General features: G+C 71.6%; 46 protein-coding genes and 4 pseudogenes (2 of these 50 cut by a window edge). 31 read left to right on the top strand and 19 right to left on the bottom strand.

What is annotated here, in order from left to right:
- From JNW91_RS02030 to JNW91_RS01985, 10 genes are all read left to right on the top strand, one after another.
- Positions 1-809 carry the 3' portion of a non-ribosomal peptide synthetase gene (locus JNW91_RS02030; RefSeq protein ID WP_203173243.1) on the top strand. The gene continues 4330 nt to the left of window position 1, outside the view, so the window shows 809 of its 5139 coding nt (coding positions 4331-5139); its start codon lies off the left edge, out of view; its stop codon occupies positions 807-809.
- Positions 810-1216: 407 nt separating this feature from the next.
- Complete coding sequence (locus JNW91_RS02025; protein ID WP_203173242.1) at positions 1217-2071, top strand: aspartyl/asparaginyl beta-hydroxylase domain-containing protein; 855 nt, start codon at positions 1217-1219, stop codon at positions 2069-2071.
- A 124-nt stretch (positions 2072-2195) separates the two neighbouring features.
- On the top strand, positions 2196-2645 hold the full coding sequence (locus tag JNW91_RS02020) for a VOC family protein (protein ID WP_203173241.1): 450 nt from the start codon (positions 2196-2198) through the stop codon (positions 2643-2645).
- Between the two features lie 259 nt (positions 2646-2904).
- A complete protein-coding gene (locus tag JNW91_RS02015) occupies positions 2905-3627 on the top strand; it encodes a hypothetical protein (protein WP_203173240.1) in 723 nt (240 codons plus the stop codon).
- 12 nt (positions 3628-3639) lie between these two features.
- On the top strand, positions 3640-4527 hold the full coding sequence (locus tag JNW91_RS02010; protein ID WP_203173239.1) for an LLM class flavin-dependent oxidoreductase: 888 nt from the start codon (positions 3640-3642) through the stop codon (positions 4525-4527).
- A gap of 137 nt (positions 4528-4664) precedes the next feature.
- The gene (locus tag JNW91_RS02005; RefSeq protein WP_203173238.1) at positions 4665-5981 is read left to right on the top strand and encodes an MFS transporter; all 1317 of its coding nucleotides are present in this window, start codon (positions 4665-4667) and stop codon (positions 5979-5981) included.
- 65 nt (positions 5982-6046) lie between these two features.
- The gene (locus JNW91_RS02000; RefSeq protein ID WP_203173237.1) at positions 6047-6469 is read left to right on the top strand and encodes a cobalamin B12-binding domain-containing protein; all 423 of its coding nucleotides are present in this window, start codon (positions 6047-6049) and stop codon (positions 6467-6469) included.
- A complete protein-coding gene (locus JNW91_RS01995; RefSeq protein WP_203173236.1) occupies positions 6466-7728 on the top strand; it encodes a methylaspartate mutase in 1263 nt (420 codons plus the stop codon). Before JNW91_RS02000 ends, JNW91_RS01995 begins: the two co-directional genes overlap by 4 nt.
- A gap of 32 nt (positions 7729-7760) precedes the next feature.
- The gene (locus JNW91_RS01990; protein WP_238424122.1) at positions 7761-8741 is read left to right on the top strand and encodes an asparagine synthetase A; all 981 of its coding nucleotides are present in this window, start codon (positions 7761-7763) and stop codon (positions 8739-8741) included.
- Positions 8738-9178, top strand: a complete 441-nt coding sequence (locus tag JNW91_RS01985; protein WP_203173234.1) for a hypothetical protein — start codon at positions 8738-8740, stop codon at positions 9176-9178. The genes JNW91_RS01990 and JNW91_RS01985 overlap by 4 nt, the downstream gene beginning before the upstream one ends.
- 10 nt (positions 9179-9188) lie before the next feature.
- Here JNW91_RS01985 and JNW91_RS01980 read toward each other — a convergent pair.
- Positions 9189-9401, bottom strand: a pseudogene (locus tag JNW91_RS01980) (zf-HC2 domain-containing protein); the annotation flags it as partial.
- 12 nt (positions 9402-9413) lie between these two features.
- Here JNW91_RS01980 and JNW91_RS01975 point away from each other — a divergent pair.
- From JNW91_RS01975 to JNW91_RS01965, 3 genes are all read left to right on the top strand, one after another.
- Entirely contained in the window at positions 9414-10454 is a 1041-nt protein-coding gene (locus JNW91_RS01975; protein WP_203173232.1) for a TRM11 family SAM-dependent methyltransferase, read from the top strand.
- A gap of 258 nt (positions 10455-10712) precedes the next feature.
- Complete coding sequence (locus JNW91_RS01970; RefSeq protein WP_203173231.1) at positions 10713-12722, top strand: FAD-dependent oxidoreductase; 2010 nt, start codon at positions 10713-10715, stop codon at positions 12720-12722.
- 131 nt (positions 12723-12853) lie between these two features.
- Positions 12854-13606: a dienelactone hydrolase family protein gene (locus JNW91_RS01965; RefSeq protein ID WP_203173230.1), complete on the top strand. Its 753-nt coding sequence runs from the start codon at positions 12854-12856 to the stop codon at positions 13604-13606.
- Here JNW91_RS01965 and JNW91_RS01960 read toward each other — a convergent pair whose 3' ends face one another.
- From JNW91_RS01960 to JNW91_RS01925, 9 genes and pseudogenes are all read right to left on the bottom strand, one after another.
- The gene (locus tag JNW91_RS01960; RefSeq protein WP_238424116.1) at positions 13607-14728 is read right to left on the bottom strand and encodes a major royal jelly family protein; all 1122 of its coding nucleotides are present in this window, start codon (positions 14726-14728) and stop codon (positions 13607-13609) included.
- Positions 14729-14833: 105 nt separating this feature from the next.
- Positions 14834-15351: pseudogene (locus JNW91_RS01955) on the bottom strand (SMP-30/gluconolactonase/LRE family protein).
- A gap of 44 nt (positions 15352-15395) precedes the next feature.
- A complete protein-coding gene (locus JNW91_RS31635) occupies positions 15396-15707 on the bottom strand; it encodes an SMP-30/gluconolactonase/LRE family protein (protein WP_238424115.1) in 312 nt (103 codons plus the stop codon).
- Positions 15708-15727: 20 nt separating this feature from the next.
- Positions 15728-16669, bottom strand: coding sequence for a sugar kinase (locus JNW91_RS01950; RefSeq protein WP_203173229.1), 942 nt, complete (start codon positions 16667-16669; stop codon positions 15728-15730).
- Between the two features lie 51 nt (positions 16670-16720).
- Complete coding sequence (locus tag JNW91_RS01945; RefSeq protein WP_238424114.1) at positions 16721-17287, bottom strand: bifunctional 4-hydroxy-2-oxoglutarate aldolase/2-dehydro-3-deoxy-phosphogluconate aldolase; 567 nt, start codon at positions 17285-17287, stop codon at positions 16721-16723.
- Positions 17284-18138, bottom strand: coding sequence for an aldose epimerase family protein (locus JNW91_RS01940; protein ID WP_203173228.1), 855 nt, complete (start codon positions 18136-18138; stop codon positions 17284-17286). Before JNW91_RS01940 ends, JNW91_RS01945 begins: the two co-directional genes overlap by 4 nt.
- The gene (gene dgoD / locus JNW91_RS01935) at positions 18132-19277 is read right to left on the bottom strand and encodes a galactonate dehydratase (protein ID WP_203173227.1); all 1146 of its coding nucleotides are present in this window, start codon (positions 19275-19277) and stop codon (positions 18132-18134) included. Before dgoD ends, JNW91_RS01940 begins: the two co-directional genes overlap by 7 nt.
- The gene (locus JNW91_RS01930) at positions 19274-19984 is read right to left on the bottom strand and encodes a FadR/GntR family transcriptional regulator (protein WP_203173226.1); all 711 of its coding nucleotides are present in this window, start codon (positions 19982-19984) and stop codon (positions 19274-19276) included. The genes dgoD and JNW91_RS01930 overlap by 4 nt, the downstream gene beginning before the upstream one ends.
- Before the next feature lie 37 nt (positions 19985-20021).
- Positions 20022-20725 (bottom strand): annotated as a pseudogene (locus JNW91_RS01925) (SDR family NAD(P)-dependent oxidoreductase).
- Positions 20726-20926: 201 nt separating this feature from the next.
- Between JNW91_RS01925 and JNW91_RS01920 the strand changes: the two are divergent.
- From JNW91_RS01920 to JNW91_RS01900, 5 genes are all read left to right on the top strand, one after another.
- A complete protein-coding gene (locus JNW91_RS01920; protein WP_203173225.1) occupies positions 20927-22222 on the top strand; it encodes an ABC transporter substrate-binding protein in 1296 nt (431 codons plus the stop codon).
- Between the two features lies 1 nt (position 22223).
- Positions 22224-23141 (top strand): carbohydrate ABC transporter permease, encoded by a 918-nt coding sequence (locus JNW91_RS01915; protein ID WP_203173224.1) that lies wholly within the window; start codon positions 22224-22226, stop codon positions 23139-23141.
- A complete protein-coding gene (locus JNW91_RS01910) occupies positions 23141-23962 on the top strand; it encodes a carbohydrate ABC transporter permease (protein WP_203173223.1) in 822 nt (273 codons plus the stop codon). The genes JNW91_RS01915 and JNW91_RS01910 overlap by 1 nt, the downstream gene beginning before the upstream one ends.
- On the top strand, positions 23959-26046 hold the full coding sequence (locus JNW91_RS01905; protein WP_203173222.1) for an alpha-galactosidase: 2088 nt from the start codon (positions 23959-23961) through the stop codon (positions 26044-26046). The genes JNW91_RS01910 and JNW91_RS01905 overlap by 4 nt, the downstream gene beginning before the upstream one ends.
- Positions 26047-26345: 299 nt before the next feature.
- Positions 26346-28319: a glycoside hydrolase family 27 protein gene (locus tag JNW91_RS01900; protein ID WP_309244187.1), complete on the top strand. Its 1974-nt coding sequence runs from the start codon at positions 26346-26348 to the stop codon at positions 28317-28319.
- Between the two features lie 157 nt (positions 28320-28476).
- Here the strand turns inward: JNW91_RS01900 and JNW91_RS01895 are convergent, their stop codons facing one another.
- The gene (locus JNW91_RS01895) at positions 28477-28956 is read right to left on the bottom strand and encodes a winged helix-turn-helix transcriptional regulator (RefSeq protein WP_203173221.1); all 480 of its coding nucleotides are present in this window, start codon (positions 28954-28956) and stop codon (positions 28477-28479) included.
- Between the two features lie 328 nt (positions 28957-29284).
- On the opposite strand from JNW91_RS01895, the gene JNW91_RS01890 reads away from it, so the two are divergent.
- Complete coding sequence (locus JNW91_RS01890) at positions 29285-30610, top strand: MFS transporter (protein ID WP_309244186.1); 1326 nt, start codon at positions 29285-29287, stop codon at positions 30608-30610.
- Here the strand turns inward: JNW91_RS01890 and JNW91_RS01885 are convergent.
- On the bottom strand, positions 30607-30966 hold the full coding sequence (locus tag JNW91_RS01885) for an aldo/keto reductase (protein WP_309244185.1): 360 nt from the start codon (positions 30964-30966) through the stop codon (positions 30607-30609). The two genes, JNW91_RS01890 and JNW91_RS01885, sit on opposite strands and share 4 nt — an antisense overlap.
- Before the next feature lie 544 nt (positions 30967-31510).
- On the opposite strand from JNW91_RS01885, the gene JNW91_RS01880 reads away from it, so the two are divergent.
- Positions 31511-31684, top strand: coding sequence for a hypothetical protein (locus JNW91_RS01880; RefSeq protein ID WP_167517360.1), 174 nt, complete (start codon positions 31511-31513; stop codon positions 31682-31684).
- Positions 31685-32056: 372 nt separating this feature from the next.
- Complete coding sequence (locus JNW91_RS01875) at positions 32057-32650, top strand: glycoside hydrolase family 130 protein (RefSeq protein ID WP_309244184.1); 594 nt, start codon at positions 32057-32059, stop codon at positions 32648-32650.
- Between the two features lie 62 nt (positions 32651-32712).
- On the opposite strand, the gene JNW91_RS01870 is transcribed toward JNW91_RS01875, so the two are convergent.
- The gene (locus JNW91_RS01870) at positions 32713-33828 is read right to left on the bottom strand and encodes an ice-binding family protein (protein ID WP_309244183.1); all 1116 of its coding nucleotides are present in this window, start codon (positions 33826-33828) and stop codon (positions 32713-32715) included.
- A 322-nt stretch (positions 33829-34150) separates the two neighbouring features.
- Between JNW91_RS01870 and JNW91_RS01865 the strand changes: the two genes are divergently transcribed.
- Both JNW91_RS01865 and JNW91_RS01860 read left to right on the top strand, forming a co-directional pair.
- Positions 34151-35374, top strand: a complete 1224-nt coding sequence (locus tag JNW91_RS01865) for a PP2C family protein-serine/threonine phosphatase (RefSeq protein ID WP_203173219.1) — start codon at positions 34151-34153, stop codon at positions 35372-35374.
- 63 nt (positions 35375-35437) lie between these two features.
- A complete protein-coding gene (locus tag JNW91_RS01860) occupies positions 35438-36505 on the top strand; it encodes a DUF2855 family protein (protein ID WP_203173218.1) in 1068 nt (355 codons plus the stop codon).
- 10 nt (positions 36506-36515) lie between these two features.
- Here JNW91_RS01860 and JNW91_RS01855 read toward each other — a convergent pair whose 3' ends face one another.
- The 3 genes from JNW91_RS01855 to JNW91_RS01845 all read right to left on the bottom strand — a co-directional run bounded on the left by JNW91_RS01855 (position 36516) and on the right by JNW91_RS01845 (position 38557).
- On the bottom strand, positions 36516-37316 hold the full coding sequence (locus JNW91_RS01855) for an SDR family NAD(P)-dependent oxidoreductase (RefSeq protein ID WP_203173217.1): 801 nt from the start codon (positions 37314-37316) through the stop codon (positions 36516-36518).
- Between the two features lie 14 nt (positions 37317-37330).
- Entirely contained in the window at positions 37331-38137 is an 807-nt protein-coding gene (locus JNW91_RS01850; RefSeq protein ID WP_203173216.1) for a SigB/SigF/SigG family RNA polymerase sigma factor, read from the bottom strand.
- Positions 38138-38371: 234 nt separating this feature from the next.
- Entirely contained in the window at positions 38372-38557 is a 186-nt protein-coding gene (locus JNW91_RS01845; RefSeq protein ID WP_203173215.1) for a hypothetical protein, read from the bottom strand.
- 332 nt (positions 38558-38889) lie between these two features.
- Between JNW91_RS01845 and JNW91_RS01840 the strand changes: the two genes are divergently transcribed.
- The 7 genes and pseudogenes from JNW91_RS01840 to JNW91_RS01810 all read left to right on the top strand — a co-directional run bounded on the left by JNW91_RS01840 (position 38890) and on the right by JNW91_RS01810 (position 49151).
- Entirely contained in the window at positions 38890-40779 is a 1890-nt protein-coding gene (locus JNW91_RS01840) for a sigma-70 family RNA polymerase sigma factor (RefSeq protein WP_203173214.1), read from the top strand.
- Between the two features lie 130 nt (positions 40780-40909).
- Positions 40910-42079 carry an ATP-grasp domain-containing protein gene (locus tag JNW91_RS01835; protein WP_203173213.1) on the top strand — a complete coding sequence of 390 codons (1170 nt, stop codon included), beginning with the start codon at positions 40910-40912 and terminating at the stop codon, positions 42077-42079.
- Positions 42076-43701 (top strand): IucA/IucC family protein, encoded by a 1626-nt coding sequence (locus tag JNW91_RS01830; RefSeq protein ID WP_203173212.1) that lies wholly within the window; start codon positions 42076-42078, stop codon positions 43699-43701. Before JNW91_RS01835 ends, JNW91_RS01830 begins: the two co-directional genes overlap by 4 nt.
- Positions 43698-45296 (top strand): IucA/IucC family protein, encoded by a 1599-nt coding sequence (locus JNW91_RS01825; RefSeq protein ID WP_203173211.1) that lies wholly within the window; start codon positions 43698-43700, stop codon positions 45294-45296. Before JNW91_RS01830 ends, JNW91_RS01825 begins: the two co-directional genes overlap by 4 nt.
- Positions 45293-46438 carry an alanine racemase gene (locus tag JNW91_RS01820; protein WP_203173210.1) on the top strand — a complete coding sequence of 382 codons (1146 nt, stop codon included), beginning with the start codon at positions 45293-45295 and terminating at the stop codon, positions 46436-46438. The genes JNW91_RS01825 and JNW91_RS01820 overlap by 4 nt, the downstream gene beginning before the upstream one ends.
- 480 nt (positions 46439-46918) lie before the next feature.
- Positions 46919-48206 (top strand): annotated as a pseudogene (locus JNW91_RS01815) (cellulose binding domain-containing protein).
- A gap of 639 nt (positions 48207-48845) precedes the next feature.
- Positions 48846-49151 (top strand): helix-turn-helix domain-containing protein, encoded by a 306-nt coding sequence (locus JNW91_RS01810; RefSeq protein WP_203173253.1) that lies wholly within the window; start codon positions 48846-48848, stop codon positions 49149-49151.
- A gap of 69 nt (positions 49152-49220) precedes the next feature.
- Here JNW91_RS01810 and JNW91_RS01805 read toward each other — a convergent pair whose 3' ends face one another.
- The 3 genes from JNW91_RS01805 to JNW91_RS01795 all read right to left on the bottom strand — a co-directional run bounded on the left by JNW91_RS01805 (position 49221) and on the right by JNW91_RS01795 (position 54099).
- Positions 49221-49679 (bottom strand): hypothetical protein, encoded by a 459-nt coding sequence (locus JNW91_RS01805; protein ID WP_203173209.1) that lies wholly within the window; start codon positions 49677-49679, stop codon positions 49221-49223.
- Positions 49680-49682: 3 nt separating this feature from the next.
- On the bottom strand, positions 49683-52118 hold the full coding sequence (locus JNW91_RS01800) for a molybdopterin oxidoreductase family protein (RefSeq protein WP_203173208.1): 2436 nt from the start codon (positions 52116-52118) through the stop codon (positions 49683-49685).
- Positions 52119-52269: 151 nt separating this feature from the next.
- Positions 52270-54099 (bottom strand): thiamine pyrophosphate-requiring protein, encoded by a 1830-nt coding sequence (locus JNW91_RS01795; protein WP_238424112.1) that lies wholly within the window; start codon positions 54097-54099, stop codon positions 52270-52272.
- A 141-nt stretch (positions 54100-54240) separates the two neighbouring features.
- On the opposite strand from JNW91_RS01795, the gene metH reads away from it, so the two are divergent.
- A protein-coding gene (metH, locus tag JNW91_RS01790) for a methionine synthase (RefSeq protein WP_255544916.1) crosses the window boundary here: on the top strand, positions 54241-57671 show its 5' portion. It continues 238 nt past the right edge of the window; 3431 of the gene's 3669 nt are visible here — the first part of the coding sequence; its start codon is at positions 54241-54243; its stop codon lies beyond the right edge, outside the window.

Raw genomic sequence — 57671 nt, 5'->3', positions numbered from 1 at the left:
CCCTGGAACTGCTACCCCCCGGTGTGGTCGGCGAGCTGTACGTGGCGGGCGTCGGCCTCGCCCAGGGCTACGTGGGCAGGCCGGGCCTGACCGCCGAACGTTTCGTCGCGGATCCGTACGGTGGGTCTGGAAGCCGGATGTACCGGACCGGTGACCTCGCGCGGTGGCGGGCGGACGGTGTGCTGGAGTACATCGGCCGGGCCGACGACCAGGTCAAGATCCGGGGCTTCCGGGTCGAGCCGGCCGAGGTCGAGGCGGCGGTCGCACGGGACAAGTCGGTCGCCCAGGTCGCCGTGCTGGCCCGCGAGGACCGGCCGGGGGACCGGCGGCTGGTCGCCTACGTGGTCTCCGCCCCCGGCGAGACCTTCGACGCGGCCCGCCTGCGACGTGCGGTGGCGGACGCGCTGCCGGAGCACCTGGTGCCGTCGGCCTTCGTGTCGCTGCCGGCCCTGCCGATCACCGCGAACGGCAAACTCGACCGTCGGGCCCTGCCCGCACCTGTGGTCGTCGCGGGAAACGGCGGCCGTGCGCCGGCCACCGAACAGGAACGGGTGCTGTGCGAGATCGTCGCCCGGTTGCTGGACATCCCCGGGGTGGGGCCGGACGATGACTTCTTCGAGTTGGGCGGCCACTCGCTGCACGCCGCCCGCCTGGTGGCCCGGATCCGCAGCCGGCTGGGCGCGCGGCTCTCCGTCGCGGACGTCTTCGCCAGCCCCACGGTGGCCGGGCTGGCCGAACGGTTGGGCCGCGCTCCGAGGTCCGGGACCGCCCCGGTGCTCCGGAGGAACCTCCGCGCGGCGACCGGCTGACCGCCGTCCGCCTTCATCCTTCTGGCGTTCCGCATGATCACCTCGCCGAACACGCCGCCGGCTGCTGTCCATCGACGGGTCGCCGCCGGTGCGCGCGCCGGTCGGTGCCAGCTGCCGGAGGCAGCCGTGCTCCGGGTGACTCGCGTCCGGCGAACGTCACGGGTCAGGCCGACGGGCCCGCCCGACGGGCCGACGGCCGAGGGCGAAAAGGTTGCCTCCAGCCTGCCTCTGTTGCCGCCCATCGGTCCCGGCGGGCTCGCCTAGTGTGGCAATTCCCGGAGCGGGTCGCAGATCCCGGAGAGCATTTCCCCGCACGATCCGCCGAGTGAATTCGCGGCCGCCAGTACGGCCTTCTCCGTGGTGACCGCGTTCCTCCGGGCCCCGACGAGCGAGTCAAGGAGTGGGTTGTGCGTACGCAGTTGATCGGCAAGATCGACCTGGACCAGACGAGGCTAGCGGCGGATCTGGAGGCCAGCTTCGGCATCAACTTCGCGGAGCCGTATGACGAGTTCGTCTGCGGCCGTCCGTGGAAGAGCGCCATGCTGATGGCACCGGGCGGCGGCGAGGGTGGCTTGCTCTCGCAGTTCGACCCGACCGTGCCGAGCGCGTTCACCGCCGATGGCAAGCGTCTGCCGTACGTGCAGGAGCTGATCGGCAAGCTCTTCGCGACCGAGCACATCACCTTCGTCCGCATGGTGGCGCTCAGCAACAGCGTGCTGGTCCCGCACTGCGACTATGTCGAGCTGTCCGACGACGTGTCGAAGGCACGGATCGCCCACCGCGTACACATCGTGTTGTCCACCGGCGAGGACGCGATGTTCAACGAATCCGACTCGGTCTACCGGATGAAGGAGGGCGAGGTCTGGTTCATCGACGTCACCAAGCCGCACAGCGCCGGTGTCGTGGGCGAAACCCGTCGGGTCCACCTGCTGATCGACGTGGCGAACGTGGACGACGTCAAGGACCTCTTCAAGTTCGAGCACGAACTGTCCGGCGTGATTCCGGAGGCCAACGTCTGTGACCGTCCGACCCTGAGCGACGGCGAGCGCGACGGCCTCCTCGGGCTGTCGAAGATCATCGACGAGGAGAACATCATGGAGGTGCTCGGCCTCGTCATCAGGAAGCACTACCGGCGCGACGGCGGCCCGGACTTCGTGTGGCGCACCATGAGGGACATCGCCCGGTTGAGCAACGACGAGCGGATCGTGAAGAAGGTGGCGGACCTGTACCGCCACACCAATCTCCAGCGCATCGAGAGCTGACGTTCTCCGAGGAACGCGATCTCGACTCGCGGACAGGCCGCGCGGTGGCGGGGGAGCCGTGACCGGCTTTGGCCACCCTGGCCGGCTCACCGCGCCACCATCCGGGCGAGTGACGGGACTATCAATGACTGCCCACCATCACATCGGCATACAGACCGCGGACCTCGACAACTGCGTCGCCTGGTACCGCGACTACTTCGGCGCCCGCGAGACCTGGACGCTGGACACATTCTCGGAGCTGACGCTCAGTCGGCTTCCCGGGATCACCCGACTGACGGAGGTGCTGGCCGGCGGGACCCGCTTCCACCTGTTCGAGCGGTCCGGTCAGGACCAGCGGCTGCCCGGCGGCAACACCGTGCAGTTCCAGCACACGTGTCTCGCCGCTGACTCGCCGGAGCAGCTCCGGCGGTGGCGGGAACGCTGGGTGGAACTGTACGAGTCCGGGAACTACAGCTTCGCCCGGGCGGATCAGCCCACCGACATCGTGATCGACGCGGACGGCGTGCAGAGCTTCTACACCTACGACGTCAACGGCCTCGAATTCGAGTTCACGTACGTGCCGGACGGTCCATGAACATCAACTTCGAGACACCGTCCGCCGAACTGCCCACACCTCAGGGCTGGAGTTTCGCCAACCGTCCCTACGGCCTTGAGCCGCTGATCCTGCCGCCGGCCGCCGCACCCAACGAAGAGATCGAGCGGCTGCGACTGGAGGCCGTGGCCGGTCCGGCGCTGGAGACGCTGTGCCCGTCGCTGCTCGCGCACCGGGACTCCATCCTGCCTTCCGATCCACCGCCCCGGGTCGCGACGTCGCCGCCGAGGCGGACCCGCGGGTGTACTGGTTCCGGTGGATCACCGGCCACCAGATCGCCTTCGTCATGTGGCGGCTGCTCGCCCAGGAGATGCGAACGGCGGCCCTCACCGACGGCGCCCGGCAGGCGGACGCTGTCACGGCGATGTCGTCGTACGTGCGCGGGTACTGCGCGATGCTGCTCTATACCGCCTCGTGCTCACGCCAGATCTACGCGACGCTGATCCGGCCTTCGATGTTCCTGGCGCACCCGGGTTTCAGTGGCACCTGGGCGTCCGACTTCACCGCGGTCCGCCAGGTGTTCCGCAACCGGCAGCTCTCCTGGCTGGGCGACGAGGCCGTGCTGGCCGAGCTGCGCCGCGCGGTCGCGGTGTACCAGTTGGTCCACGCGGGAGTCGCCACCAAGCTCGTCCCGGCGGGCGGCTCGTTGCTCCAGGAGGCCGCGTCGGCCAGCACCCGGGTTCCGGAACTGCGCGGGATCCTCTACGACAACTACTTCATGACCGCGCGCATCCCGGGCTGCGAGGACAGGGTCGTCGCGCAGCTGCTGCGCCGGCTGGAGGCGGTGACCCTCGACCTGGTCACGCAGGGCATGACCGTCGACGACGACGAGCAGCCGCCGCAGCTGCGCGACGAGCGCGTGTTGGGGATCGAACGCGACATGCTCGGCACACTGCTGCGGGTCGCCGAGCACGCCACCGGGCTGGCCTCCAGCGATCTCGCGCTCCAGCCACAGTCGGAATGACCGGGGGCGGCGATGCGATACGGCGTGTTGATTCTGCCCGACCGCCGCTGGGCGGAGTCGAAGCGACGGTGGGTACGGGCCGAGCAGCTGGGCTTCGACCACGCGTGGACCTACGACCACCTCATGTGGCGTTGGCTGCGCGACAAGCCCTGGTTCGGGGCCGTTCCGACGTTGGCCGCCGCCGCCTCCGCCACGTCGCGGATCCGGCTGGGCACCATGGTGGCCAGCCCGACCTTCCGTCACCCGGTCACCTTCGCCAAGGAACTCATGGCGCTCGACGACCTGTCCGAGGGCCGGATCACCTGCGGGCTCGGGGCAGGCGCCGGGGTGTACGACGACGAGGCGGCCGGCGGGAAGTCGCCGACCCCTCGGGAGCGCAGCGACCGGTTCGCCGAATTCGTGGACCTCACCGACCGTCTGCTGCGCTCGCCGACGACGTCGTACGAGGGCCGCTACTTCAGCGCGCACGAGGTGCGCATGTACCCGGGCTGTGTGCAGCGTCCCCGGCTGCCGTTCGCCGTCGCGGCGACCGGTCCGCGCGGCATGCGGGTGGCCGCGGAGCACGGCGACCTGTGGGTGACCGCCGGCGAGGCGGGCAACTTCGAGCGGCAGCCGTACGAGCAGCTTGTTCCGCTCTTCCGCAAGCAGACGGCGGCGCTGGGCCGGGCCTGCGAGGCGGCCGGCCGCGACCCGGCGAGCATCGGACGGGTCCTGCTCACCGGCGGGATGGTCGACGGCACGGTGGAGTCCGCCGACTCGTTCTTCCATGCCGCCGACCTGTATGCCGAGATCGGCTTTACCGACATGGTGGTCCACTGGCCGCGGGAGGAGTTCCCGTACGAGGGTCGGGAGGAGATCATGGAGGAGATCGCCACCCGCTTCCCGGCGAAAGAGGCGTGAATCGTCACGCCGGAGGGCCCCTGGCACGGTCGGCGCTCCATCGGCAATCCGCTCGGTAGCGTTCGATATAAAGGGGGTCGCCCGTCGGTCGGTGACGCCGGCCGTTCACCTGTGCGACAAAAGAATTGGTGGCCACCGTGAGCGGAAGTCTCGAGGAAAGCGAACGGCGACACCGCTGGGGAGGACTGCTCCGGCAACGCGACTTCCGGTTGTTCTTGATTGGTGAGACCACCAGCAAGCTCGGCAGCAGCATGGCGAGCATCGCGATTCCCCTGGTGGCGCTGGTGACGCTGAAGGCCAGCGCTTTCGAGGTCAGCGCGCTGGCCGCAATGGCCTGGCTGCCCTGGTTGCTGATCGGCCTGCCGGCCGGGGCCTGGGTCGACCGGCTGCCCAGCCGCCGGGTGATGGTGGTCTGCAACGTGGTGTCGCTGGTCAGCTTCGCCAGCGTGCCGATCGCCGCCTGGTACGGGGTGCTGACGATCGGGCAGATGGTCGTCGCGGCGTTGGCGGCCGGCACGGCGGCGGTGTTCTTCGAGACCGCGTACCAGGTCTATCTGCCGGCGCTGGTGCGCAAGGAGGATCTGACCGAGGGCAACGCCAAGCTCCAGGGCAGCGCGGCCGCGGCGTACATCGCCGGACCGGGCGCCGGCGGCCTGATCGCCCAGGCCTTCGGTCCGGTGTGGGCGCTGTTCGGCCACGCGCTGTCCTTTCTGGTCTCCACGGCCTGCCTGCTGCTCATCCGTCACCCGGCGGGGCGCCAGAGGTCCACCGCGCGGAGCAACACCGGCCTGGTCCGCGAGATCGTGGAGGGCCTGCGGTACGTCTCCGGCGACTCCTACCTGCGCACCTTCACCGTGTACGGGGCGACGGCCAACCTGACGCTCAACGGTTTCACCGCCGTGCTGGTGGTCTTCATGGTGCAGGATCTCGGCTTCAGCGCGGGGGTGGCCGGCGCGGCGATGGCCGGGATCAGCGTGGGCGGAGTGATCGGGGCGGTGGTCACCCCCTGGGTCGTCCGCCGCTTCGGCAGCGCCCGTGGGCTGCTGATCGGCCAGGCGGCGACTCCGTTCGCGCTGCTGATTCCACTGGCCGGCCCGGGGGCCGGGTTGCTGCTGGTCATGCTGGGCGGGATGTTGATCTCGCTGGGCCTGATCATCGGGAACATCATCAAGGGCACCTTCCGGCAGGAGTACTGCCCCCGGTCCGTGCTGGGTCGCGTCATCGTCAGCATGCAGTTTCTCAACTACGGCGCCATTCCGATCGGCGCGCTGCTCGGTGGCGCGCTGAGCACGCTGCTCGGCGTGCGCACCACCATCTGGATCACGGCGAGCGCATTCGCGCTGTCCAGTCTGATTCTGGTGCTCAGTCCCATCCGCCGGCACCGGCAGCTTCCCTCCGCTCCCGCCGATCAGTTGCCGTCTTCACTGCCGGTCCAGGCCGAGCCCGTCTCATAGAGTCCGAGCGTCGGCGTGAGCAAGCAGTTTTGTGCGACGCGGCGCGCGACTCTCGGGAGGGACCGATGCATCGACTCAACGTTGTTCTCACGACGACGGCATCCGACTCCCACACCTGGAACCTGATCTATCTCGAACTGTTGCTTCAGGAGTGGGGGCACGCGGTGACCAACCTCGGCCCGTGCATGCCCCCCGAATTGCTGCTGCGGCGCTGCCGCGAGCTCACCCCGGACCTCGTCGTTGTCAGCAGCGTCAATGGTCTCGGTTTCGGTGAGGCACGGACGCTGATCCCACTGCTCCGGGACTGCCCGGAGCTGGCCGAGACTCCGGTGGTCATCGGCGGCAAGCTCGGCACCGGCGTAGAGGACGAGGCCGCGGAGGCGGCGGAACTACGCGCGGCCGGGTTCGACCTGGTCGTCAACGACTCCGACGGGCTGGGCCCGTTCCGGGACTTCGTCGAGTCGATGTGTCTGAGGGTCCTGCGTTGACCGCAGGAGCAGGGAACGCCTTCGGCGCGTACGTCGCGCGGGTCGCGCGGGCCGGTCAGCTGGTGGTCCAGCCACGCATGGGCTTCGGTCGCCCGGAGGCGATGCGGGCCGGCCTGCTCGCCGTCCGCGCGGCCTCGGTGACCAGCGTCGGCACCCTGACCGTTGACAGCTTCACCCGGGTCGGCCTGCACGACGCCGCGCGCCGCGCGCTCGACGAGGGGCGGGCTCTCAACGGATACCCGATCGTCACGCACGCCCCGGCCACCAACCGAGCCGTCCTCGACGGCGCGGTGGGACCGGAGTTTCCGGTCCAGGTCCGGCACGGGTCGTCCCGGCCCCAGGCCATCATCTCAGCCCTCACCCTGGCCGGCCTCGACACCACCGAGGGCGGTCCCGTCTCCTACTGCCTGCCGTACGGCAGGACCGGGCTGCGTGAGTCCGTCAGGAACTGGCGGGAGAGCTGCGAGTTGCTCACCAGGGTCCGGCAGCGCGGGGCGGAACCGCACCTGGAGACCTTCGGCGGTTGCATGATGGGGCAGCTGTGCCCGCCGAGCCTGCTGGTCGCGCTCAGCCTGCTGGAGGCGCTGTTCTTCTGCCAGCACGGCCTGCGCAGCGTCTCGTTGAGCTATGCGCAGCAAACCGACACCGGGCAGGACGAGCAGGCCGTCCGCGCGCTGCGGGTCCTCGCCGGGGAACTGCTCGCGGGCGTGGAGTGGCACGTCGTGGTGTACACGTACATGGGCGTCTACCCGCGCAGCCGGGGTGGCGCGCTGCTGCTGCTGGAGGAGGCCGTGACCCTGGCGGTCCGGACGGGCGCGGCGCGGGTGATCGTCAAGACCGTCTCCGAGGCGCACCGGCTGCCGACGATCGCGGAGAACGTCGAGGCCCTGGAGGTCGCCTCGCTCGCCGCGCGCACGGTCGAGCGGGCCGCCGACGACGCCGACAACGAGGTGCTGGTGGAGGCCCGTGGGCTCGTCGAGCGGGTGCTCGACCTCCGCGAGGACGTCGGAGAGGCCCTGATCGAGGCGTTCACACGGGGCTTCCTGGACGTGCCGTACTGCCTGCACCCGGACAACCGGCGCCGCAGCGGCAGCTGCATCGACATCGACGGCCGCCTGCGCTGGACCAGCGTCGGCGCGATGCCCATCCCCAAGCCGGCCGTCATGGGCCGGCCCCACTCGCTGACCGCCGACGGCCTGCTCACGTCACTGACCTATGTGCAACGGAAGTTCGACGGGCTCGCGCTCGCGAGCGGGTGACCGGGCCGCGAACCCAGATGAGGGGCGACTGCATGACCGACCTGCCGCACAGTCCACGCGAGCACCTGCGACGGCCCGAGACGAGGGCGGCCCTGGCGATCCAGAACCAGATCCTCGTGGCGACCCGCGAGTATCTCGCCGAGCGCGACTTCACGGAGCTCCTGCCGCCGGTCATCGGTCCGGTGACCGACCCCGGCAGCCGTGGAGCGAAGCAGGTCGACATCGACTACTACGGCCACCGCTACAAGCTGATGACCAGCGTCATCCTCTACAAGCAGGCCGCGCTGCTGACCTTCGACAAGATCTTCTACATCGCCCCGAACATCCGCCTGGAGCCGCCGGAGACCTTCTCCACGCATCGTCACCTGACCGAGTTCCACCAGATCGACGTGGAGATCGCCGGCGCCTCGCGGGACGACGCGATGGCCGTCGCCGAGGGCATCACCCGACACGCCGTACGCCGGGTCGTCGACCGGGCCGGTGCGGAGCTGGCGGCACTCGGGCGCAGCCCCGACGCCTTCTTCGACCTGGTGGCCGCCCCGTTCGACCGGGTCGCCCACGCCACCGCCGTAGCCGACCTGCACGGGTTCGGCGTGCCGCAGAGCCCGGACGCCGAACTCAACTGGGAGGCGGAGAAGCAGCTCTCCCGGAAAGCGAGCCGGCCGTTCTTCGTGACCGACTACCCCAAGGGCTCGCGCGGCTTCTACGACCGCGAGGATCCGACCATCCCGGGCCGGCTGCGCAACTTCGACCTGCTCGCACCGGAAGGCTTCGGGGAACTGGCCAGCGGCGGCGAGCGCGAGTTCGAGTACCCGCGGTTGGTGGCACGGATGCGCGAGACGGGGGAGAACCCGGCCAAGTACGCCTGGTACCTGGACATGGCCAGACACGGCATTCCCGGCAGCGCCGGCTTCGGTCTCGGCGCCGAACGGCTGACCCGCTACATCGCCGGCCTCGACTCGATCTGGCAGGCCACCGCCTACCCCAAGCTGCCCGGCGTGGTGTCACCGTGACGCTGCGGGCACCCGGATTTCCCGAGGCGCGGGTCCGGGAGCGGGCACGCAGCGGAACGGGCGCGGTGTTCCCCGCGCAGGAGGAGTACGGCAACACCCTGTTCGGCGCGGGCCCCACGGTTGCCGACACCGGGGACGACCTGGAGCACCTGCGCCTCGTGCCGCCGGTGTTCGTTCCCTACCGGTTGGAGAAGCTGCTCGAGTTGGCCCGCGAACCGACCCATGCCGACGTCGGGCTGGACACCGACATCGGCGGGCTGCGCTCGACGCTGCCCGTGTACGTGTCGGCCTTCGGCTCGACAGCGGCGGCCGCCGACACCGATCTCGGTACCGCGGTGAGCCGTCAGGCCGGCCGGCTGGGCATTCCGATGGTGGTCGGCGAGAACATCGTGCCGGTCAACGGCTACCGGCCGACGGTCCGGCGGGCACGTCGGTGACCAATCGGGTACGAACCCGACGGGTCACCGCGGCCGCCGTGCTGAACCAGGCCCGGCAATCGGCACACTCGTCGAGGTGCCCCTGCACCGCCGTCCGTTCGGCGTCGGTCTCCTCCCCGTCCAACTGCGCGGACAGGACCTCCCGCCACTGCTCACACCCCATGTACCGATAGTCGCTCCGGCGGCCGCTCCGGTTCCCGGCGACCCGGGCGTGTTGTGGAATACTCGCCGGACCATGACGCGCTACGGCCTGCTGATCCTGCCCGCCACCAACCGGGTGTACGCCCGTTCCGCCATCGACCTGACCCGGGCCGAGCTGGAGATCTTCGGCCGGTCGGCGCTCGACGGCCGGATCGGCGAGCTGGACACCGAGGTCGTCGGCGGGGCCTCCTACGTCACGTTCAGCGGTGACGGGCTGACCGAGCGGGACCTGGCCGTCCTGGGCAATCTCTCCGCCGGGTACGCGTTGTTCGAGATCGTCGGCGAGCTGCTGCGCCCGATCGAGTGGAGCCGACTGGACCGGTACGACGACGACCTGCTCACCATCCAGAAGTACCCGGGCAAGACCAACGAGCAGTTCACCAAACTCCTGCTCAACGTCACGCTGCTCGCCTCGGACTGGGCCGGCGAGCTGACCAGCCGGCGGTTCCGGGTGCTCGACCCGCTCTGCGGTCGGGGCACCACCCTCAACCAGGCGCTGATGTACGGCTTCGACGCGGCCGGGGTGGAGCGCGACCAGAAGGACGTCGAGGCGTACCGGGCGTTCATCACGACCTGGCTGAAGCAGAAGCGGGTCAAGCACCGGGTGCTGGAGTCGGGGCCGGTGCGGCGGGAGCGCAAGGTGGTCGGCCGTCGGGTGCGCATCGAGGTGGCGCCGACGCGCGAGGAGCACAAGGCCGGCCGGACTCAACTGCTGGACGTGGTCAACGCCGACACGACCCGCTCGGCGGAGTTCTTCCGCCCGGAGACCGTCGACCTGGTCGTCGCGGACGCCCCGTACGGCGTGCAGCACGGCAGCCGTACCGCCGAGCATGGTCTGACCCGTGATCCGCTGGCGCTGCTCGCGGACGCCGCGCCGGTCTGGGCGCGGCTGCTGCGCCCCGGCGGGGCGCTCGGCATCTCCTGGAACACCCACGTCGCGGGCCGCGACGACGCGGCGGCGGCGCTGGCCGACGCCGGCCTGACCGTGGTCGACGCGGAGCCCTACCGCGCGCTGCGCCACCGGGTCGACCAGTCGATCATGCGAGACGTGCTGGTGGCCCGCAAGCCGGCCTGACCCAGCCCACCGCGCGCCCCGTCGCGCCCGCACCGCCGCCGGCTGGCCACCCCGAGTCGAAGATCATCTGGGTTTCCCCGGAATTCGGGGTGTCAGTGGCCGATTGATGCCGCGGCGAGCCGGAGTGACGCGCACCCTACCGCTACCGGCCGTGACCCGTTGACACCCGCTGGCAGAGATTGAAGAATTTCGTCAGCAGCGGCAGCGGCGTGCTTCTGTAACCGTCCCCTTCACCGGTTACCCCTCGGGAGCCCCGCCGTGTCCCTGCCCCTGTCCCGTCGTCGGCTGTTGACCGCCGGCGGCGCCGGCCTCGTCCTGGCCGGTCTCAGCGATCCGTTCCGGGCCGGTCCCGCCCGAGCCGCCGTCACCACCGCCGACCTGGTCGTCTACGGCGCCACCTCCGGCGGGCTGGCCGCCGCGATCGCCATGCGTCGGCTCGGCCGCACCGCCGTGGTGGTGGAGCCCACCAGCCACGTCGGTGGGTTGAGCACCGCCGGGCTGGGCGCCACCGACACCGGCGTCCAGGCGTCGATCGGCGGGCTGGCCGCCGAGTTCTACCGCCGGGTGTACGTGAAGTACCACGGCGGAACCCTCACGCCGACGTCGCCGCTGCGGATGACCTTCGAACCGCACGTCGCCGCCGCCGTCTTCGCCGACCTGCTGGCCGAAACGGGCGTACCGGTGATCGTCGACGCCCGGCTGGCCGGCCTCGGGCGCAGCGGCAACCGGATCACCGAGCTGCGCACCGAGGACGGGTCGATCTACTCCGGCGGTGTGTTCGTCGACGCCACCTACGAGGGCGACCTGCTGGCCATGGCCGGGGTGGGGTTCACCGTCGGGCGGGAGTCCAACGACACCTACGGCGAGACGATCAACGGGGTGCAGTCGCGCAACACCCACCAGTTCGTTCACCCGGTCGACCCGTACGTGACGCCCGGCTCGCCCGCCAGCGGTCTGCTGCCGGGCATCTCCGCCACCCCGCTCGCCCCGCAGGGCAGCGGCGACGACCGGATCCAGGCGTACTGCTTCCGGATGTGCCTCACCCAGGCAGCAGACCGGATCCCGTTCGGCAAGCCGTCCGGCTACGACCCGATCCGGTACGAGCTGCTGCTGCGCCACATCCAGGCCGGCTACACCGGGCCGTACTTCACCACCCACTCGGTGGGCGGCGGCAAGACCGACTCCAACAACAACGGCGCGGTCTCCACCGACCACATCGGCTTCAACCACGCGTACCCGACGGCGAGCTGGGCCGCGCGGGGGAGCATCATCGCCGAGCACCGCACCTACCAGCAGGGGCTGATGTGGTTCCTGGCGAACGACCCCCGACTGCCGGCGTCGGTACGCGACTCGACCGCCCGGTGGGGGCTGCCGGTCGACGAGTTCACCGGCACCGGCGGCTGGCCGCCGCTGCTCTACATCCGCGAGGCACGCCGGATGGTCTCCGCGTACGTGATGACCGAGGCCGACTGCCGGGGCCGGGTGCGGGCCACCGACTCGGTGGGGCTGGCCAGCTACACGATGGACTCGCACAACTGTCAGCGGGTGGTCGTCGACGGCAGGGTCCGCAACGAGGGGGACGTGCAGATCGGGGTGCCGGCGCCGTACCCGGTGAGCTACCGCGCGATCGTGCCGCACCAGGCGCAGTGCGCCAACCTGCTGGTGCCGGTCTGCCTCTCGGCGAGCCACATCGCGTACGGCTCGATCCGGATGGAACCGGTGTTCATGATCCTCGGGCAGGCCGCGGCCACCGCGGCGTCCCTGGCGCTCGCCGGGAACCTCGCCGTGCAGGCCGTGTCCGTACCCGCCCTCCAGGCCCGGCTGCGACAGGACGGCGCGGTGCTGGAGTGGGGCTCCACCAGTGAGGTGATCCTGGACAACGCGGCGTCCAGCGGGATCACCCGGGCCGGGACGTGGCTGCGCAGCACCAGCATCGGCGGCTTCTACGGCCCGGACTACGAGCACGACGGCAACACCGCCAAGGGCGTCAACCGGCTGCGGTTCCGCCCGACACTGCCCACCTCCGGGTCGTGGACCGTGCAGCTGCGCTGGACCGCGGACCCGAACCGGGCGACCAACGTACCGGTGGACATCGCGTACTCCGGCGGGACGGCCACCCGGACGGTCGACCAGCGGCAGTCCGGGGGCCAGTGGGTGCCGTTGGGCACCTACCCGTTCACGGCGGGCACCGACGGGAGCGTGCTGATCCGCACCGAGGACACCGACGGGCACGTGGTCGCCGACGCGGTGCGCTTCGTCCGCGCCTGAGTGCGTCATCGGCCCCGTTTCGACGGGCCACCGCCAATCCTTGGCAACCCGTTCACACGGCTGCCGGCCGGGCACACCGACACGGCGAGTAACGTTCAAGACGGACCAAGATCGGCGTACGAGGAGGCTCGGTGCAGACGACGACGGTGGACATCCCGACCAGCGACGGAGTGGCGGACGCGTGTCTGACCCGGCCGGACGGGGACGGCCCGTTCCCGGCGGTGCTGCTCTTCATGGACGCCTTCGGGCCGCGCCCGCGCCTGGTGGAGATGGCCGAGCGGATCGCCGCCCGGGGCTACCTGGTGCTGACGCCCCACCTGTTCTTCCGGGCCGGTCGGGCACCGCTGTTCGACCTGTCCCGCCTCGGCGAGGCCGACCACCGCGCCGCCCTCTTCGAGAAGATCATGCCGCTGGTCGGCGCGTTGACCCCCGACGTGATCAACCGGGACACCGCCGCGTTCCTCGACTTCCTGGCCGCCCGCGACGACGTCCGCCCGGGACCGGTCGCGATCACCGGTTACTGCATGGGCGGCACGAACGCGCTGCGGGCGATCGAGGCACACCCGGACCGCATCGCGGCCATCGCCAGCTTCCACGGCGGGCGGATCGTCACCGAGGCGCCGGACAGCCCGCACCTGGGCGTCGAGCCGATCACCGGCGAGGTGTACTTCGGGCACGCGGACGCCGACCAGTCGATGACGCCCGAGCAGATCGCCACGCTGGAAAAGGCGCTCGACGCCGCCGGTGTGCGGTACCGCTCCGAGGTGTACGCGGGCGCGCACCACGGCTACACGATGTCCGACACCCCGGCCTACGACGAGCAGGCCACCGAACGTCACTGGGCCGCCCTGTTCGACCTGCTGGACCGAACCCTGCCCGCCTGATCAGGGCGAGCGCCGGTGCTCAGCGGCGCAGCAGCACCGGGCCGGCGTCGATGCGGGTGCGGAACAGCGCGTACGGCTTGCGCCGCAGGTCCTGGCCCCGCTGGTACTGCGGCTGCCGGTGCAGCTGGTTGGCAGTGACGTAGAGGTACCCGTCGGTGGCCACGACATGGTGTCCGGCCAGAGCAGCCGCGGGTCGTGGACCAGGGTCTCGTACTCGCCGTCCGGCAGCCGCCGCAGCACCGCGTTGTGCTCGTACGAGGTGAGGTAGAGCCGCCCCGCGTCGTCGCTCTCCAACCCGTCCGAGGCGGTGCCCCGGTCGCCCTCGTCGACCACGGTCGCCGCGACCGCCTCCTGGGTGACGCCGGGGTCGGCCAGCGCTTCGGTGGAGACGCTGTGCAGCCGCCGGGACGCCAGCGGGCAGTAGTACAGCCGGGTGCCGTCGGCGGAGATGGCGATGCCGTCGGATCCCATGGTCAGCGGCTTCGGCGGCCCGTCCGCCGGCCGTTCGAGGAACGGTCGGCCCTCGACCACCGGGCGGAACGACGTCAGCGGCTCCGCCTTCGTGGACGGGTGGTCGTGCAGCCGCCGCCAGGAGGCCCCGCTGGCCAGGTCCACCACGACGATCCCGTTCGGTCCGGTGGACGCCGAGTCGGTGATGTACGCGACCCCGGACTCGCCCCGCCGCAGGTCGAAGCGGACGTCGTTGAGGTATGTGGTCGGCAGCGCCACGTCCGCCGGGAAGGTGATCACCTGGGCGACCGTGTCGGTGTCCAGGTCGATGCGGACCAGCTTCGGGCCACCTGGCTTCGTCGGCTGGAACATCGGGCTGCCGGTGTCCAGCACCCAGAGCCGGTCGGCCGGGTCCACCACGATGCTCTGCACCGACACGAACGCGCCCGCGTCGTCGTCACCGGACGGGTCGTTCCACGCCTGGTCGGGGTAGGGCATCTCCTGCCCGTCACGCAGCTCGACGACGGTGGCCGGCACCTCGTCGCCCCACTTCGGGAAGTTGACGAAGATCCGGCCCCGGTGCGAGACGCTCACGCCGGTCGGCATCGGGCCGGTGAAGGTGTGCACCAGCTCCAGTTCGCCAATCGGCTCGTCGCCGACCGGCCCGTTCATGACGTCCACCCCACGGTGCTCATCGATTGGCTCCCTACCGGTCGGCTGTTACGGCGTTCCGGTGCGGTTGTTCCCGCCCCGGCGTCCGATATGCCTTCGGTCAGCTCATTGGCGCGCGGCCCGCGCGGTGGGCAGGCCGGGCACCGGGACGTCCACCGCGAGCAGCGCGCCGTCCTGCGGGCCCGCCGTGTCCAGCCCCACCCGGGCGGTGCCGATGAAGAGTCGGCGCAGGTCGGGGCCGCCCAGGCAGATGCCGGCCGGCTGCTTGGCCGGCAGCCGGATTTCCCGGTCGAGGGTGCCGTCGGGCCGGTAGCGGCGTACCGCGGAGCCGCCCCACAGCGCGATCCAGAGGTGGCCGGCCGCGTCGAGGGTCATGCCGTCCGGGCGCCGTCGGCGGGGGCCAGCCGCAGGAACGGCTCCCGGCCGTGCAGGTCCCCGGTGGCGGGGTCGACGGTGAACCGGTCGATCTCGCCGCGTGGCGTGTCGGCCAGGTACATGGTGGTGCCGGTGGCGTCGAACGCCGGCCCGTTCGGGATGGTCAGCCCGGTCACCGCGGGCACCGGCTCGGCGCCCGGGGTGAGCCGGTACAGCGTGCCCCCGCCGGGCACACCGGCGTACGTCATGCTGCCGGCCCAGAAGCGGCCGTGCGGGTCGGCGACGGCGTCGTTCATCCGGGTCGGCTCGGGCGCGTCGCGACCAGGTCGGCGACCGGTCGGGGGTCGCCGGTGGCGGGCAGGAGGGCGACGCCGGTCCCGGCGGCGGCCAGCCACTCGCCGGGCCGGTCGGCCACCGGGGCGACGGCGCCGAGCGGGACGTCGACGCGGCGCAGCCCCCGCAGCGGGCCGGGGGTGTCGCCGTCGGTCTCCAGCAGTCGTCCGGCCAGCAGGTCGACGAGGACGAGCCGGCCGTCGACCCAGCGCGGCCCTTCGCCCAGCTCCAACCGGTCCGCGCTCCACACGGTCGGTTCGGTCAGCTCCATGGTGCTCCTCCAAAGGGTCGTCAGCGGACCGTACCGCCCGGCCCGTGGTCGAGCAGAGTCAGCTCGGTCCGGTCGGGCAGGCCCTCCCAGTCGCCCCTGGTGGCGACCGCGAACGCGCCGGTGGTGACCGCCCGGTCCAGCCGGGCCGCCGCGTCGAGGCCGTCCAACCAGCCGGAGAGCAGACCGGCCACGAACGCGTCACCGGCGCCGACGGTGTCCACCACCGGCACCGTCCGGGCCGGCCGGCGCACCGTGCCGGTCGCGCTGTGGCTGGTCGCCCCGTCGGCGCCGTGCTTCACGACGACCTCGGTGACGCCGGCCGAGAGCAGCGCGGCGACCGGGTCGGCCGCGTCGGTCAGCACGGCCAGTTCGTCGTCGGAGGCGACGACCAGGTCGATCGAGGGCAGCAGCGGTCGCAGCGCGGTGGCGGCCTCGGTGACCGACCAGAGCCGGTTGCGGTGGTTGACGTCCAGGCAGACGGTGCTGCCCGCCGCGCCGGCGCGACGTGCCGCTTCGAGCACGGCCTGGTACGGCTCGGCGCCCAGCGCGCAGGTGATGCCGGTGAGGTGCAGCAGCCGGGGTGCCGCGTCGAGTGCGTCGAAGGCGCGGGTGACGTCGGCCGGGCGCAGCCGGGAGCCGGCGGAGCCCGCGCGGTGATAGGTGACCCGGTTGATGTCGCCGACCCGGGCCTCGAAGAGGATCAGCCCGGTGGGGGCCGCCGGGTCGACCCGGGACCAGGCCAGGTCGACGCCCTCGGCGCGCAGCGTACGGCGGACCAGCTCGCCGGGCTCGTCGGCGCCGGTGACCCCGACCCAGGCCGCCAGGTGGCCGAGTCGGGCCAGGCCGATCGCCACCGTCGACTCCGACCCGGCGACGGAGATCCCGGCGGTGCCGCCCAGGCGCAGCGGCCCGGTGGTGCGGAAGGCCGCCATCGTCTCGCCGAGGGTGAGCAGGTCGGTCATGGCCGTACCGCCGCGAGGAAGGCGGCGGCGCGCTCGCGCAGCGCCGCCGGGTCACCGCCGCGGACCGCGTCGCCGAGCAGCGGCGAGCCGACGCCGACCGCCACCGCTCCCCCGGTCGAGGTAGCGTCGCGCGCCGTCCGCGTCGACCCCACCGACCGGCACGAACGCGGTGCCGGGGAACGGGTCGCGCAGCGCGCCCAGGTAGTCGGGCCCACCGAGGGAGGCCGGGAAGAGCTTGACGGCGGTGGCTCCGGCGCTGTTGGCCTGCACCACCTCGGTGGGGGTGAGCGCCCCGGCGAGCACCGGCAGACCGAGTCGGGCGGGCCTCGGTGACGCTCGGGGCCAGCGCGGGGTGACGAGGAAGCCCGCGCCGGCCTCGGCGGACGCCCGGGCGTCCTCGGCGCTGAGCACGGTGCCCGCCCCCAGGGCGATGTCGGGCCCGAGGGCGGCCCGGGCGCGGCGGATGATGCCGAGCGCGTCGGCGCTGGTCAGCGAGACCTCGACCAGGGCGACGCCGCTCTCGGCCAGGGTGAGCACGGCGGCAAGCGCCGCGGCCGGGTCCGGGCCGCGCACGATGGCCAGCAACCGGTGGGTACGCAGCTCGTCGAACAGGTTCATCGCGAATGTCCTCGGTGGATGCGGTGGGCGGAGATGGTGAGTCGCCAGGTGACCTCACCGGCGGGCGGGACGACCGCCGCGTCGGCCGGCCCGGCGTCGGCCAGGTCGAAGGCGCTGCCGAGCATCGGCTCGACACCGACGCTGCGGTAGGGGCCGTCGGCCGGCCAGCCGCCCAGATTGCGCCAGAGCGCGGTGCTGCGGGGTTGGCCGTCACACTCCAGCTCCAGGATCAGCCGGTCGTCGCCGTCGCTCACCTGGACGCGGGGGCAGTCGAGGAGCACCGCGCCGAGGGCGGTGCCGTCGTCCGGGCCGAGTGCGTCCAGCGTCAGCCCGGCCGGGGAGGGCCACGGGCCGGTGAGCCACGGGTCGCCGTCGGGCCAGGTGCCGGGCGCGAGCCGCGCGGCGGCCTCCGGGTGCAGCCGGGTCGGAGTGTTGGCGGGCGCGTCGAGGCGGGCGGCGGGGGAGAGGTCGAGCAGGGCGTGCGCGGCCCAGACGAAGCGGTGACCGGGCTCGGCGGTCAGGCGGTAGTCGGCCACCACCGCGCCACCGTCGTCGGTGATCCGCCGGCTCAGCGTGAACGTCGGCCGCTGGATCACCACCGTGCCGGGGCCGGCGCTTCGCCAGGGCCGCGACCACACCTCGCCGTGGTCGGGTCGGCCGCGCACGGTGGGCAGGCACTCCTCCAGCCCGCCGGCGTCGACGAACGCGTCGTCGGGGCGTACCTCGTGTCGGCCGGGCTCCGGGCCACGCCAGAGCCACTCCCGACCGCCGCCGTTGAGGCTGGTCCACCGGCCGCCGTGCGCGGCGTCGTACGCCACGCGCAGCGGCACCGGCCTCGCGCCGGTCACCATTCGGCGAACGACCCGTCGGCGTGCTGCCAGACCGGGTTGCGCCAGGCGTGCGGGGTCTGCGCGGCCTTGCGGACCACCGCCTCGTCCACCGTGATGCCCAGGCCGGGCCGGTCGAAGCGGGCGATGTGCCCGTCGACGAAGCGGAACGGCTCCCGGTCGATCACGTAGTCCAGCAGCTCCGATCCGGTGTGGTAGTGGATGCCGATGCTCTGCTCCTGGATCAGGAAGTTCGGCGTCGCGAAGGCCACCTGGAGGCTGGCCGCCAGGGAGATCGGGCCGAGCGGGCAGTGCGGGGCGAGCAGCGCCCCGTACGTCTCGGCCAGCGCGGCGATCCGGCGGACCTCGGAGATCCCGCCGGCGTGCGACAGGTCCGGCTGGACCACGGCGACCCCGGCCTGCAACGGGGCGAGGAACTCGGAGCGACCGTAGAGGCGTTCACCGGTGGCGACCGGGATCGGCGTGCCGGCGACGATGTCGTGCAGGTGGTGGGCCTGGTCGGGCAGGACCGGCTCCTCCACGAAGAACGGGCGCAGCGGCGCCAGCTCGGGCAGGATGCGGCGCACCGCGGCCAGCCCGGCACGGCCGTGGAAGTCCAGCGCGATGTCCCGGTCGGGGCCGAGCACCTCCCGGGCGGCGGCGACCCGGCCGACGACCGCTTCGACCTCGGCGGAGGTGGGGATGGGCGACAGCCGCCCGCAGGCGTTCATCTTGACCCCGGTGAGTCCCGCGGCGACCTGCGCGGCGGCGGCGTCGGCCACCTCGTCCGGGTCGTCCCCGCCGATCCACGAGTAGATCCGCACCCGGTCACGGACCGGCCCGCCGAGCAGCGCGTGCACCGGCGCGCCGTACGCCTGCCCGGCGATGTCCCAGAGTGCCTGGTCGAGGCCGGCGACGGCGCTGGAGAGGATCGGACCGCCCCGGTAGAAGCCGCCCTTGGTGAGCACCTGCCAGTGCTGCTCGATGCGCAGCGGATCCGCACCGATCAGGTATTCGGAGAGCACCTCGACCGCGCTGCGCACCACCTCGGCGCGGCCCTCGACCACCGGTTCACCCCACCCGACGAGTCCGTCGTCGGTCTCCACCCGGCAGAACAACCACCGTGGCGCGACCAGGAAGGTCTCGATCCGCTCGATCTTCACTGACTGCCCCTTCGTCCCCGTGCCTTCTCGACGTCGCGGACGGCCTTGTCCAGCAACTCACGCATCGCGGTCTCCGCCGCCGACTCGTTCCGCTCGCGCAGCGCGTCGACCACCGCGCGGTGGCTGGGCACCGGGTCGTCGTGCGCGGCGCCGCCGTGCACCAACCGGTCCCGTTCGGCGAGCCCGGTCTCCATCACCACCTCCATCCGCTCCAGCAGCTCGTTGTGCGTGGCGGCGAGCAGCGCGCGGTGGAAGGCGAGGTCGGCGGCGACGGCGGCGGCGGGGTCGCCGTCGGCCTCGGACATCTCGGTCAGCGCCCGGTCGAGGGCGGCCACGTCGTCCTCCGTCGCGCGGCTGGCCGCCAGCCGTGCGGCGGCCGGCTCGATGATGGCGCGTACCTCGTGCAGCTTTTCGAGCAGACGCTCGTCGGGGCCCTCGGCGAACTGCCAGCGGATGACGTCACCGTCGAGCAGGTTCCAGTCCGCGCGGGGGCGTACGAAGGTGCCGCGTTTCTGCCGGGCGTCGACGATGCCCTTGGCCGAGAGGACCTTCAGCGCCTCGCGTAGCGCCGTCAGGCTGACGTCGAACTCCTCCTGCAAGGCGACGATGTTCAGGGTCGCGCCGGCGGGGATCTCACCGGTGAGGATGCGACGGGCGATCGCTTCGACGGTCTGCCCGTGGACGCCTCGGCGTGCGTACTGTGCCAATGCTCTCCTGGCCTTTTCGCTGGTTGGTGTCGATCTCTCAGGCCGAGGCTTTCACCGCTGTCCATCCACCGTCCACCACGAGGCTCGCGCCGGTGACGTAGGCGGCGTCCGGGGAGGCGAGGAAGGCGACCGTCGCGGCCACCTCGTCCGGTGTGCCGAAGCGCTTCGCCACGGTCTCCGCGACGCTGCGCTCCCGGTCCTCTTCGGACACGTCCGCCCAGGCAGCGGTGAGGATCGGGCCGGGCAGCACGGTGTTGACCCGCACCTGCGGGCCGTACTCGACGGCGAGTTGACGCCCGAGCGCCACCAGGCCGCCCTTGGCCGCGGCGTACGCGGGCCGGCCGGGCAGCCCGACCAGCGCGTGCACCGACGAGATCAGCACCACCGCGCCGGCGCGTGCCCGCAGGTCGTCGAGGCAGGCGCGGACGCCGAGGAAGGAGCCGGTGAGGCTGACGCCGAGCTGGTGGTCCCAGGACTGCCGGCTGGTCTCGTGCGCCGGGGCGACCTGCACGGCGTACGCGGTGCTGACCAGGATGTCGACCGGGCCGAGGTGCGCCCGTACGGCGGTCAAGGCGGCCGTCCAGTCGGCCTCCGCACTGACATCGCCCATTACGGACAGTGCTCGGCCGCTCGGGCGGTCAGCTCCTCGGCCAGTGGGGCCGTGTCGGCCACGTCGAGCAGCGCGACTGCAGCGCCCTCGGCGGCGAGGCGCCGGGCGGTGGCCGCGCCGATTCCGCCCATCGCACCGGTGACCAGCGCGTTCTTTCCCTCAAGCCGGCGCATAGGCTGATCCACCTGACCCTCGCCTTGGTCTCATCTAATCATTAATTACGAAGATATCTTGACAGCCGGCGAGGGTCGATGCAACCTTCTCGTCACAGCATTCACATGGACGACACATCGTGCGGTGACGCTACGTGTCGTAGAGGAAGGGATACCTCCGTGAGCGACTTCGACCCCGGTCGCCGGCGATTCCTTGGCCACCTCGGGCTCGCCGGCCTGGGCGCGCTCGGCGCCAGCTCGTTCCTCAGCGCGTGCGCCAGCTCCGCCAGCGGACCGACGACGGGCAACGGCTCGGGCGCGGTCACCATCCAGTCAAACCTCTCCTCGCCGCAGGCCAAGGCCGCGATGGAGAAGCTGATCGCGAACTTCAACGCGCAGGGCAAGGGCACGGCGAGCCTCAACACGATCGCCTCGGAGACCTTCCGCACCCAGCTGCCGACGTACCTCACCTCGGCCAACCCGCCGGACCTCTACACCTGGTACGCGGGCTCGGTCGCCAACGACTACGCCAGCAAGAGCCTGCTGCTGGACGTCTCCGACGTCTGGAAGTCGCTCGGCGACTACCCGCAGTCGCTGCGCACCCTCTCCACCGACGCCAGCGGCAAGCAGATCTTCGTACCGATGAACAACTACTGGTGGGGCTTCTTCTACCGCAAGTCCAACTTCGCCAAGTGGGGCGTGCAGGAGCCGAAGACCTGGACCGAGTTCCTGGCGCTGTGCGAGACGCTGAAGGGCAAGGGCGTCCCGCCGATCGGCATCGGTCTCGGCGACACCCCGTGGGTCGCCTCGGCCTGGTTCGACTACCTCAACATCCGGATCAACGGCGCTCCGTTCCACCGCGAACTGCTCGCCGGCAAGCAGCGCTTCGACGACCCGAAGGTCAAGGCGGTCTTCACCCGTTGGCGGGAGGCCCTGCCCTACTTCGACCCCAAGGGCAAGGCGTACCCGTTCCAGGAGGCGACCACCGCCCTGCTGGCCGGCAAGACCGGCATGTTCCTGATCGGCACGTTCTTCGCCGACGCCGCACCCAAGGACGCCCTCGGCGACCTGGACTTCTTCCGGTTCCCGATCATCGACCCGGCGGTGCCACTGGCCGAGGAGGCCCCGACGGACGGCTTCTTCGCCAGTGCGAAGACCGCCAACCCGACCGGCACCAAGGCACTGCTCACCTACCTCTCCGGGGTCGAGGCCCAGGAGGCGTACGTCAAGGCCAGCTCCGGCATCGTGCTCCCGGCCAACCCGAAGGCCAAGGCGTCCGACTCGCCGCTCGTGGTCAAGGGCAAGGCGATGCTGGACGAGGCCAAGGAGCTGACCCAGTTCTTCAACCGCGACTCCAGCGACGCGCTCCAGCCGACCGCGGACACCGCGCTGACCAAGTTCATCGACAAGCCGGACCAGATCGACGCGATCCTGCGGGAGTGGCAGGCCGGCGCCGAGAAGGTCTTCAAGGGCTGACGTGACAGCAACGATCTCCACGACTTCGGTCACCCCCACCTGGCGGCGGCGACGGTCGGCCCGACTGTCGCCGCTGCTGGTGGCGTTCGTCCTCGTGCCGTTCGCGGTCGAGAGCGTCTGGGTCTTCTGGCCGGCGTTGCAGGGCTTCTGGTTCTCCCTCACCCGCTGGGACGGCATGTCGCCGCCGGCCTTCGTCGGCACGGACAACTACGTCGAGCTGGCCGGCGACGCCACCTTCCGGGGCGCGCTGGTCAACACGGTGATCTGGCTGGTGCTCTTCGGTGGTCTCTCCGTGCTGGGCGGTTTCGGCATGGCGCTGGTCCTGCAGAAGGAGCGGCGCGGAGTCGGCTTCTACCGCGCCGCCCTGTTCACCCCGGTGGTGTTCTCGCTGGTGGTGACCGCGCTGGTCTGGCGGGTCTTCTACCAGCCCGACGGCATCGCCGACACGCTGCTGCGGGCCGTCGGCCTGGAGCAGCTGATCCGGCCCTGGCTCGCCGATCCGCAGACCGCGCTGTACGCGGTGATCCTGCCCGCCCTGTGGCGGCAGATCGGCTACGTGATGGTGCTGTTCCTGGCCGGGCTCAAGGCGATCGACCCGGCGCTGCACGAGGCGGCCCGGATGGACGGCGCCAACTCCTGGCAGCGGCTGCGGCACGTCACCATTCCCCAGCTCCGGGGTGTCAACGCGGTGGTGCTGTCGGTCATCGTGATCGACTCGCTGCGCTCGTTCGACATCGTCTGGTCGCTGACCAAGGGCGGTCCGTACCACTCGTCGGAGCTGCTCAGCACGTACATGTACTCGACCGCTTTCCAGAGCCTACGGCTGGGCTACGCCTCCGCCATCGCCGTCGTGATCTTCGTGCTCGCGCTGGCGGTCATCCTCGGCTACCTGGTCCGCGCGTTCCGGGAGGAAGCCTGATGAACAAGCTCCGCACCGGGGCCTTCCACAGCGGCATGATCCTGCTCTCGCTGCTCTGGCTCGGGCCGGTGATCTGGGTCGTGGTGATGTCCACCCGCTCGTTCGACGACATCGCCGCGCACGGCGTGGGCAGTCTGCCCCGGTCGTTCACCCTGGACACCTACCGGCAGGCGTGGACCGACGGCGGTGAACTGCGCGCGCTGATCAACAGCATGCTGGTCACCGTCCCGTCGGTGGCGTTGAGCCTGGGGCTGGCCGCGATGGCCGCGTTCGCGCTGAGTCGCTTCCGGATCCCCGGGCGGCGGACCATCCTGCTGCTGATGCTCGCCGGCAACCTCCTGCCACCGCAGATCCTGCTCATCCCGGTGGCCAAGTTCAGCGAGCTGACCGGCCTGTACGACACGCTCTGGGCGCTGATCGCGGTGCAGGTCGGCTTCGGGCTCGGCTTCTACACCTTCGTGCTGCACGGCTTCATGCGGGACCTGCCGGGCGAGATCCAGGAGGCAGCCACCATCGACGGCGCCGGCACGGCCCAGATCTTCACGAAGGTGATGCTGCCGCTGACCCGCCCTGCGCTGGCCGCTCTCGGTGCGCTCTCCTTCACCTGGATCTTCAACGACCTGCTCTGGGCGATCACCGTGCTGCGTACCGACGACAACATGCCGGTCACCCCCGCGCTGCTCGGCCTTCAGGGGCAGTTCGTCTCGTCCTGGAACGTCATCGCCGCCGGCACGGTCATCGCGGCCGTCCCCACCGTCGCGGTGTTCCTGCGCTTCCAGCGGCACTTCGTCTCCGGGCTGGCACTCGGAGCGGTCAAGTGACCGCCGAGGCCAGCCGGCGCTGGACGTTGCGCGGCGCGCACACCGAGTACACCGTCACCGTGCCGGCGCACGGCCGCTGGCTGGAGCTTGTCGCGTGGGGCCCGCACGGCGTCTCCGACGGGCCGTCCCCGGTCGCCTACGACGGCCCGGTCCCGTTTCTCACCGCCGGGGACGCGGCCCCCATCGAGTACGCCACCGACGCCGACCGCCCGTTCACCGGCGCGGACCTTGTGATCGAGACCTCGAACGGGCAGCGCCGGGTGGGCTTCGCGCACACCGACGCGCGGGTCGACGCCGACCAGCGGGAGCTGGCCGTCGAGTTCGCCGACCCGGTCACCGGGCTGCACGCCACCGTGCACTACCGGGTGCCCACCGGCACCGACGTGGTGCAGCGGTGGGTCGAACTGGTCAACGACGGCACCGACGCGCTGCGGGTCATCCGGGCCGGATCGGGCGGGTTCTGCGTACCGACGCCGCACGGCGCGCTGCTCAGCCACCAGTGGGGCCAGTGGGAGCAGGAGTTCCAGCTCTCCCACGTCGAGCTGGGCCACGGCGCGTTCAGCATCGGCAGCTCCCAGGGCGTACCCGGGCATCTGCACGTGCCGTGGCTGGCCGTCCGCGACACCGCCGGCCCGACCGGTCCGGCGTGGGGGATGGCGTTGGCCTGGACCGGCTCGTGGGAGATCAGCGCCGAGCGGGACACCGGCGGCCTGACCCGGGTCCGGATCGGCCGCCAGCTGGTCGACGGCCCGCTGGAGTTGGCCCCCGGCGACCGGCTGACCCTGCCGGTGGTCACCGGCGCGTACAGCCCGGACGGCCTGGACGGGCTGGCCCGCGTCTGGCACACCCACCAGCGACTGCTGGCCGCCGACCGGCTCACCCCGCGCCCGGTGCTCTACAACTCCTGGGAGGCCACCTACTTCGCCGTCGAGGCGGAGAGTCAGCTGGCGCTCGCCCGGATCGCCGCCGAGCTGGGCGTGGAGACGTTCGTCGTGGACGACGGCTGGTTCGTCGGCCGTAACGACGACACCGCCGGGCTGGGTGACTGGACGCCCGACCCGGCGAAGTTCCCGGCCGGGTTCGACGCGTTCATCGCCGACGTCCGCGCCCTCGGGCTGAACTTCGGGCTCTGGGTCGAGCCGGAGTGCGTCAACCCGAGATCGGCGCTCTACGCCGAGCACCCGGACTGGGTCTACTCCGTCGACGGCCGGCCGATCACCCCGGTCCGCAACCAGTACCTGCTCGACCTGGGCCGGCCGGAGGTCGCCGAGTTCGTTCACTCCACCGTCGACGGTCTGCTGCGCCGGTACGACATCGACTACCTGAAGTGGGACTTCAACCGGCCGCGTACCGAGCCGGGTCGGCCCGGCGGGGTCGGTCCGCTCGACCTGGACGGCGCGCACGTCGCCAACCTGCACCGGATCTACGAGCGGCTGCGCCGCGACCACCCCGGCGTGCTGATCGAGGCGTGCGCCGGCGGTGGCGCGCGGACCGACCTGGCGATGGCCGCCCGCGCCGACGTGTTCTGGCCCAGCGACAACACCGGCCCACTGGACCGGCTGGCCATCCAGTACGGCTTCCTGCACGCCAACGCCCCGCACCTGCTCAGCTCCTGGGTCACCGACGCGCCCGGCCTGTTCGACCCTCGACCCCGAACGCTTGCGTTCCGGTTCGTGCTCGCGATGGCCGGTGTGCTCGGCATCGGCGCGGACATCCGCGCGTGGACCCCGGCCGAGCGGGCCGAGGCGGCCGGCTGGATCGCGCGGTACAAGGAGATCCGGGACGTCGTCACACACGGCGGGGTGCACCTGATCGGTGGCCCCGACCAGGCCCGCTGCGCGGTGCAGTACACCGCGCCGGACCAACGCCGGGTGGTCGTGCTGGCCTGGCACACCGGTCGGCTGGACGGTGCCGGTCTGCTCCCGTCCCGCCCGGTGCGCCTGCCGCTGCGCGGCCTCGACCCGGCCGCCCGCTACCGCCACGGTGAGCGGCACTACTCCGGCAGCCACCTCGACGCCGTCGGCCTGCCCGTGCAGTGGAGCCCGACCCACGACGCCGACCTCATCGTGCTGGACCGCGACTGAGGCCGGAGCACCACCGCCCCCACCCCCGAGGGACAGGAGTACCTCCATGCGCCTGAACCGACCGCTGACCGCAGCCCTGGCCGTTCTCGGCCTGGGCCTGGCCAGCCCGATGCCGGCCATGGCCGGCCCACCGCACGCCGACCCGACCCCGGTCGGCGGCCACGGCCACGGCCATGGCGGACCGGGTAAGCCCGGCCACGCCCCGGCCGCCGGCGCCGAGGACCAGGGCGCGCCGACGTTCTTCAACAGTGGGCTCGCCCCGACGCCCTACCAGGGCTGGAACACCTACTTCGGCCTCGGTGGCGATCCCACCGAGCGAGGTCCGGTCGGTCACCGACTTCATGGTCCACAGTGGTCTCCGCGACGCCGGCTACACCTACGTCTGGATCGACGGCAACTGGGCCGCGCCCACCCCCCGGGACGAGGCCGGCAAGCTCGTCGCCGACCCCGCCCGCTTCCCGGGCGGGATGACCGCGCTGGCCGCGTACATCCACAGCAAGGGCATGAAGGCCGGCATCTACACCGACGCCGGACCGTACCTGCCGGGCCAGTGTGGGCTCGGCAGCAACGGCCACTACCAGGCCGACATCGCTCAGTTCGCCGGCTGGAGCTTCGACGCCCTCAAGGCCGACTGGCTCTGCGGCCGGGCCGCCGGCCTCGACCCGGAGAGCACCTTCCGCGAGCTGGCCGAGGCGGTACGTCAGTCGCCCCGACCGATGCTGCTCAACATCTGCAACCCGGTCAGCTCCGACTGGGGTGGTGGCCCGTACACCCCGGAGCAGCTCTCCACCTGGAGCTACACGTACGCGCCCACCATCGCCGACTCCTGGCGGACGTACACCGACGTGGGGCTCACCGACCCGAGCCCCCAGTGGGCGTACCCGTGGGTGCTGCGCAACATGGACGTCAACGCGTACCACCCGGCGGCCACCGGTCCGGGGCACTACAACGACCCGGACTACCTGCTGCCGATGCGTCCGCTGCCCGGCGGCGGGTACGAGTTGAGCCTGGAGGAGTCCAAGACGCAGCTCGGCATGTGGGCCATCATGGCCGCGCCGCTGGTGATCGGCTCCGACCCGCGCGGCCTGCCGAACGAGATGATCTCGGCGTTGACCAACCCGGAGATCATCGCGGTGGACCAGGACCCGCTGGTCCGGCAGGGCGTCAAGGTCGCCGACACCGGCACCGACGCGCAGGTCTGGAGCAAGGTGCTCGCCGGCTCCGGTCAGCGGGCGGTCGCGCTGCTCAACCGGCACGACACCGCCCAGCAGATCACGGTGAACTTCGCCGACGTCGCGCTCGGCGGGTCGGTCCGCGTGCGTGACCTGTGGTCCCGCGCTGACGTGGACGCCCAGCCCGGCACCGCCGGAGTCGAGCCGTTCACCGGCTCGTACACCGTCGAGGTCCCGGCGCACGGCGTGGCCATGCTCGGCCTGACCGGCACCGACCAGGTCGCCGGCGCCGACCTCGGCGGCACCGCCAGCGCCAGCCCCGCGCTGGTCCGGGTGGACGACACCCACGCCACCGCCTTCGTCCGCGACGCGCAGGGTGCGCTGGCGGTCAACACCCGCTCCGGCGCGGCTTGGGGGACCGGCTGGACCTCGCTCGGCGGCCCGATCGGCGGCCGGATCCTCGGCCAGCCGGCGGCGTACGGCTCCGCCGACGGGCGGATCGACGTCTTCGTCCGCGGCACCGACAACGCGGCCTGGCAGCGCGGTTACGTCGCCGGGAAGTGGGGGCCGTGGCGGAGCCTCGGTGGCACGCTGACCGACGCGCCCACGGTGGTCTGGACCAGCCCGACCCAGTGGACCCTCGTCGTCCGCGGTGTCGACGGCAAGCTCTGGTCGCGCACCCCGAGCACCGGCTGGACCGGGATCGGCGCGCCCGACGACCGGCCGTTCTACGGCCGGCCGAGCGCGGTCGTCGACGACGCGGGCGTGCTGCACGTGGCGGTCCGCAGCCGCACCGACGAGGTGTGGTGGCGCAGCCGAACCGGCACCACCTGGTCGGCCTGGACCAACCTGGGCGGCACCACCAGCGGCAGCCCGACCCTGCTCGCCACCTCCGGTCGGGTCTACCTGTTCGCGTTGGCCGCCGACAACCGGCTCTGGCAGCGCAACCTGACCGATGGGGCGTGGGGCGGCTGGTTCCGACGCGGTGAGTTCGCCACCGACGCCTTCCGTGGCGCGCCGGGGGCCGCCGCCGGCGCCGACGGCAGCGCCTGGCTGGCGGTACGCGGGGTGGACGACCGGGTGCACCAGATCGTCCTCTGATCCGACAGGGTGGCGGGCCGTCGACCGGCGGCCCGCCACCGCACCGTCCCGGCCCGCCGGCGCGCACCGGCCAAGATCCGCGCAACTTCAGGACCTCGCGTCGTCGGGAGCCAGCACTTTCCCGGAAGTTGCGCCATCGCGGGTCCGGAGCGCGGCGTCAGGCGCGACGGATCAGGCCCGGCCCGGCGGTGATGTCGATGGTGCCGCTCTCGACGTCGTGTCCGGCCGCGCAGCGGAGCACCGCACGCACCGGCTCGCCGCAGTCGTGGTGGGTGGCGACGATGGCGGGGCCGGCGTCGTCCGCGCTCCAGGTGTCGCCCCAGTTGCGCAGCGCGGTGATGACGGGCAGCAGCTCGCGGCCCTTGCGGGTGAGTTGGTACTCGTGGCGGGTGCGCTGCCCCGGCTCGCGGTACGGAATCCGTTCGAGCAGGCCGGCGGCGACCATCTCCTTGAGTCGGGCCGCCATGGCGGGCTCGCCGACACCGACCCGGCGGACGAAGTCGTCGAAGCGGCGCGTGCCGAGCAGCGCCTCGCGCATGATCAGAATCGTCGACCGGCTGCCCACGATGTCCATCGCCCGTGCGACCGAGCAGTTCGTCATCGACCAGGATTCGCGGTCTTCGCGGAGGTCCTCCATGTCGTCAAGCGTACCTGGCTTGCGTTGTAGCTAGCCAGGTGGTTCACTTGGCGACTGCTGGCTTGCCCTAGCAGAAGCCAGCGGAACTCCGACCTCAAGGACGCCCCGTGACCACTGACACCACCGCGCCGGCCGCAGCCGGCCCGGCCGTCACCGCCCACTCGTCCCTTCGCGGCTCCCGGCCGGTGACCCTGCTCGCCATGTGCCTGGGCGCGATGATCACGTTTCTCCAGATCACCGCGACGGTTTCCGCCCTGACCGCCATCCAGCGCGACCTTCGGTCGACCCGACCACAGTCATCTGGATCCCCAGCGCCTACACCCTGGTCGTGGCGAGCGTGGTGCTGTCCGCCGCCACCCTGGGCAACCGCTACGGCCGCAGGCGAATATTCGGCGCAGGCGTCGTCGCCATGATCATCGGCGGCGCCGTCGTGGCCGGCGCCCCCACAGTCGCCTGGGTGATCGCCGGGCAGCTGATCGCGGGCCTCGGCGGCGCGCTGATCCTGCCGAACAGCCTGGCGATCCTGGGCGCGACATTCACCGAGCCGCACCGCCGCACCGAGGTCATCACCGCCTGGTCGGCCGCCTCCGGCATCGGACTCGCCGTCGGCCCGCTCATCGCCGGCGCGCTGCTGCGGCACCACCCGTGGCACAGCGTCTACCTGTCGACAATCGTGCTGGGCGTGATCACCCTCGTCGTCACCGCCGTCGGGGTGGCCGAGTCCCGGCCGGACGCGGGCCGGCTCGACCTGCCCGGTCTTGTGCTCGGCACCGTCGCCATCGCCGCCGCCGTCTACGCCATGATCCAGGGCGGGCGCGACGGCTACACAAGCCCCGTCGTGGCGACCACCTGGGTCGTCTCAGCCGCCGCGCTCGTCGCGTTCGTGCTCGTCGAGTTGCGGACCAGCGCGCCGATGCTCGACGTACGGCTGCTCCGGTCGCCGTCGTTCAGCGCCGTCATGGTGGTCGCCGCGGTGTCGCTGTTCGGCTTCACAGGTGTGGCGATCCTGCTCGTCCTCTTTCACGAACGTGCCCAGGCGCTCAGTCCGCTGGACACCGGCTGGCGGATGCTTGTGCTCTTCGGCACGTACGCGCTCGTGGCCTTCGGCGCCGGCCGGACGATCCGGCGCACCGGATTCAAGGCGCCGCTCACCCTCGGCCTGGTCCTCGGCGCGGTGGCCAGCTTCGGGCTGGCGGCGCAGGGGCCGACCACGGCGTTCGCGCACCGGTGGGCGCTGTTCGTCCTGTTCGGTGCCGCCTCCGCCCTGGTGGTGGCTCCGGCGACGGCGGCGGCGTTGGCCAGCGTCGCGCCCGCCCAGGCCGGCATGGCCTCCGGCGCGGTCAACGCGGCCCGGCAGGTGGGTTCCGTCCTCGGCTCGTCCCTGCTGGGCACCCTGCTCACCACCACGATGCTTGCCGACCTGCCCGACCGCCTCGCCGCACACCAGGTCGGCGAACCCACCCGTACCGCCGTGCAGGCTGCGGTGGCCGCCGGCGCCACCGGCGACCAGCCACTGCCGGGCCCGGTCCGGTCGGCGATCGCCGAGGCCATGACCTCCGGGGTTCAAGCAGGTCTGCGGGTCAACGGCATCGTCTTCCTGGTCACCGCCGTCCTCGCGCTCACCCTCATCCGCAACCGGCCGCACCAGCACTAGGGAGCGGCGAGGGCGACCTGCTGCGACGAGGCGCCCACCCGGGAGGCCACCTCGTCCAGCGTGTCGGACTGCAACGGCGTGAACCCGCCGAGCGGGAAGAACGCGGCGAACGCGATGTTCTCCGCCGCGCACCGGTCGACCAGGGCGTCGTCCTGGCGGTTGGTGAGGTTGTAGAGGTTCTGCACCGTGACCACGGGCGGCATGGCCTGCGCCTCGGTGAGCTGGTTGAGCGTGACGCCGCTGAGCCCGAGGTGGCGGATCAAGCCCTCCTGCCGCAACTCGGCCAGGGCGCCGAACTGCTCGGCGAGGGGCGCGTCGCTGGTGCTCTCCGCCGCGCCGACCCGCAGGTTGACCACGTCGAGGACGTCCCTCGTCCTCGCAGGTCAGCCCTACCGCCTGGTCGGTCGTCATCAGGTGCCCGCCTACGTGCTCCGGACGCCAATGCTAGTGACATACCGGCCGTAGCTCGGGCAAAGCGACTGGCGGGCCTCTTTCGGACGAGTCCGCCAGTGCGGCGGTCGGCGGCCACGAACCATGTCTCGTCCGACGGTGGAGCGGTGGAGCTGACGATCGGCGCCGCTGTGCAGGCACTTTCCCGGCGACTCCGCCGTCGGGTGCCGATGCACCCCGCACCGCGAGGGCGTACGGTGGACATGTCGCCCAGGGCTTCCGGTGGCCGCCAGATGCCGTCGCCACCAGCCCGTCAGGGGCGTTACCGATCCCATCCCCATCGCCGCGACGTACTGGTCGTGTTGGTTCATCACCGATCACGTCCCGGCCGCCGGATTCACCGATCACCGCACATTCTGGTTCGCAGCGGTGGCCGGTGCTCGGATCCGACCCACGCGTGCACGCCGCCGTCCATCCGCACGACCGCACGCCCAACCAGGGGAGAACCCAGTGAGAATCGCCCGGCACAGGATCGTCAGCGCACTTCGCGACCGGGGCCAGCAGGCCCGGGCCGACTGGGTGGAGCGGGAGCTTCCGGAGCGGGTCGACCCGGCCAAGCACTCCGGGCTGCTCGCCACCCTGCACCTCGACCCGGCCGACCTCGCCGACGCGCCGTCCCCGTGAGGGTGGCGCTTCTCGGACCGATCGCCTGGCGTACGCCCCCGCACCACTACGGCCCGTGGGAGCAGGTCACCGACTGACTGTCGCCGAGCGGCCCGGCCCGCTGGCCGTGGGGCAGTGGCTGGGCGTACGGCACCGACGGGATCTGCTCGTTGCCGGTCTGGCCGAGGCGGACTGCGACAACGAGGTCACCGCGACCGTGCTGGACGCCCTGCCCGAGCGGTACGACGAGGCGACGTTCGAGCGGGTGCTCGGCCGCCTGCCCCCGGATCTGCTGTCGCGCTGCACGGGCCTGGGCACCCTCGGACAGGTACGTCGCACCAACGCCGGCAGCTATGCCACGGCGTTCCCCGCCGACTCGGCCTGCACGAAAGGGTGCTGTGGCCGACCACCCCGGCGGAGAGCAACGGCATGGAGGACGCCCGTTTCGTCAGGTTCGTCGACGACTCGGTGCCGGTCTACCGGGCGACCTACACCGCCTACGACGGCCGGAACATCGCCACCCGGGCGCTGGCGAGCACCGACCTGCGCCATTTCGAGATGTCCCCGATGCGCGGGCCGGGCGCCCGCAACAAGGGGATCGCGTTGTTCCCCCGTACCGTCGGCGGCCGACACCTGGCGCTGTGCCGCGCTGATGGCGAGACGATCGGTCTGACCGAGCTGGATGGCGAGAGCCGCTGGCAGTCGCCGGTTCCGCTGCACGCTCCCCGCGACAGTTGGGAGCTGATCCAGGTCGGCAACTGCGGATCTCCCGTCGAGACCGACGCCGGCTGGCTGGTGCTCACCCATGGCGTCGGGCCGATGCGTCGGTACGTGATCGGCGCGTTCCTGCTCGACCTGCACCGGCCGGAGCGGGTCGTCGCGCACCTTCCGGGCGTGCTGCTGTCGCCCGACGAGGACGATCGGGACGGGTACGTACCCAATGTCGTCTACTCCTGCGGAGGGCTCGTCCACGATGGTGACCTGTGAGGTCGGCGGTTGAGGGTAGTGCCCCGGCGGCCGGTTGGTTACCGACCGCCGGGGCCTACCGGTCAGGACTCGGAGGTCCGGCGTCGGTAGAGGAGCAGCAGGGCGGCGCCGGTGGCGACGGCGATGCTGCCGATTCCGGTGAGGACAGGCAGCAGGCCGCTGCCCCCGCTGCCGCCGGTGACGGGAAGCGCGGTGCGGGTGGGCGCAGCCGTGGGCTGTCCGGTCGGCGTGCCCGTGGGCTGTCCGGTCGGCGTGCCCGTGGGCTGGCCGGTCGGTGTGCCGGTGGGCTGGCCAGTCGGTGTGCCTGTCGGTGTGCCAGTGGGCGTTCCAGTGGGCGTTCCAGTGGGCGTTCCGGTGGGCGTTCCGGTGGGCGTTCCGGTGGGCGTTCCCGTGGGTTGGCCGGTCGGCGTGCCGGTGGGGGTCTGGGTGGGCGTTCCCGTCGGTTGCAGACAGACGGGGGCATTGATGGTGTTGGTGTCGAGGGTGACGGCGCCGGTCTGTGCCAGGGCGCGACCCTGGAGGGTGGCGCCGGTGTTCATGGTGATCGACGTCTGGGCCAGGATGTTGCCCATGAACCGGGTGCCGGTGCCGATCGTGGCCGAGCTGCCGACCTGCCAGTAGACGTTGCAGGGCGAGGCGCCGTTGATGAACACGACGCTGCTGTTGGAGGCCGTGGTCAGGGTGGATTCGATCTGGAAGATGAAGACCGCGGCCGGGTCGCCCTGACTGTTGAGCGTCAGCGTCCCGGTCAGTTGCGCGGCGCCGAGCCGGTAGACCCCGGGGGTCAGCGTGGTGCCGCCCAGCTCCGCGGGCAGGATGGTGAACGGGGTCCGACCGGCCGCGTCGTTGTAGGCGGTGGTCAGATCGTTCTTGGCCTGCAGTGCGACGGCGTCGGCGAGATGGATCTCGCCGGCGACGATCCCGGGCGGAAAGCCGGGCGCGGTGTTGCCGGGGCTGACGCCGAGGCTCTGGGCGAGGAAGCTCGGCCCGGTGTTGGTCACGGTGGAGCCGGCCAGTACGGAGAAGTTCGCCGCCGTTCCCAGGTTCACCGGTGCTTCGGCGGCGCTCGCGCCGGTGCCGTTGACGAGCAGCACGGCTATCGCCGTGCCGCTGGCGGCGACGGCTGCCAGTGCGGACAGGGCCGCACGTCGCGGATGGCGGATCAGTTTGGTTGTCACGATGTGCCCTTTCGCGAAGGCATCTCACCAGACGCCGGTGGTGCGGCGGTTGGAAACCGCATGAAAACACTAAATGCAACAAAACGGACTTTTGCATACCTGCTCGCACGAGGTAGGCGTAATGCCTGAGATCCATGGGGCGAATGGGAAGAGCGGGGTGACGCGAGGCCCGTCGAACGGAGCAGGGCCGGGGCAGGGCAGGATGGCCGCACGGCTCGCTGGCCCACTGGCCAGCGCAGATCAACGCGGCCAGACGGACCGCGCGGTGGTGGCACGCTCGCCCTCGTGCTCCTACGGTGGGCAGGACACGGGGAGGTGGAGCTTGGTTGACGCCGGCAACGCGGTGCGGTCCTTGCAGCTCAACGCACCCCGGGGCGGGCCGGACGACCTGTCTCTGCTGGTCACCGGCACCGCGTCGGCGATCAACGCCACCGAGATCGTGGTCTATCTGGCCGACTACACGCAGTCCCTGCTCGTGCCGCTGCTCGGCGCCGGCCTCGTCCGGGACGAGCTGTCGATCGAGACGACACTCGCCGGCCGGGCGTTCACCACCCTCGGCGTCCAGCGCGCCCCCGACAACCCCGACCGGATCTGGGTTCCGCTGCTGCTCGGGTGTGAACGGATGGGCGTGCTCGAGGTCGTCACGCCGGCCGCCGCCGACCGCGCCGTGGAGGCCCCCGCCTGGGAGGTGGCGGTCACCGTCGCCCAACTTCTGGTGAACCGGCGGCTCTACGGCGACGTGGTCGAGCGGATGCGGCGTCGACTCCCGATGCAGGTCGCCGCCGAGATCGTGTGGGGGCTGCTGCCGCCGTTGACCTTCGCGACCGACGACATGGTGGTCACCGCCATCCTGGAGCCGTGTTACGACGTCGGCGGGGACATCTTCGACTACGCGTTGAACGGTGACGTGCTCAGCGTCGGGTTGTTCGACACGTGTGGGCACGGGATCAAGGCGAGCACCCTGGCGTCGCTGGTGGTCAGCGCCTACCGCAACGCCCGCCGGTGCGGCCTCGACCTGGTCGACACCGCGATCAGCATCGACCGGTGGGTGCGTTCCGAGCATCCGAACCTTTTCGCGACCGGGTTGCTCGCCGAGTTGGACCGGACGACCGGGCGACTCCGGATGATCAACGCTGGTCATCCCGGGGCAATGTTGCTGCGGGACAGCAAGGCCATCCGGGAGCTGCCGGGACCGACCGCGTTGCCGCTCGGCCTGGGTCACCTGTCGAGCCGGCGCCCTCGGGTGCACGTGGAGGATCTGCACCCCGGCGACCGCGTCCTCGCGTACACCGACGGCATCACCGATGCACGCAGTGCCGACGGTGAGCAGTTCGGGCTGGACCGGCTCGTCGACTTCGTCAACCGCGCTCTCAACGACGGTCTGCCCAGCCCGGAGACGATGCGCCGGTTGGTGCGCGCCGTCGTCGCCTACCAGGACGACGAGCTGGACGACGACGCCACGGCAGTGTTCCTGGAATGGCGGCCGCCGCACACCCCGCTGGCTCACCTGCGCGATCTCGACGCGCTGACCGCCGAGTCGCCGTAGCGAATGGGATTTTGCACTCCCAGTGCACTTGTCTCGTCTCCTGGTGCTGTCTAGCGTCAGGCCATGGCTGCCTCCTGGACATTCGCCGTGGCCCGCGCAGATCTCGGCCGGAGCACGCTCGTCGACGGCACGACCGCCGCTGCGTCCGACGGACAGGCGCTCCTGCGGGTCGACCGCGTCGGCCTCACGGCCAACAACGTGACCTACGCGGTGCTCGGCGACGCGATGCGTTACTGGGAGTTCTTCCCGCCCGGCCCGCGCGGACTCGGGCCGCAGTGGGGACTTCCCCCACTCTGGGGCTTCGCCGAGGTGGTCGCGTCGGCGGTCGCGGGGGTCGAGGTGGGGCAACGGGTGTACGGCTACCTTCCGCCCGCCGGCCACCTGCTGGTACGGCCGGACCGGGTGGACGCGTCCGGATTCCGCGACGCGAGCCCGCACCGGGCGGGGCTGCCCTCGCCGTACAACGCGTACCGGTCGACCAGCGGTGACCCGGCGTACCGGCCGGACCAGGAGGACCTGCTGATCCTGTTCCGGCCGCTGTTCTTCACCTCGTTCATGCTGGCCGACCGGGTAATCGACAACGGCTTCCACGGTGCGAAGTCGCTGCTGCTGTCGTCGGCGTCGAGCAAGACCGCGTACGCCGCCGCATCCGAGCTGCACGGTCGCGGCCCGCGCCTGGTCGGGCTCACCTCACCCGGCAACCTCGCCTTCACCCGGTCGCTCGGCTGCTACGACCAGGTCCTCTCGTACGACGACATCGGCGATCTCGACGCCGTCCCGACCGTCTACCTGGACCTGTCCGGTGCGCCCTCGACCCGCTCCGCCCTGCGCCGGCACCTCGGTGACCACCTGGTCCGGGACATCGCCGTCGGCCTCACCAACCAGACCCCGAACGCCGACGCCGCCGAGGAGGTGTTCTTCGCGCCCGTCCAGATGCGCAAACGCAGTCAGGACTGGGGGCGCGACGGCCTCGACCAACGGTTCGCCGAGGCATGGCGGCGGTTCACCGGTGTGGTGAACGGATGGCTCGACGTCCAGGTCGGTGTCGGGCCCGAGGCACTACGGCACGCGTGGCTCGACGTCCTCGCCGGCCGTACGCCGCCGCGGGTGGGTCACGTCGTGCAGTTCTGACGGCCAGCCGTCACGGGACGATCGCGTCGACGTAGCCACCGTCGACGCGGACGGCGGCGCCGGTCGTGGCGGAGGCGAGCGGCGAGGCCAGGTAGGTGACCATGTTGGCGATCTCCTCGGGCTCGATCAGCCGCTGAAGCAGGGACTGCGGTCGGTGCAGCCGCATGAACTCCCGCTGCGCCTCCTCCCACGGGAGTTCGTCGCCCACGAGTTCGGCGACGAAGTCCTCGACACCGCCCGTGTGGGTCGGCCCGGCGAGCACCGAGTTGACGGTCACGCCGGTGCCGGCGGCAGCCTTGGCGAAGCCACGCGAGACGCCGAGCAGGGCCGTCTTCGAGACACCGTAATGGATCATCTCGGCCGGGATGACGACCGCCGAGTCACTGCCGATGAACTGCACCCGCCCCCAGCCGCGTTCCATCATGGCGGGCAGGTACGCGCGGGTCAGCCGGACGCCGGCCAGCACGTTCACCTCGAAGTAGCGACGCCACTCGTCGTCGGAGATCTCCAACGCGGGGGTCGGCCCGAAGACGCCGAGATTGTTGATCAGGATGTCGACGCTGGGCAGCAGGTCGAGGGTCCGTGCCGCCCCGTCGTCGGTGGAGACGTCGGCATCCACCTCGACCACGTCGGCGCCCGGGACCTCCCGGCGCAGCGCGCCCGCCGCCCGTTCGACGCTGGCGGCGGTGCGGCCGTTGACCGCCACCCGGGCGCCGGCGCGGGCCAGGCCGGCGGCGATGGCCGCTCCGATCCCCTGGGTCGACCCGGTGACCAGCGCGGTCCTACCGGAGAGATCGATGTGCAGGGTCATCCGCTGTCCCGTTCCTAGAGGGCGCCGTCGTCGGAGAGGTGGTGCCGCAGTGTCGCCAACGATCGGGTGATCAGCCGGGAGACGTGCATCTGCGAGATGCCGATCCGGTCGGCGATCTGGGCCTGGGTCAGGTTGCCGTGGAAGCGCAGGCTCAGGATCTCGCGTTCGCGCTCCGGCAGCGTGGCGAGGGCGGGGCCCAGGGCGACACGGATCTCGACGATGTCGAACTCGTGGTCGTCGCCGCCGAGGGTGTCACCGAGTTCCCGGTTGCCGTCGGCGCCCATGGGTGTGGACAGCGACGTGGCCCGGTAGGCGCGAGCGCCCTCCAGCCCTTCCAGCACTGTCTCCTCGGACACGTCGAGGTAGGACGCGATGTCCGCCACCGTGGGCAGGCGGCCGAGGGTGTGGGTGAGGATGCTGTTGGCCGCGCTGATCGACAGGCGCAGCTCCTGGAGGCGGCGGGGCACCCGAACGGCCCAGGTGCGGTCCCGGAAGTACCGCTTGATCTCGCCGATGACGGTGGGGATGGCGTACCCGCTGAAGTCGACGCCCCGGGTGGGGTCGAAGTTGTCCACGGCCTTGATGAGCCCGACCGCGGCGGTCTGGGTCAGGTCGTCGTCGGGTGCGCCGCGCCCGGCGTAGCGGCGTGCGAGGTGCCGGGCGAGCGGTAGCCACGCCTCGATGGTGCGGTCCCGCAGCGCCGGGCGGCGCGGGTCGTCGGCCGGGGTCGCCGCGAGGGCGGCCAGGAGGTCGTCCGGGGTCTGGTCGCTGCGTCGCTGGCCGACGCGAGTGTTGATCGTCGATCCGAAGGTGGTGGCCATCGGGTGGTCCCTCCCGCACGTGCCCGTCGATCGAGTCGACCGGAAGATCTCCGAACCGGCTGCCGCCGGGGCGCACGTACGGGCGAGGTGCGCTGTCGTAAGGCCACGAGCACGGGCCTCACCACCGCGTCATGTCGTTCACTTGATGACCCGGACACTACCCGAAAGAGCTACTGATTACTAGCCGAAAGTACGATGTTGCGCTGGTGGGGTCACCCGCCTGTAATCGTCGGGTCAGTTGCGGTGATCCGGGTCGTCCCCGGTGTCGTTGGTCGGCCCGGCCGGCGTCACCGCGAACGGGTGGCGTAGCCGCCGCATGGCCTCCTCGCTGCCGTCGAAGGTCACCGCCGACCCGTCGATCCCGTCGCCGTTCGACGTGGTGAGAAACAACGCCTGTCGATCGTGGTCATTCGATGTCATGCGGGATTCCTGTCTTCCGCGAAGGAGTGTGTTCTGGCCTCGGCAACTCTCGCCGCACGACCTGGTGACGACCCGGCGCGCACACCGGCGCCCGATCAGCGTGTGTCGTTCACGGGCGAGCGCCCGGCGACACCGACACACCGCACCATACCCGGCGTCGTCGCCGTCATGCGCCGCCGGCGGGACCTACCAACCGCCCCGGGTCGCATCCGGCCCACGGCCGGCCGCAGAATTTTCGTAATCCGACCGACCGTCGTCCGTCTCCGATGAGGAGGCGGTCGGCACGCACCACGCGACCGCCTTCGGTGCGGAGCACAGGAGGAGTGGGACCCATGTCGTCAGCCGGTCGGGGACTGCCCGACGTCGGGTCGGTCGCCGCCGCCCGCCAGGGCGACCAGCGCGCTCTGAACGACCTCGTAGCGGCCTCGCTCCCGCTGGTCTACAACATCGTCGGGCGTGCGCTGCGCGGCCACGCCGACGTCGACGACGTGGTCCAGGAGACGTTGGTACGGGTGATCCGGCACCTGCCCGGGCTCAACGACCCGGCCGCGTTCCGGTCCTGGCTGGTGGCGATCACCATCCGTCAGGTGCGCGACTGGGAACAGCGCCGACGTGTCGCGCTCAGCCGCGACGCCGGGCTCGACGCGATCCACAACGTGCCCGATCCCGCCTCCGATTTCGCGGGAATGACAATCCTCCGGCTCGGTCTCACCGACCAGCGACGCGAGGTCGCTGAGGCGACCCGCTGGCTCGACCCGGACGATCAGGAGTTGCTGTCGCTCTGGTGGCTGGAGGAGACCGGCGAACTCGACCGGACCGAGGTCGCCGACGCGCTCGGGCTCTCCCCGGGGCACGTCGCGGTGCGGATCCACCGGATGAAGGACCAGATCCAGACGGCCCGCGCCGTCGTCCGTGCGCTACGGGCGCGCCCCGGCTGCCCGGACCTGCGCACCGTGACCGCAGAGTGGGACGGCGTCGCCAATCCGTTGTGGCGCAAACGGCTGGCCCGGCACGTCCGGGACTGCGCGTTCTGCGGACGGCTGGGCGCGACCCTGCTGCCGATCGACCGGCTGCTCGCCGGTCTGCCGATGCTGCCGCTGCCGGCCGGTCTCGGCGCACACCTGCCAGGTGCCGCTCTGCCCCCGGACGCCTCGCCGGTCGCCGGGTACCACCCGCCGGACCCGGCGACCGGGTACGCCGCCGGCTCGACCCCATCCGGCGGGGTGCCCACCGACGGTGACGGCGGGCACGGGCTCGTCAACCTCGCGTCGAACCGGCCTCGCGGCCTGCTCCCATCGCTTGCCGTCGGGGTCGCCGCCGTCGTCCTCGCCATCACCACGCTGGTGGTGATCCGGCCGGACGATCCGCCCGCGCCCTCGTGGGCCGCTCCGCCGTCCGCGACACCCACCACCGTCACCGCATCGAGCGCCGCACCCGCGCCGAGCGCGCGGCCCTCCTCGCGGGCGCCGGTCGTGCCCGCGGTCAGTTCGGCGCGCAAGGGCGTCGGGGTGTGGAACTTCGCCGGTGTCGACCGGGCGTTGGCGAGCTCGAAGGCCGGCTGGTACTACACCTGGGGCACCCAGCACCAGGGCATCACCACCCCACCGGGCGTGAACTTCGTACCGATGATCCGTGGCGCGGAGAACGTCACCGCGCCCGAGTTGGCGCGCGCCAGGGCGGCCGGGCCGTACCTGCTCACGTTCAACGAGCCGGACCTGCCCGAACAGTCCAACATGACCGTCGAGCAGGCACTGGACCTGTGGCCGCGGTTGCTGGCCACGGGCAGCAGACTGGGCAGCCCGGCGGTCGCCTGGGGCGGCGCCGATCCGCAGAGCTGGCTGGGTCGCTTCATGTCCGGTGCGGCTGCCCGTGGCCATCGGGTCGACTTCATCACCCTGCACTGGTTCGGCGCCGACTTCACCACCACCACTGCCGTCGACCAGCTCAGGCGGTACCTCCAGGACGTGTACCAGCGGTACCGGAAGCCGATCTGGCTGACCGAGTTCGCGCTGATCCGCTTCGACGGTGGCGGCCAGCAGTTCCCCACCCAGGAGCAGCAGGCCGCCTTCCTCACGGCGGCCACCACCATGCTGGGGCAGCTCCCGTACGTGCAGCGCTACGCCTGGTTCGGCCTGCCCGCCACCGACAAGGACCGGTCCGGGCTGTTCCGCGGCGGGGCCGAGCCCACCCTGGTCGGGCGCGCTTTCCAAGCGGCGCGATGAGAGTGCCTTGCGGGTCGCCGGTGGCGGGCTGGTCGTCGCCGGGCTGTTGCACCGGGCAGATCGGTCCCCATCCGCCCGATAAGGGTAGGTTCACCTCAGCACGACGATCGTCGAAGTCGACGGAGGCGGTATGCGGCTGTACATCACCGCGCTCAACCCCACCGACGCCGTACTGGACGGATTCCTTCCGGCGGCGGCGTCGCTCGGGCTGCCGGTCACCGTACTGACCGACCGGCCCGGAGAGTGGCCGCCCACGGCGCCGGTGGCGCGCTGCGCGGTCCGGGAGGCGGCAGCGGTGGTCGCGGCGACGACATCGGACCGGCCGGCGGCGCTGCTGTCCAACAGCGACCACCTCCAGGAGGTCACCGCGACCGCCGCGCGCGAGCTGGGTCTGCCCGGCAAGGACCCCGACGCCGCCCGTCTCTGCAAGGACAAGGCGGAGGCCCGCCAGGTGATCGCGGCCGCCGGGCTCGAACGGGTACCCACCGTCGCCCTCGACCCGGGTGCGCCACCCGTCGTCCCGGGCGGGATGTTCCCGGCGGTGGTCAAACCCCGCGCCGGGGTGGCCAGCGAGGACGCCTACCTGGTGGCCGACGACCGGGAGTTGGCCGCCCGGGTCGCCGAGATCCGCGACCGGCGGCCGGACGTGGCGCTCGTGGTCGAGGAGTACCTGACCGGGGAGTTGCGGACCTACGACACCCTCGGCGACGGCACGGCCCTGACCTGTGTCGGCGGATGGCGCACCCACCTCGGGCCGCCACCGACCTTCACCGAGGAGAGCCTGGACTGGTCGCCCCCGGCCGAGCAGACCGAGGTCCAGCTGCGGGCTCGGCTCGACGCGCTCGGTGTCGGCTTCGGCGCCTGCCACACCGAGTACGTCATCCAGGACGGCCGGGTCCGGCTGATCGAGGTGAACTACCGCCTCATCGGCGACCGGATGGACCTGATCCTCGCCGAACTGCTCGGCGTGCCGCTGTTCGAGTACGTCATCCGGCTGCACCTCGGCGAGCCGCTGGCCGCCCTCGACCTGCCGACCGCCGTCGACCGGCACGCGCGGGTCGAGTACGTCTGCGCGGACTCCTCGGGACGGCTCGTCGCCGCACCCGGCGGGCTCGACCTGGTCCGCGGTGCCGTCCGGCTGGGCTGCCGCCCGCTGCGCGAGGTGGGCCGGGTCGCCGACCACACCGGCACGAACCGTGACTATCTCGCGGTCCTGCACGCGATCGGCCCGGACCGGGGCAGCGTGCGAGCGTCCCTGGCCGCCTTCCGACGCGATCTTCAGTGGACGATTGCCGAGTGAGCGACGACTGCGAGCGCGAGGTGTTCTCGCGGGTGCTCGACGCCCTGTTGCGGGAGGACCACCTCGGCCTGCTCAGCCGTGGCCGGCTGGACGGGCCGGGCTGGTGGCAGGTGCCGCACGGCGCCGGCCTGCTGCGCATCCCCGTCCGGGTGGACGGCTTCCAGCAGGCCCTGCGCACCGCCGCGCCGACCGTGTACACCGTCGACGAGGCGGGCAGCGACCGGACCGACACCGTGGACGGCCTGCTGACGCTGCTCGCCCCGGACGGTGACGTCGAGGCCGAGGCCGGCTGGCGGGACTTCGGCGCCGAATGTCGCGCCGACCTCCGCGCACGACGACTCGCCGTCGGTGCCCGGCCACGGGTCTTCGCCGTGGTGACCGCCGAGCGCGCCACGACCCCCACCGGCATGCCGGCGGCGGTCCTGGACGACGTGCTCGCCGCCCACCACGGCCACCCGGTCTACCCCACCGACCGCTGCCGGCACGGTCTCAGCGACGACGAACTGCTCCGGTACGCCCCGGAGCACGCCCCGCGTTTCCCACTGCGCTGGTACGCCGCCCCGGCCGGGCAAATGCGGCTCGCCGGCGCGCTCCCGTCGTGGTGGCCGCCCGCACCGCGTCCGGACCAGGTGCTGATGCCGGCACATCCGCTGACCGCGGCACGTGACGGGCTGCCGGTGGTCGAGCTGCCGACGATCCCCGTACGCCCCACCCTGTCCATGCGGACGGTGGCGCTGGACCACGACCCGTACCTGCACCTGAAGCTGCCGCTGCCCACCGCGAGTCTCGGCGTCCGCAACCGGCGGACGCTGCACCCGGCCGCACTCGCCGACGGCGCGGCCGTCGCCGGGCTGCTCGACCGGATCGCCACCGCGGAACCGGCGTTCACCGGCCGGATCCGGCACGCCGACGAGAGCACCCACGCCCACGTCGACGGCGACGAGCGGCGAAGTTTCCTGCTGCGGCGGTTCCCCCGCGATCTCGACGGGGTCCAGGTGGTGCCGGTCGCGGCCCTCGCCGCACCCGATCCGGTCGCCGGCACCGTCCTCGAACGCATCAGCTCCGGACGGCCCGAGGCGCTGTTGGAGTCCTACTTGGACCTGCTGCTCGACTGGCACGTCTTCCTCTGGCTACGCCACGGCGTGGCCCTCGAAGCGCATCCACAGAACATCCACCTGCTGGTACGTCCGGACGGCACGCTCGGCCTGCTCTACAAGGACAACGACGGCGCCCGACTCGATGTGCGGCACCAGGGACCGGCCGGGCCGCCACTGGCCGACGACCGGATGTGGGTCCGCGATCCGCAGGAGCTGGCCGACGTGTTCATCACCATCACCCTGCACCTCGCCGCGGCGGCGCCCCTGATCGCCCTGGCCGCCCGGGGCCTGCCCGTACCGTCACCGGCTGCGGCGCTCGCGCCCCGGCTGGCCGCCGCCCGCGACCGCTGGGGCGACGGGTCGCAGCTGCGATCCTTCACCGAGCGGGTACTGCGGGCCGCCCGGCTACCCGTCAAGGCGATGCTCACCGCCGGCACCCTGCTACCCAAGCAGCGGCTGGGCTGCACCGACATCAACAAGTACTACCTGCACACCGGCCCGAACTACCTGCGGGAGGCACCATGACGAGCGCGCGGGTGCGCTCCCGGCCGGGTGTCGACACCCGCCAGTTCGCCGACCTGGCCGCCGCCCACGCCGTCTACGGCTGCCTGGTCCGGGAGATCGGCGTCCCCGCCGGCGACACGACCGTGCTCGACGGTTCCGCCCACCTGCTGCTGCGGCACCTCGACGTGTCGTTGCGGTGCGCCGTCACGCGGGCATCGCCGCTCGGCGCCCACCGCTACGTGGGTCCGGTGCAGCGGATGACCGACGGCGACCGGTGGGAGGACCTCGACGCGGACACGCTGGCCGGACTGGTCGCGGCGGAACTCGCCCCGCGTACCGGCCTGGCGAACGACGAGTTCGTCGGTCAGGTCCGGGCCAGCCGCGACACCGTGGCCCGGCTGTTGGCCGAACGACCGGCGCAGGATCCCACCCCCACCGGCGACGCCGCCATCGACGCGTACGTCGACTCCGAACAGTCGCTGGTCCTCGGCCATCCGCACCACCCCGCGCCGAAGTGGCGCAGCGGTGATCCGGATCGCTGGTCGGGGTACGCCCCGGAGCTGCGCACCGCGTTCCGGCTGCGCTGGCTCGCCGTACCGGATGATCTCGTGGCGGGCGACGGACCGTTCGATCCGCTCGTCGCGGCCCTCGACCCGCCGCGGCCCCCGGCCGGGCACCGGGTGCTGCCGGTGCATCCCTGGCAGCTCTCGCTGATCCCACCGACCCACCCGCGGCTGCGCGACCTGGGGGAGGGCGGCGTCCCGGTACGGCCGACGGCGAGCGTCCGCACCGTCTACGCGCCCGAGGCCGACCTGTTCGTCAAGACCAGCCTGCACGTGCGGATCACCAACTGCCTGCGCAAGAACGCCCGCTACGAACTCACCGGCGCGGTGGCCCTGACCGACCTGCTGGCCGGGGTGCCGATGCCGGCCGGGGTCGGGCTGCTCGCCGAACCCGCCTACCGCACGGTCGACGTCCCCGGACTCGACGAGGCGTACGGGACGATCCTGCGCACCGGCCTGCGCCCGCACCTGCGATCGGGGGACAGCCCGATCCTGGCGGCGGCACTGGCCGCCGCGCCGCTGTCGGTGCCCGATCCGGTGGCCTGGTGGCGGGAGTACGCCGAGCTGCTCGTGCCGGCTGTCCTGCGCTGCTGGATCGGCCACGGCGTGGTGCACGAGGCGCACCTGCAGAACGTCGTCGTGGTGCTGGACCGGGAGCGCAGGCCGGTCCGGATGCTGCTGCGCGACCTGGAGGGCGTCAAGCTGGACACCGCTCGCTGGGTCGCCTGGCCGGAGCACGTCCCACCGCAGGTCGGCTACGACGCGCGCGCCGCCCACCGCCGGGTGGTGTACTGCCTGTTCGTCAACCACCTCGCCGGCGTGTGCGGGGCGCTCGCCGACGCGCGGCCGGGAATCGAACCGCGGCTGTGGCGGGAGCTGCGTACGGTCGTCGCGGCGGTGGCCGCCGACCTCGACGACCCACCCGAGCTGCGGGCGCTGCTGACCGGGGAGCCGCTGGTGGCCAAGGCGAACCTGCTGGTCCGGTGGCGACGCGACGCCGACCGCGCGGCGCCGTTCGTGCCGGTGCCGAACCCGCTGGGCGGGCCACGGTGACGCGACCGGTCTACGTCCACGACCTCGACGCGCTGGCCGCGCACGCCCGGTCCGTGCGGGACGCGCTGCCACGGCGGGTCGAGCTGCTGTACGCGGTCAAGGCCAACCCCGATCCGGGCGTGCTGCGCACCCTCGCCCCGGTCGTCGACGGGTTCGAGGCCGCCAGCCGTGGCGAGCTGCGCCGACTGGCCGAGGTGCTGCCCGACCACCGGCCGGCCGCGTACGCCGGGCCCGGCAAGACCGACGAGGACCTCGCCGCCGCCCTCGCCGTCGGGGTGCGCCGCATCCACGTCGAGTCACCGGCGGAGCTGCGGCGGCTCGGCGCGATGGCCACCGCCACGGGCCGGACGGCCCGGGTGCTGTTGCGCGTGAACCTGCCGGTCGACGCTCCGGGCGCGAGCCTGGTCATGGGCGGCGGCCCCAGCCCGTTCGGCATGGACCCGGCCGACGCGGTCGACTGTGCCCGCCGCCCGCCCGCCGGCATCGAGGTACGCGGCGTCCACGCCCATCTGGCCAGTGGGCTGGACGCCCCACTCGCCGGCGCGGTCGCCGCCGCCGTGGTCCGCTGGGCGGCCGCCGAGGTCGACGCCGCCGAGGTCGACGTCGGCGGCGGCATGGCCGTCGACTACACCGACCCGGCGGCACGGTTCGACTGGGTCGGCTACGGCCGAGCGCTGACGGACGTCGTCGACGCGTACCCGCGCCTGCGGCTGCGCATCGAGCCGGGTCGGTCGGTCACCGTCTACTGCGGGGCGTACCTCACCGAGGTCATCGACGTGAAGCGTTCCTACGGCGAGTGGTTCGTGGTGGTGGCCGGCGGCACCCACCACCTGCGCACGCCGGCGGCCAAGGGCCACGCGCAGCCGTTTCGCGTGCACCGCCGGCGGGATGTCGACGGCCCCCGCACCGACGGTGGGCCGGTCACCGTGGTCGGGCAGCTCTGCACCCCGAAGGACGTGCTGTCCCACTCGGCCACCGCCGGGCCGATCGGCGTGGGTGACGTGCTGGCCTTCGCGATGGCCGGCGCGTACGCCTGGAACATCAGCCACCGCGACTTCCTGATGCACGAGCCGCCGCTGTTCCGGACCGGTGACCCGGACAAGGTGGCAGCCGTCTGGGCGGCCGGGGCACCAGCGTCCTGACCACATGCCCGCACCCAGGGCGGCTACGTCAGCGCTGACGACTCGTTCCTCATCGCCGACGACCTCATGAGTGGACGGGCGGGGGAGCACGTCGTGCTGTGTTAACGCGAACTGCTTGTGGCGGACCGCTCCGATCCTTCTGCGGAATGCGCACGGTTCAGCATGTTATCGATAACATGCTATTTTCGGAGCGGGGAGCGAAGGGCACGCTCCCGGTCACCTGAGCCAGCCGGCGAGAACGCGCCGAGGGCATTCGCCCTCCCGCCGCCTACCCGGTCGGTGACCAGTCCGGGCCACTCCGTCGATGCCGGGCGACCCCAGTTGGTCGCCGGACGACGTCGCTTCGGCCGCATGCCCAACTTCCGACGCCCCGCCGCGGGCAGCCCTCGGCGCGACCCGGTTGTTGGGTCCAGGCGGACCGCGGGCGACCGGCAACGCATCACCACCGGCACATGACGCCCAATCGCAAGGAGTCACGCAATGCCGAAACGAAGGCACCTCCTCACATCCATCGCGGCCGCGGCGGTTCTCCTCGCGGCCACCGCCGGCGGCGCACTGAGCGGCAGCTTCCGCGGAGCGGCGGCGGCGACGAACGGCACCCTCGCGGCCACCGCCGGCTGCGGCAAGGCCCCCACGCTGACCAGCGGAACGCGCACGATTCAGAGCAGCGGCCAGAGTCGTACCTACAACCTGCGGATCCCGGACGGGTACGACCGGAACCACCCCTACCGACTGATCTTCGCCTTCCACTGGTTGAACGGCTCGGCCAACAACGTCACCTCGGCCGGCTACTACGGGCTCCAGCCCCTGTCCAACAACAGCACGATCTTCGTCGCGCCGCAGGGTCTGAACGCCGGCTGGGCCAACACCAACGGTCGGGACCTGACCCTCTTCGACGACATCTCCCGGCAGATCGAGAACGACCTCTGCGTCGACACGAGCCAGCGCTTCGCCCTGGGCTGGAGCTACGGCGGGGCCATGAGCTACGCGGTGGCCTGCGCCCGGCCCGACGTCATCCGCGCGGTCACCGTCCTGTCCGGCGCCAACCTCAGCGGATGCAACGGCGGCACGCAGCCCGTGGCCTACTTCGGTATCCACGGCATCTACGACAGCGTGCTGAACATCTCCCAGGGCCGGCAACTGCGCGACACGTTCGTCAGGAACAACGGCTGCACCGCGCAGAGCCCGCGCGAGCCGAGCCGGGGCAGCCTCACCCACATCACCACCACCTACTCGGGATGCCGTGCGGGTTACCCGGTCCAGTGGGCGGCGTTCGATGGTGACCACACCCCCAGTCCGGTCGACGGGTCCAGCAGCCCCAACGACTCCCGGACGTGGACCTCGGGTGAGATCTGGAGGTTCTTCAGCCAGTTCCAGTCGACCACGCCTCCGACGACCCCGCCGCCGACCACTCCGCCCGCGCACCACCCCGCCGCCGACCACTCCGCCGCCGACCGGCGAGCCGGGCGCCTGCGCCGCCACCTACCGGACGGTCAACACGTGGCCCGGCGGCTTCCAGGGTGAGGTGACCGTGGCCAACACCACCGCCACGACCCTGAACGGCTGGACCGTGGGTCTGACCCTGGCCAGTGGCCAGGCCATCAGCAGCGTCTGGAGCGGGACCAACACCGGCACCACCGGCAGCGTCACCGTCAGGAACGCCGCGTACAACGGCGCGTTGGGCTCGAACGCCTCGACCACGTTCGGATTCACCGCCACCGGCGACGGCGCCACCCCACCCGGCACCATCACCTGCACCAGCCCCTGAGTCGGGGGCAGTGACCGGGCCCGGAGCCGGTTGGCTCCGGGCCGGCGGGTGGCGGCGAAGGCGTGGCCCGCCGGGATGACATTCCAAAAATCTAGGTGGAAAGACCTAGACTTCCTCGGCGAGCTGGCATACTCTTCTTCGAGTCGAGAGTAAAGATCCGTCAAGACATGGACGGACCGTCCGGCCGTGAGGTCACGACGGGCGGTGTGAAAGGAACGATCTTCACCGTTCCTTTCACGAGAGGTGAGAGCAGGCGGGGCCAAGGCTTTCTTCAGGGCTCCACCTGATGTTCGCCGTAGAAGTGGGAGCCAGGAAGTCGCGTGGGCTCCGACACCGGCGGACCGCACGACAGCAAGGGAAAGAGAAGGCAGAGGAAAGGGAGGGCCGTACACCGTTGGATCGCCCGCCGTCGGCCGTCATGTCAGGCCGGGCGGACACCGCAGTTTCCATCGAACGAGAGGTGGTCTCCGGTCACGCATATGCGATCCTCGCACCCGAAGCCGTCAGTAGCGGCCGGTGCGGATACGACGAGCCGACGAACCTGTCGGCAGATGGTGTTCTGACCCATAACCCTGGGCCCCGGCGCTGAAGCGCCGGGGCCCTCGACGTGGAGGTGACGTGGCGCAAAGCTCCGACGACATGTTCGGCGACGAGAACTACCCGGCCTACACCATCGGCCAGGCCGCGGAGATGCTCAGCACGACGCAGGACTTCCTGCGCCGCCTCGACGAGGCGAAACTGATCAACCCACACCGCTCGGCCGGCGGGCACCGCCGCTACTCCCGCTACCAGTTGCGCCTGGCAGCCCGGGTCCGCGAGATGGTCGACCAGGGCACCGCCCTGGAAGCCGCCTGCCGGATCGTCATCCTCGAAGACCAACTCGACGAAGCCCTGCGGCAGAACCAGAGCCAGAACCAGCAGCCTGGCGCACGGCAACGCGACTGAACGGCCACCTTCGGCCGCGGTCGTCGGCCAGGAGCCGATGATGCGGGCGGAGGGCGCCGCCGGGGGCTGTCAGTCGGCGACGACGAGCGCCTGGGGCGCGGCGGCCTTCATCCGGGTACGCAGCCACTTGAGCTGGATCGCCGTCTCCCCCTCGCAGCGCCGCACGACCGCAAGCAACTCATCGTCACGGGCGCCGTAGGCGGCCTGACCGACGACGGTCCAGGCTATGTCGCACTCGGCCGCCATCAGGTAGAGGTCCTGGAGGTCCCGCAGGAGGCCGATGCCGCCGGTGCGGGTGCCGGTGAACAGCTGCGAGTGCAGCCGGTCGGGCTCGGCCGGAGCGTCCTCGGAATAGCGGGCGGCGAACGGACGCAGCTGTTCGGCGTACGTGTCGCACCGTTTCGCCTGCTGCTGGCAGAGGTGCTGAATGTCAGGTTCCTCGGCATGGGCGTCGGCGACCTGCCGGAACGCGTCGGCCAGGTTGACCTGCGCGCGGTGCAGGAGACCGAGGTAGTGGGCGAGCTGCACGGCTCACTCCTTCCCGCTGGTGGCCTGGGCCGCCGGCCCTCCGACGGTGGGCGGCACGTCAGCGTCCGTCGGCGGCGCGCTGCCGCCGACCGTCGGTGCCGGCGACGGTTCGCCCCGCCCGTCGGCGAGTTTCGCCACGGCGACGGCGGCGACCTTGAAGAGGGGCTGCTTGGAGACCGGGTCCCAGGCGGTGATGGTCAGCTCGTTCGCCGCTCGGGGTGTGCGGTCGGCGGGATTCTGGTCGAAGTAGCCGTAGTGGAACGGCAGGAACACGACGCCGGGGCGGATGCCGCAGAGTCGGGCGCGGGCCTGGATGGCGCCGCGCGCCGAGGAGACGCCGACAAGGTCGCCCTCGGCGATGCCGAGCCGCTCGGCGTCGGCCGGGTTGAGTTCCACCCACACGTCCGGAGCCGCCCGGTTGAGCTGCGGGGCACGGCCGGTCTTGGTGCGGGTGTGGAACTGGTAGACGGTGCGGCCGGTGGCGAGCAGCATCGGATGGTCGTCGTCGGGCACCTCGGGCGAGGGCTGGTAGTCGACACTGTGCAGGAACGCCCGGCCGCGCGGCTCCTTGGCCCGGTACTCCGACTCGGTGAACTCCGCGCCGGTGGCCAGGTCCTGGCCGTATGTCTCGCAGTAGTCGGGGTCGGTGTTGAAGTGCCCGTCGGTGTAGAGACGCTCGGTGCCGTCGGGCTGCTCCTGGGTGCAGGGCCACTGGATGCCGGAGCCGCCGCGCAGCTTCTCATAGGTGATGCCGGTGTAGTCGCAGGGCCGACCCCGCGAGCACTCCTTCCACGCCTCGAACACCTCCTCCGGCCCGGTCCACCGGATCAGCGGGTTGCCGTCGCGGTCCCGGAAGTCCATCCGGCGGGCGTAGTCGAGGAAGATGTCCAGGTCGGGCTTCGCCTCGCCCGGCGGGTCGACGGCCTTGTCGGAAATGTGCACCGTCCGGTCGACGCTGGTGAACGTGCCGGTCTTCTCGCCCCACGTGGCGGCGGGCAGCACCACGTCCGCCAGTTCGGCGGTCTCGGTGCGGAAGAGATCCTGCACCACCACGAACAGGTCCGGCTTGGCCAGGATCCGCCGGATCCGGGACAGGTCCGGCAACGAGACGGCCGGGTTGGTGGCGCTGATCCACAACAGCTTGATCGAGCCCTGCTCGGCGTACCGGAAGATCTGCATGGCGTGCGTCGGCGGCGCCCAGTGCGGGATCCTGTCGACCTCGACGTTCCAGAGCCGGGCCAGTTCCTCGATGTGCCGCTCGTTGTCCCAGTTACGCAGACCGGGCAGGTCGCCGTCGGCGCCGGTCTCCCGGGTGTTCTGAGCCGTCGGCTGGCCGTTCATCTGGTAGATCCCGGCGCCGGGATGGCCGATCATGCCCCGGATCAGGTGCAGGTTGTTGACCGCGCAGGAGGCGGCGGTGGCCTGGTTGGACTGGTAGAAGCCCTGCAACACGGTCGACAGCAGCCGCTGTGACGAGCCGAGCAGCTCGGCAGCGCGTTCCACGTCGGCGGCCGGCACGTCGCAGATGTCGGCGACCCGGTGCGGTGGGTAGCCGTCGACGATGTGGCACAGCTCGTCGAAGCCGAGGGTGTACGCGTCGACGTAGTCGCGGTCGTACCAGCCGCGTCGGATGATTTCGCGGAGCAGGCCGTTCAGCAGGGCCACATTGGTGCCGTTGCGGACCGCGAGGTGCAGGTCGGCCTCCCGGGCGACCGGGGTGGCCCGCGGGTCCACCGCCAGCATCGCCGGCGGGTTCGGCCCACGCCGACGGTCGAGCATCCGCATCCACAGCACCGTCTGGGTCTCGGCGACGTTGTGGCCCCACAGCGCGATCGCGTCGCAGTGGTCCACGTCGGTGTACGACCCGGGCTGCCCGTCGGTGCCGAAGCTGGCCTTCATCGCCGCCGCCGCCGTCGCGGTGCACAGCCGGGTGTTGCCGTCCATGTGTGGCGTGCCCAGCCCGGCCTTGCCGATCACGCCGAGCGTGTAGTACTCCTCCAGGAACAGCTGCCCCGTGGTGTAGAAACCGAAGTGCCCCCAGCCGCCGGGCCCGTCCAACAACTCCTTGGAACGGGCCACGATCCGGCCCATCGCGGTGTCCCAGTCCGTCTCGACCAGGCGGTCGCCGTCGCGGACCAGCGGTCGGGTCAGCCGGTCCGGGCTGTGGTTGGCCTGCCAACCGTAGAGGTCCTTGGGGTCGAGCCGGCCCCGGTTGATCCGGTCCACGGCGCGACCGCGTACGCCGACGATGCGGCCGTCGGCGACCGCGATGTCCATGGCGTCGCCGTTGGAGTGCAGCACCGACGCCGACTGCACCCACCGGTCCACGTCCGCCTCGCTCCGGCCACCGTCGAGAAAACGGTCCACCCGCACCGGCCACTCCTGCCCCGGACCGTACGGGGTTCGCTCACCCCACGGGTCGGCGATCCGGTCCACCATGACGCCCTCCTTCCGGCGACTGCTCGGGTGCCGCCAACAGCGGCATGGCCGGCACGACACCGCCCGTACGGCCGGTCAACGACGCTGACCAACGCACCGGCTCGGTTCGGCGATACTTCTCCCAGGTCCGGGCCGTTCACACCTTCCACCGTCACCGCGGGTCGTCGAAGCCCTCGCTTGCTCGCTCCCGGCGCAGGTGCGCCAGCGCACGCCGGCCCAGGTCGGTGTCCTCCCGACCGAGCGCCTCGTACATCGTGGCGACCTTCTCGTACGGCTGCGCGGGCGGAAGCAGCGGGATGGCGGGGTCCACGATCGCCTCGATCAGCGTCGGCCGGTCCGCCGACAGGGCCCTGTCCCAGGCGGTGTCGACCTCGCCCGGGGTGGTCACCCGGAGGCCGTGCAGGCCCAGCAGCTCGGCCCAGAGGGCGTACGGTGCGTCCGGCAGGCGCTGCGAATCGACGAAACGGGGATCGCCCTCCATCTCCCGCTGTTCCCAGCTCACCTCCGCGAGGTCGCGGTTGTGCAGCACCAGCACCACGAACCGGGGGTCCGCCCAGTCCCGCCAGCGGTGCGCGACGGTGAGCAGCTCGGCCAGCCCGCTCATCTGCATCGCCCCGTCTCCGGCCAGCGCCACCACCGGTCGGTGCGGGGCGGCGAGTTTCGCCGCCAGCCCGTACGGCAGCGCCGAACCCATCGAGGCCAGGGTGCTCGACAGGTGCGCGTCGACACCGACGGGCAGCCGCAGGTGCCGCGCGTACCAGTAGGTCACCGACCCGACATCCACCGACACCTGCGCGTCGCCGGGTAGCCGGTCGGTCAGCGCGTGCAGAACGTACTGCGGGTTGACCGGCTCGGCCTCGGCGGTGGCCCGCTGCCGGGCGATGTCCCGCCAGCGCGTCACCTCGCCCTCGACGCGTTGCCGCCAGCTCCGGTCGGACCTCGGCGTGAGCAGCGGCAACAGCGCCCGAATGGTTTCGGCCGCGTCGCCGAGCAGCGGCACCTCCACGGGGTAGCGCATGCCCAGACGCCGGCCGTCGATGTCGATCTGCACCGCCCGGGCCTGCCCCGGCGCCGGGTAGAACTCCGACCAGGGATCGTTGCTGCCGACGATCACCAACGTGTCGCACTCGCTCATCAGCATGCTGCTGGCGGTGCTGCCCAGGTGGCCCATCACCCCGGTGTGGAACGGCAGACCCTCGTCCAGCACCGGCTTGCCCAGCAGCGACGCGGTCACTCCCGCACCGAGCGCCTCGGCCAGCTCGACCACCTCGCCGGCGGCGGCTCGGGCGCCCTGCCCCACCAGGATCGCCACCCGCTCCCCGGCGTCGAGCAGGTCGGCGGCGGCCCGCAGATCATCGGCGCGAGGTCGCAGCTCCGGCACCGGCAGGCCGGGGTTGGTCACCATGATCCCGTGCTGATGCGCGTCGAGGTCCGGGGCCGGGGCGGTCTGTACGTCGTGCGGCAGGATCACGCACGTCGGGCTGCGGGTCGCCAGGGCCGTGCGGATCGCCCGGTCGAGCAGCATCGGCAGCTGTTCAGCGGTGTACGCGGTCTGCACGAACTGTGCGCACACGTCGCCGTAGAGGCGAACCAGGTCGATCTCCTGCTGGTAGCCGCTGCCCAGCACCGACGTCACCTGCTGACCGACCAGGGCGAGCACCGGCTGGGAGTCCAGCCGGGCGTCGTAGAGGCCGTTGAGCAGGTGCACCGCGCCCGGCCCCTGAGTCGACAGGCACACCCCCAGCCCACCGGTGTACTTCGCGTGCCCGCACGCCATGAACGCGGCCGTCTCCTCGTGGCGTGCCTGCACGAACTCCGGCCGCCCGGCCCGCCGCAACGCCCCCATCACGCCGTCGATGCCGTCCCCGGAATAGCCGAAGACCCGGTTTACACCCCAGTCCGCCAATCGGGCCACCACCAGGTCCGACACCGTCGCGTCCGCCACCGCCGCCTCCTTGCCCTCGACCGTCCCTCCCAGCATGTGGCCCTACCCCCAGGCAGGAACGCCGAACCGCCAGACTTCGAGGCATCACCGGGATGTCCAGGCAAGCGCTTCGGGGTACTATCTGCCTGTCGGGTCGAGAGGCGCTGCGACGGGCGGAGCCCGCCACGCTCGGCCTTCATGTCGTCAACAAGGGCGCCTCCGAGCTTCGGAGGCGGCTGCTTGAGCGCGTTACTGGACCAGAGAAGCACTGCGTCGTCGCTGCGGCAGTTGATGTCGCAGCGTGTTCTGGTGTTGGACGGCGCCTGGGGAACGATGTTGCAGGGCGCGAAGCTCACCGCCGCGGACTATCGGGGCGACCTGATTGTCGATCATCCGCGGGACGTCAGCGGTGATCCTGACCTGCTCAACCTGACCCGGCCGGACGTCATCCTGGACGTACACCGGCGGTATCTGGCCGCCGGCGCCGACATCACCACCACCAACACGTTCACGGCGACGAGCATCGGTCAGGCCGACTACGGGCTCCAGTCACTGGTTCGTGAGATGAACGTCCAGGGTGCGCGGCTGGCCCGGCAGGCGGCGGACGAGTTCGATGGGCGGTTCGTGGCCGGGTCGGTCGGGCCGCTGAACGTGACGTTGTCGCTGTCGCCGCGGGTCGAGGACCCGGCGTATCGCGCCGTCGACTTCGACGAAGTGCGCGCGGCGTACGCGGAGCAGATCTCGGCCCTGGCCGAGGGCGGTGTCGACCTGCTTCTGATCGAGACGATCTTCGACACGTTGAACGCGAAAGCCGCGATCGCCGCGGCCCGTGAGGTCGCGCCGCAGCTGCCGCTGTGGATCTCCGTCACCATCGTCGACCTCAGCGGCCGGACCCTGTCGGGGCAGACCGTGGAGGCTTTCTGGCGCTCGATAGAGCGGGCCGAACCGCTGGTCGTCGGCGTGAACTGCTCGCTGGGCGCGGTCGAGATGCGCCCGCACGTCGAGGAGCTTTCCAAGATCGCCGAAACCTATGTGGCGTGTCATCCCAACGCCGGTCTGCCGAACGCCTTCGGCGGCTACGACCAGACTCCGGAGGAGACCGCCGGCCTGCTCGGCGAGTTTGCCGCATCCGGCATGGTCAACATCGTCGGCGGTTGTTGCGGCACCTCACCGGACCACATCGCCCGGATCGCCGCCGCCGTGGCCGGCACACCGCCACGGACGGTCGCCGCCTCGCCTGAAACCACCCGGTTCAGTGGGCTGGAGCCGTTCGCCATCGGCCCGGACACCGGGTTCGTGATGATCGGTGAGCGCACCAACGTGACCGGCTCGGCCAAGTTCCGCCGGCTCATCGAGGCGGACAACTATCAGGGCGCGGTCGACGTGGCCCTGGAGCAGGTCCGCGGCGGCGCCAACCTGCTCGACGTCAACATGGACGCCGACCTGCTCGACAGCGAGCGCGCCATGACGACCTTCCTCAACCTCATCGCCACCGAGCCCGAGGTCGCCCGGATCCCGGTGATGATCGACAGCTCGAAGTGGACGGTCCTCGAGGCCGGCCTCAAGTGCGTGCAGGGCAAGGGCGTGGTCAACTCGATCAGCCTCAAGGAGGGCGAGGAGCCGTTCCTGGCTCAGGCCCGCCGGATCCGCGATTACGGCGCCGGCGTGGTGGTGATGGCCTTCGACGAACAGGGCCAGGCCGACACCACCGAGCGCAAGGTGTCCATCTGCGGCCGGGCCTACGATCTGCTCGTGGAGCAGGCCGGGTTCGCGCCGGAGGACATCATCTTCGACCCGAACGTCCTCGCCGTCGCCACCGGCATCGCCGAGCACAACGGGTACGCGAAGGCGTTCATCGACGCCCTCCCGCTGATCAAGGCGCGCTGCCCGGGTGCCCGCACCAGCGGCGGCATCTCCAACCTGTCCTTCTCCTTCCGCGGCAACGACGTGGTTCGCGAGGCCATGCATTCGGCGTTCCTGTTGCACGCGGTCCGCGCAGGGTTGGACATGGGCATCGTCAACGCCGGCCAGCTCGCCGTGTACGCCGACATCCCCGCCGACCTCGTCGACCTCGTCGAGGACGTGATCTTCGACCGGCGCCCGGACGCCACCGAGCGCCTGGTCACCTTCGCGTCGACCGTCACCGGTTCCGGCACCAAACGCGAGGTCGACCTGTCCTGGCGGGAGGCGCCGGTGACCGAGCGGCTGTCGTACGCGCTGGTCCACGGCATCGTCGACTTCATCGAGCAGGACACGGAGGAGGCCCGGCAGGGTCTCGCCCGACCCCTCGATGTCATCGAGGGTCCGCTGATGGACGGGATGAAGATCGTCGGCGACCTGTTCGGCGCCGGCAAGATGTTCCTCCCGCAGGTGGTCAAGAGCGCCCGGGTGATGAAGCGCTCGGTCGCCTACCTCGAGCCCTTCATGGAGGCCGAGAAGGAGCAGGCCCGCCTGGAGGGCCGGGTCGACCCGGGCCGCGGACAGGGCAAGGTCGTGCTGGCGACCGTGAAGGGCGATGTGCACGACATCGGCAAGAACATCGTCGGCGTGGTCCTGGGCTGCAACAACTACGAGGTAATCGACCTGGGTGTGATGGTTCCGGCCGGCCGGATTCTGGACACGGCCGTCGCCGAGGGCGCTGACGCCATCGGCCTGTCCGGCCTGATCACGCCGTCGCTGGACGAGATGGTCACAGTCGGTGCCGAGATGCAGCGCCGCGGCCTCAAGCTGCCTCTGCTGATCGGCGGGGCCACGACCTCGCGTCAACACACCGCCGTCCGCATCGCTCCCTCGTACGACGGCACGACCGTGCACGTGCTCGACGCGTCCCGGGTCGTCGGGGTGGTCTCCGACCTGCTCGACGATGGCCGCGCCCGCGAGCTGGACCGTGCCAACCGCGTCGAGCAGGAGCAGCTACGCGAGGCGCATGCCAGCCGGCACTCCCAGCCGATGCTCGGCCTGGCTGAGGCTCGCGACAACCGCGAGGAGGTCGACTTCAGCGACCTGCCGACCCCGGCCTTCACCGGCCGGCGCACGGTGCAGCCCACCCTGCCCGAGCTGCGCGAGATGATCGACTGGCAGTTCCTGTTCCTGGCCTGGGAACTCAAGGGTAAGTTCCCGGCGATCCTGGATCAGCCGGTCGCCCGCGAACTCTACGACGACGCCAACACCCTGTTGGACAAGATCACGAAGGACGACCTGTTCCAGGCCCGAGGCGTCTACGGCTTCTGGCCGGCGCACTCCGAGGGCGACGACATCGTCCTCGGCAACGGGGTGCGACTGCCGATGCTGCGCCAGCAGACGGTCAAACCGGCCGGCCGCGACAACCGCTGCCTGGCCGACTACGTGGCCCCGGCCGGCGACCACCTGGGCGGCTTCGCCGTGACCATCCACGGCGCCGACTCCCTGGCCGCGCACTACGAGGCCCAGCACGACGACTACCGCGCGATCATGGTCAAGGCGCTGGCCGACCGACTCGCCGAGGCCTTCGCCGAGTACATCCACCTGAAGGCCCGCCGCGACTGGTTCGAGCCAGACGCCGAGCCGGACCTCGCCGACCTGCACGCCGAACGCTTCCGAGGCATCCGACCGGCGCTCGGCTATCCGGCCAGCCCTGACCACAGCGAGAA

It is taken from the genome of Micromonospora parastrephiae, from assembly GCF_016802865.1.
Taxonomy (GTDB): domain Bacteria; phylum Actinomycetota; class Actinomycetes; order Mycobacteriales; family Micromonosporaceae; genus Micromonospora; species Micromonospora parastrephiae.
This window is presented reverse-complemented; position numbering and strand designations above follow the sequence as displayed.

Bases quoted from the DNA above. Each gene is read 5' to 3' on its own strand.
- JNW91_RS02020 (WP_203173241.1), top strand. From the start codon at position 2,196: ATGACTGCCCACCATCACATCGGCATACAGACCGCGGACCTCGACAAC.
- JNW91_RS02010 (WP_203173239.1), top strand. From the start codon at position 3,640: ATGCGATACGGCGTGTTGATTCTGCCCGACCGCCGCTGGGCGGAGTCG.
- JNW91_RS02000 (WP_203173237.1), top strand. From the start codon at position 6,047: ATGCATCGACTCAACGTTGTTCTCACGACGACGGCATCCGACTCCCAC.
- JNW91_RS01990 (WP_238424122.1), top strand. From the start codon at position 7,761: ATGACCGACCTGCCGCACAGTCCACGCGAGCACCTGCGACGGCCCGAG.
- JNW91_RS01975 (WP_203173232.1), top strand. From the start codon at position 9,414: ATGACGCGCTACGGCCTGCTGATCCTGCCCGCCACCAACCGGGTGTAC.
- JNW91_RS01960 (WP_238424116.1), bottom strand. From the start codon at position 14,728: ATGAACGGGCCGGTCGGCGACGAGCCGATTGGCGAACTGGAGCTGGTG.
- JNW91_RS31635 (WP_238424115.1), bottom strand. From the start codon at position 15,707: ATGGAGCTGACCGAACCGACCGTGTGGAGCGCGGACCGGTTGGAGCTG.
- JNW91_RS01950 (WP_203173229.1), bottom strand. From the start codon at position 16,669: ATGACCGACCTGCTCACCCTCGGCGAGACGATGGCGGCCTTCCGCACC.
- JNW91_RS01945 (WP_238424114.1), bottom strand. From the start codon at position 17,287: ATGAACCTGTTCGACGAGCTGCGTACCCACCGGTTGCTGGCCATCGTG.
- JNW91_RS01940 (WP_203173228.1), bottom strand. From the start codon at position 18,138: ATGGTGACCGGCGCGAGGCCGGTGCCGCTGCGCGTGGCGTACGACGCC.
- JNW91_RS01910 (WP_203173223.1), top strand. From the start codon at position 23,141: ATGAACAAGCTCCGCACCGGGGCCTTCCACAGCGGCATGATCCTGCTC.
- JNW91_RS01895 (WP_203173221.1), bottom strand. From the start codon at position 28,956: ATGGAGGACCTCCGCGAAGACCGCGAATCCTGGTCGATGACGAACTGC.
- JNW91_RS01860 (WP_203173218.1), top strand. From the start codon at position 35,438: ATGGCTGCCTCCTGGACATTCGCCGTGGCCCGCGCAGATCTCGGCCGG.
- JNW91_RS01855 (WP_203173217.1), bottom strand. From the start codon at position 37,316: ATGACCCTGCACATCGATCTCTCCGGTAGGACCGCGCTGGTCACCGGG.
- JNW91_RS01850 (WP_203173216.1), bottom strand. From the start codon at position 38,137: ATGGCCACCACCTTCGGATCGACGATCAACACTCGCGTCGGCCAGCGA.
- JNW91_RS01845 (WP_203173215.1), bottom strand. From the start codon at position 38,557: ATGACATCGAATGACCACGATCGACAGGCGTTGTTTCTCACCACGTCG.
- JNW91_RS01840 (WP_203173214.1), top strand. From the start codon at position 38,890: ATGTCGTCAGCCGGTCGGGGACTGCCCGACGTCGGGTCGGTCGCCGCC.
- JNW91_RS01835 (WP_203173213.1), top strand. From the start codon at position 40,910: ATGCGGCTGTACATCACCGCGCTCAACCCCACCGACGCCGTACTGGAC.
- JNW91_RS01825 (WP_203173211.1), top strand. From the start codon at position 43,698: ATGACGAGCGCGCGGGTGCGCTCCCGGCCGGGTGTCGACACCCGCCAG.
- JNW91_RS01810 (WP_203173253.1), top strand. From the start codon at position 48,846: ATGTTCGGCGACGAGAACTACCCGGCCTACACCATCGGCCAGGCCGCG.
- JNW91_RS01800 (WP_203173208.1), bottom strand. From the start codon at position 52,118: ATGGTGGACCGGATCGCCGACCCGTGGGGTGAGCGAACCCCGTACGGT.
- JNW91_RS01795 (WP_238424112.1), bottom strand. From the start codon at position 54,099: ATGCTGGGAGGGACGGTCGAGGGCAAGGAGGCGGCGGTGGCGGACGCG.